Annotated in this window: 37 protein-coding genes and 1 pseudogene; 6 read left to right on the top strand and 32 right to left on the bottom strand. The window is 71.3% G+C overall.

Going from position 1 to position 44232, the window contains the following annotated elements; translation table 11 throughout:
- Positions 1-97 precede the first annotated feature (97 nt).
- From H489_RS26135 to hrcA, 15 genes are all read right to left on the bottom strand, one after another.
- Positions 98-895 carry an isoprenyl transferase gene (locus tag H489_RS26135; RefSeq protein WP_017886684.1) on the bottom strand — a complete coding sequence of 266 codons (798 nt, stop codon included), beginning with the start codon at positions 893-895 and terminating at the stop codon, positions 98-100.
- The gene (gene recO / locus H489_RS26130; protein WP_017886683.1) at positions 892-1740 is read right to left on the bottom strand and encodes a DNA repair protein RecO; all 849 of its coding nucleotides are present in this window, start codon (positions 1738-1740) and stop codon (positions 892-894) included. Before recO ends, H489_RS26135 begins: the two co-directional genes overlap by 4 nt.
- Before the next feature lie 287 nt (positions 1741-2027).
- Positions 2028-3803 (bottom strand): 2-isopropylmalate synthase, encoded by a 1776-nt coding sequence (gene leuA / locus H489_RS26125; RefSeq protein ID WP_017886682.1) that lies wholly within the window; start codon positions 3801-3803, stop codon positions 2028-2030.
- Positions 3804-4301: 498 nt separating this feature from the next.
- Positions 4302-5702 carry an ABC transporter permease gene (locus H489_RS26120; RefSeq protein WP_017886681.1) on the bottom strand — a complete coding sequence of 467 codons (1401 nt, stop codon included), beginning with the start codon at positions 5700-5702 and terminating at the stop codon, positions 4302-4304.
- Entirely contained in the window at positions 5699-6451 is a 753-nt protein-coding gene (locus tag H489_RS26115) for an ABC transporter ATP-binding protein (protein WP_017886680.1), read from the bottom strand. The genes H489_RS26120 and H489_RS26115 overlap by 4 nt, the downstream gene beginning before the upstream one ends.
- A 112-nt stretch (positions 6452-6563) precedes the next feature.
- Complete coding sequence (locus tag H489_RS26110; protein WP_017886679.1) at positions 6564-7253, bottom strand: response regulator; 690 nt, start codon at positions 7251-7253, stop codon at positions 6564-6566.
- On the bottom strand, positions 7250-8488 hold the full coding sequence (locus H489_RS26105) for a sensor histidine kinase (protein WP_017886678.1): 1239 nt from the start codon (positions 8486-8488) through the stop codon (positions 7250-7252). The genes H489_RS26110 and H489_RS26105 overlap by 4 nt, the downstream gene beginning before the upstream one ends.
- Positions 8489-8561: 73 nt before the next feature.
- Positions 8562-9500, bottom strand: a complete 939-nt coding sequence (gene era / locus H489_RS26100) for a GTPase Era (RefSeq protein WP_017886677.1) — start codon at positions 9498-9500, stop codon at positions 8562-8564.
- On the bottom strand, positions 9497-10819 hold the full coding sequence (locus H489_RS26095) for a hemolysin family protein (protein ID WP_017886676.1): 1323 nt from the start codon (positions 10817-10819) through the stop codon (positions 9497-9499). Before H489_RS26095 ends, era begins: the two co-directional genes overlap by 4 nt.
- 3 nt (positions 10820-10822) lie before the next feature.
- The gene (gene ybeY, locus H489_RS26090; protein WP_017886675.1) at positions 10823-11284 is read right to left on the bottom strand and encodes an rRNA maturation RNase YbeY; all 462 of its coding nucleotides are present in this window, start codon (positions 11282-11284) and stop codon (positions 10823-10825) included.
- Complete coding sequence (locus H489_RS26085; RefSeq protein ID WP_017886674.1) at positions 11281-12423, bottom strand: PhoH family protein; 1143 nt, start codon at positions 12421-12423, stop codon at positions 11281-11283. The genes ybeY and H489_RS26085 overlap by 4 nt, the downstream gene beginning before the upstream one ends.
- On the bottom strand, positions 12413-12766 hold the full coding sequence (locus tag H489_RS26080) for a histidine triad nucleotide-binding protein (protein ID WP_017886673.1): 354 nt from the start codon (positions 12764-12766) through the stop codon (positions 12413-12415). The genes H489_RS26085 and H489_RS26080 overlap by 11 nt, the downstream gene beginning before the upstream one ends.
- A 38-nt stretch (positions 12767-12804) precedes the next feature.
- Complete coding sequence (locus H489_RS26075; RefSeq protein WP_017886672.1) at positions 12805-13539, bottom strand: 16S rRNA (uracil(1498)-N(3))-methyltransferase; 735 nt, start codon at positions 13537-13539, stop codon at positions 12805-12807.
- Positions 13539-14651 (bottom strand): molecular chaperone DnaJ, encoded by a 1113-nt coding sequence (dnaJ, locus tag H489_RS26070; protein ID WP_017886671.1) that lies wholly within the window; start codon positions 14649-14651, stop codon positions 13539-13541. The genes H489_RS26075 and dnaJ overlap by 1 nt, the downstream gene beginning before the upstream one ends.
- A 33-nt stretch (positions 14652-14684) precedes the next feature.
- Positions 14685-15704, bottom strand: coding sequence for a heat-inducible transcriptional repressor HrcA (hrcA, locus tag H489_RS26065; RefSeq protein WP_017886670.1), 1020 nt, complete (start codon positions 15702-15704; stop codon positions 14685-14687).
- A 109-nt stretch (positions 15705-15813) separates the two neighbouring features.
- Between hrcA and H489_RS38785 the strand changes: the two genes are divergently transcribed.
- Positions 15814-16341: a DUF4870 domain-containing protein gene (locus H489_RS38785; RefSeq protein WP_017886669.1), complete on the top strand. Its 528-nt coding sequence runs from the start codon at positions 15814-15816 to the stop codon at positions 16339-16341.
- Positions 16342-16378: 37 nt separating this feature from the next.
- On the opposite strand, the gene hemW is transcribed toward H489_RS38785, so the two are convergent.
- Positions 16379-17632, bottom strand: coding sequence for a radical SAM family heme chaperone HemW (gene hemW / locus H489_RS26055; RefSeq protein WP_031259452.1), 1254 nt, complete (start codon positions 17630-17632; stop codon positions 16379-16381).
- A gap of 29 nt (positions 17633-17661) precedes the next feature.
- On the opposite strand from hemW, the gene H489_RS26050 reads away from it, so the two are divergent.
- On the top strand, positions 17662-18354 hold the full coding sequence (locus tag H489_RS26050) for an HAD family hydrolase (protein ID WP_017886667.1): 693 nt from the start codon (positions 17662-17664) through the stop codon (positions 18352-18354).
- 99 nt (positions 18355-18453) lie between these two features.
- On the opposite strand, the gene H489_RS26045 is transcribed toward H489_RS26050, so the two are convergent.
- Positions 18454-19101, bottom strand: a complete 648-nt coding sequence (locus tag H489_RS26045) for a DUF1990 family protein (RefSeq protein ID WP_017886666.1) — start codon at positions 19099-19101, stop codon at positions 18454-18456.
- Positions 19102-19232: 131 nt separating this feature from the next.
- On the opposite strand from H489_RS26045, the gene H489_RS26040 reads away from it, so the two are divergent.
- Complete coding sequence (locus tag H489_RS26040; RefSeq protein ID WP_017886665.1) at positions 19233-19730, top strand: hypothetical protein; 498 nt, start codon at positions 19233-19235, stop codon at positions 19728-19730.
- Positions 19731-19737: 7 nt separating this feature from the next.
- Here the strand turns inward: H489_RS26040 and lepA are convergent, their stop codons facing one another.
- The gene (gene lepA / locus H489_RS26035; protein WP_017886664.1) at positions 19738-21585 is read right to left on the bottom strand and encodes a translation elongation factor 4; all 1848 of its coding nucleotides are present in this window, start codon (positions 21583-21585) and stop codon (positions 19738-19740) included.
- Positions 21586-21874: 289 nt separating this feature from the next.
- Positions 21875-23041: a pyridoxal phosphate-dependent aminotransferase gene (locus tag H489_RS26030; RefSeq protein WP_017886663.1), complete on the bottom strand. Its 1167-nt coding sequence runs from the start codon at positions 23039-23041 to the stop codon at positions 21875-21877.
- Positions 23042-23263: 222 nt separating this feature from the next.
- Here H489_RS26030 and rpsT point away from each other — a divergent pair, with 222 nt between their 5' ends.
- On the top strand, positions 23264-23524 hold the full coding sequence (gene rpsT / locus H489_RS26025; protein WP_017886662.1) for a 30S ribosomal protein S20: 261 nt from the start codon (positions 23264-23266) through the stop codon (positions 23522-23524).
- A 195-nt stretch (positions 23525-23719) separates the two neighbouring features.
- Here the strand turns inward: rpsT and holA are convergent, their stop codons facing one another.
- The 13 genes and pseudogenes from holA to H489_RS37670 all read right to left on the bottom strand — a co-directional run bounded on the left by holA (position 23720) and on the right by H489_RS37670 (position 40771).
- Positions 23720-24739, bottom strand: coding sequence for a DNA polymerase III subunit delta (holA, locus tag H489_RS26020; RefSeq protein WP_017886661.1), 1020 nt, complete (start codon positions 24737-24739; stop codon positions 23720-23722).
- A gap of 301 nt (positions 24740-25040) precedes the next feature.
- Positions 25041-26435 (bottom strand): annotated as a pseudogene (locus tag H489_RS38815) (ComEC/Rec2 family competence protein); the annotation flags it as partial.
- Between the two features lie 718 nt (positions 26436-27153).
- Entirely contained in the window at positions 27154-27903 is a 750-nt protein-coding gene (locus tag H489_RS37320) for a ComEA family DNA-binding protein (RefSeq protein ID WP_081612240.1), read from the bottom strand.
- Between the two features lie 107 nt (positions 27904-28010).
- Positions 28011-30572 (bottom strand): leucine--tRNA ligase, encoded by a 2562-nt coding sequence (gene leuS / locus H489_RS26015; RefSeq protein ID WP_017886658.1) that lies wholly within the window; start codon positions 30570-30572, stop codon positions 28011-28013.
- A gap of 50 nt (positions 30573-30622) precedes the next feature.
- Positions 30623-32311, bottom strand: a complete 1689-nt coding sequence (cydC, locus tag H489_RS26010) for a thiol reductant ABC exporter subunit CydC (protein WP_017886657.1) — start codon at positions 32309-32311, stop codon at positions 30623-30625.
- Positions 32308-34008, bottom strand: a complete 1701-nt coding sequence (gene cydD, locus H489_RS26005) for a thiol reductant ABC exporter subunit CydD (RefSeq protein ID WP_017886656.1) — start codon at positions 34006-34008, stop codon at positions 32308-32310. Before cydD ends, cydC begins: the two co-directional genes overlap by 4 nt.
- Before the next feature lie 10 nt (positions 34009-34018).
- Positions 34019-35023, bottom strand: a complete 1005-nt coding sequence (cydB, locus tag H489_RS26000; protein ID WP_017886655.1) for a cytochrome d ubiquinol oxidase subunit II — start codon at positions 35021-35023, stop codon at positions 34019-34021.
- A gap of 16 nt (positions 35024-35039) precedes the next feature.
- Positions 35040-36452 (bottom strand): cytochrome ubiquinol oxidase subunit I, encoded by a 1413-nt coding sequence (locus H489_RS25995; protein WP_017886654.1) that lies wholly within the window; start codon positions 36450-36452, stop codon positions 35040-35042.
- A 273-nt stretch (positions 36453-36725) separates the two neighbouring features.
- Positions 36726-37649 carry an ABC transporter substrate-binding protein gene (locus H489_RS25990; RefSeq protein WP_017886653.1) on the bottom strand — a complete coding sequence of 308 codons (924 nt, stop codon included), beginning with the start codon at positions 37647-37649 and terminating at the stop codon, positions 36726-36728.
- A complete protein-coding gene (locus H489_RS25985; RefSeq protein ID WP_017886652.1) occupies positions 37646-38374 on the bottom strand; it encodes an ABC transporter permease in 729 nt (242 codons plus the stop codon). Before H489_RS25985 ends, H489_RS25990 begins: the two co-directional genes overlap by 4 nt.
- Positions 38371-39087, bottom strand: coding sequence for an ABC transporter permease (locus tag H489_RS25980; protein ID WP_017886651.1), 717 nt, complete (start codon positions 39085-39087; stop codon positions 38371-38373). The genes H489_RS25985 and H489_RS25980 overlap by 4 nt, the downstream gene beginning before the upstream one ends.
- Complete coding sequence (locus H489_RS25975; protein ID WP_017886650.1) at positions 39084-40010, bottom strand: ABC transporter ATP-binding protein; 927 nt, start codon at positions 40008-40010, stop codon at positions 39084-39086. The genes H489_RS25980 and H489_RS25975 overlap by 4 nt, the downstream gene beginning before the upstream one ends.
- A gap of 230 nt (positions 40011-40240) precedes the next feature.
- Positions 40241-40771 carry a TetR/AcrR family transcriptional regulator gene (locus tag H489_RS37670; protein WP_052481628.1) on the bottom strand — a complete coding sequence of 177 codons (531 nt, stop codon included), beginning with the start codon at positions 40769-40771 and terminating at the stop codon, positions 40241-40243.
- A 270-nt stretch (positions 40772-41041) separates the two neighbouring features.
- Here H489_RS37670 and H489_RS25965 point away from each other — a divergent pair, with 270 nt between their 5' ends.
- Positions 41042-42106, top strand: coding sequence for an App1 family protein (locus H489_RS25965; RefSeq protein WP_017886648.1), 1065 nt, complete (start codon positions 41042-41044; stop codon positions 42104-42106).
- A 78-nt stretch (positions 42107-42184) separates the two neighbouring features.
- On the top strand, positions 42185-44086 hold the full coding sequence (locus tag H489_RS25960; RefSeq protein WP_017886647.1) for a glycoside hydrolase family 15 protein: 1902 nt from the start codon (positions 42185-42187) through the stop codon (positions 44084-44086).
- Positions 44087-44232 lie beyond the last annotated feature (146 nt).

Here is a 44232-nt window from a genome sequence, read left to right as displayed (position 1 = left end):
GAGTCTCGGCTGCGCGGACATTCCGCGCCGCTCAGACGGCGCAGCCTGTCCGCGGATCCGAGACTCGGCCCCGGCCCGGCGTCCGCCTCGGCTCGGACTACGCCGTCGGCGCGTCGACCGCACCGCCGTAGCGACGGTCGCGGCTGGCGTACTCCTCGATCGCACCCCACAGGTCGGTGCGGCGGAAGTCCGGCCAGAGCCGGTCGAGGAACACCATCTCGGCGTAGGCGGACTGCCAGAGCAGGAAGTTGCTCGTGCGCTGCTCGCCGGAGCTCCGGAGGAACAGGTCGACGTCGGGCATCTCGGGCACGTAGAGCCGCTTCGCCAGGGCCTTCTCGGTGACCTGGCTCGGCTTCAGGCGCCCGGCGGCGACGTCCTCGGCCATGCCCCGCACCGCGTCGACGATCTCGTTCCGGCCGCCGTAGTTCACGCACATCGTCAGCGTCAGGACGTCGTTGCCCGCGGTCATCCGCTCGGCGGTCTCGAGCTCGTCGATGACGCTCCGCCACAGTCGCGGACGCCGACCGGCCCACCGCACCTTGACGCCCCACTGGTGCAGTTGGTCGCGGCGCCGACGGATGACGTCGCGGTTGAAGCCCATCAAGAACCGGACCTCTTCCGGGGAGCGCTTCCAGTTCTCCGTCGAGAACGCGTACGCCGACACGTGCCCGACGCCGATCTGGATGGCGCCCGCGACGACGTCGAGCAACGACGCCTCGCCCGCCTTGTGCCCCTCGATCCGGGTCAGACCGCGGCCGTTCGCCCACCGGCCGTTGCCGTCCATGACGATCGCCACGTGCTCCGGCACGAACCGGGCCGGGATCGCCGGGGGCGTCTCGCCGGTCCAGTCGATCGGGCGGAACGGTTCGACGTCGTCGGGGCGGCGGGGGCTCATGCGGTGGGGGCTCCTTCGACAGCGGGATCGAGGTCGGGCACGGCGGGTGCCGGGGTCGAGGCCACCGCACGCGCTGTCGCCTCGGGTCCGCCGTGGGTCTGGGGCACGGGCATCGGGTGCTCGGAGCGGTCGACGTGCGGCAGGGACCGGAGCGATCGTTCCAGGTGCCACTGGGCGTAGGCCGCGACCACGCCGGAGGCCCGCGAACGCGTCCGCTCGTCGGTGGCGTCCACCGTCGCCCAGTCACCCGCCAGCAGGGAGCCGAGCACACCGAGCGTCGCCGGGTCGAGCCGAGGGGTCCCCGGGGGCGCCGCGCGGTCGGCGACGACACCACCGAGCTGCACCACGAAGGCCGAGTGCGGGCCGGGCTCCCCCGTCACCGCACAGTCGCTGAACGAGGGGGCCCACCCCGCGATGCTCATCGCGCGCAGCAGGTACGAGTCGAGGGTCGCGCTGGACTGGTGTTCGCCGCGGGACAACGAGCGGAGCGCCCCGACGAGCAACAGGTACTGCTGCAGCCCGGCGTCGGCCTCGCTCAGTCGGTCGGCGGTCTCGACCATGGCGCTGGCCGCCGTGTACGCGCCGTAGTCGGCGACGATCTGGGCCCCGTACGCACCGAGGGACTCCGCCTGGGTGACGATGTCGAGCGACCGGCCCTCGTAGAACTGGGCGTCCACGACCATGAACGGCTCGAGCCGGCTGCCGAACTTCGACGCCGTCCGCCGCACGCCCTTGGCCACCGCGCGGATCTTGCCGTGCTGCCGCGAGAGCATCGTGACGATGCGGTCGGCTTCACCGAGCTTGTGGGTGCGCAACACGACGCACTCGTCCCGGTACAGCGGCATGACCCCAGTATCCCCCGCCCCGCCGACAGCCGCGTGCGGTGCCGGGCTGGGCGTTGCGACAAGACGCCGTCGTCTTCGCCGGACGCCGCGCACTCGTCGAGACGCCGCGACTTCCGGAGGCGCCTCGGCAACACGACGGCGTCTTGCGTGAGGCAGTGAACGTGCGCACAGACAGGAGGCGCGGTGCGGGACGGACCCACACCTGGGCCCACACCGGCCGGTACCTGGTCGACGCGCCAGCGGCGATCAGGCCGTGCCCGGTGGGGAGCCTCCTGTCTGGTTGCGTCTCAGGCGGAGACGAGCTCCGGCGCGTCTGCTCCGGCCGCGGCACCCGCGCGCACCGCGCGGTTCACCGCGGACACGATCGCCTTGAGCGACGCCGTCGAGATGTCGGCGTCGATGCCGACGCCCCACAGGCGCACGCCGTCGACGTCGAGCTCGACGTAGGACGCGGCCTTGGCGTCACCGGAGGCGCTCATCGTGTGCTCGGAGTAGTCGTACAGGGTGACCTGGACGCCCTGCTCGGCGAGCACCTTCAGGAACGCGTCGATGGGACCGGTGCCGACGGCCTCGGCCGTGACCGCGCCCTCGTCGACCCGGAGAGCCACGGACAGCGAGGTCGTGCCCTCGAAGTCGCTCGACGTCGCCGTCTTGGTGAGCTCGTAGCGGCCCCACTTCTCGTCGTCGATCGACGCGGGCAGGTACTCGTCCTGGAACACGTCCCAGATGCGCTGCGACGAGAACTCGCCACCCTCGGTGTCGGTGTGCCGCTGGACGACGCCGGAGAACTCGATCTGCAGCTTGCGGGGCAGGTCGAGGGCGTGGTCGGTCTTGAGCAGGTACGCCACACCGCCCTTGCCGGACTGCGAGTTGACGCGGATGACGGCCTCGTACGACCGGCCGATGTCCTTCGGGTCGACGGGCAGGTACGGCACCGCCCACGCGATCTCGTCGATGTCCTTGCCCGCGGCGGCGGCCTTCGCCTTCATCGCCTCGAAGCCCTTGTTGATGGCGTCCTGGTGCGAGCCGCTGAACGCCGTGTACACCAGGTCACCCGCCCACGGCTGGCGCTCGGGCACCGGCAGCTGGTTGCAGTACTCGACGGTGCGCTTCACCTGGTCGATGTCGGCGAACGAGATCTCCGGGTCGATGCCCTGCGTGAACAGGTTCATCCCGAGGGCGACCAGGTCCACGTTGCCGGTGCGCTCACCGTTGCCGAACAGGCAGCCCTCGATCCGGTCGGCGCCGGCCAGGTAGCCGAGCTCGGCGGCGGCGACCGCGGTGCCGCGGTCGTTGTGCGGGTGCAGCGACAGGATGACGTCCTGGCGGTGGGCGAGGCGGCGCGACATCCACTCGATCGAGTCCGCGTAGACGTTCGGCGTGGCCATCTCGACGGTGGCGGGCAGGTTGATGATGACCTTGCGCTCGGGCGTCGGCTCGAAGACCTCGAGCACGGCGTTGCAGATCTCCAGCGCGACCTCGAGCTCGGTGCCCGTGTAGGACTCCGGCGAGTACTCGTAGTAGATCGTCGTGTCGTGCTGCAGCGTCGCCTCGGCAGCCTTGCACAGCTTCGCGCCGGTGACCGCGATGTCCACCACGCCCTGCACGTCGGTGCGGAAGACGACCTCGCGCTGGACGATGCTCGTGGAGTTGTACAGGTGGACGATGGCCTGCTTCGCGCCGTCGATCGCTTCGTAGGTGCGCTGGATGAGGTGCTCACGCGCCTGGGTCAGCACCTGGATCGTGACGTCGTCGGGGATCGCGCCCTCGTCGATCAGCGACCGGACGAAGTCGAAGTCGGTCTGCGAGGCGCTCGGGAACCCGACCTCGATCTCCTTGTAGCCCATCCGGACGAGGAGGTCGAACATCGCGCGCTTCCGCTCGGCGTCCATCGGGTCGATGAGGGCCTGGTTGCCGTCACGCAGGTCGACGGCACACCAGCGCGGGGCCTTGTCGATGCGCTTCGTGGGCCACGTGCGGTCCGGCAGCTCGACGGCGATCTGCTCGTGGAAGGGGACGTACTTGTGGATCGGCATCCCGGAGGGCTGCTGCGTGTTCTGCATCGTTCTTCGCTTTCGTCGCGTGTTCGTGAGCCGGTGTGCGTGGGCTCTGGTCAGTGCGGCCACGACGGACTCCGCGACGAGGTGGGCCGGAGTGTCAGGCCTCGTCGCGGCAGCGAAGGAGGAGCAGTGCGGAGTACATCGGGACCCACGGTAGCACCGGAGCAACGGGCAGGCGCAAGCGTGTGACGCAGGACCTCGGCGCGCTCGAGCGGGGATGCAGGCTGGCGTGCCGAGCGGGGTGCCGAGCGGCTCCGAGCGGCCCCGAGAAGCTCCGAGCGGCTCCGAGCGGTCACGACATGCCGCGGGTCGGTCGCCGAGTGGTCACGTTCTGTCGCCCGGACCGCGTCCAGACGACAGTTCGAGACCACTCCGCGGGCGTGAGCGGCGTGGCCGCGCCGTGCAGAGGACGTCGGCGCGACGCCACGACGAGACGGGAGGCCCGGTGCCAGCTGGCACCGGGCCTCCCGTCTCGTCGTGTGGTGCGCCGAGGGCGCCGGGTCAGTCGACCGCGAGCGCCTCGGTCGGCGGGACGCGCATCGCGCGGCGCACCGGGGCGATGGTCGCGACGACCGCCAGGACCAGCGCGCCGACCACCACGATGCCGATCGTCAGCGGTGGGAGCACCGGCGACACGGGAGTCCCGAGCGAGCCGAGGAGCGTCTGCCCGCCGACCCAGCCGTACAGGGTGCCGAGCGCGAGACCCGAGACGACGGCCGCGACGACCATCTGCACCGCCTCGGTGACGATCATCCGGCGCACCTGGGCACCGGTCAGGCCGAGCACGCGGAGCAGCCCGAGTTCGCGTCGACGCTGGAGCACCCCGAGTGCCAGGGCGTTCACGACCCCGACGGCGGCGATCACGGCGGAGAACCCGACGATCACGCTGACGACGGCGTTGATCTGCACGAACAGGTCACGCTGCGCCTCGATCATCGCCGGTGTGGCACTCCCCTCGCTCAACGCGCGCATCTGGGTCTCGAGCACGTGCTGCATGATCCCGAGCGCCACCGCGAAGGTGACGAGCAGGGTGACACCGATGACGAGCCCGATGGTCGCCCGCGAGGACCGCCCCGGCGCCCGCATCGCGTTGCGCCCGGCGAGCAGGACCACCGGGTCGTGCGAGCCGATGCGCCCGATGAGCTGCAGCACGGGCGGCATCACGATCGTCGCCCCGACCGCGACCCCGGCGAAGGAGACGAACCCGCCCAGCGCCGCCGGCAGGACCGCGACCGGGGACACCGAGCTGACGGCGAGCCCGAGCGCCATCAGCAGCGCACCGCCGGCCATGAGCACGATCGCCCAGACCTTGCGGGCGGTACCGGACCGGACGTCGTCGTGGCTGGGCTCGACGGACGACGAGAGCGCTTCGAGCGGGGTGACGGTGAGCACGCGACGCGACCCGGAGGCGAAGGCGCCCCAGGTGGCGAGGACGACGGCAACGACCGGCAGGACGAGCTCCCACGGCACGTACGTGTACTCGGTGTCGGGCAGGACACCGTTGCCCCGCAGGACGACGACGAAGAGTGCCGAGAGTGCGGTCCCGACGACGGCACCGATGACCCCGCCGAGCACGCCGACGACCAGACCGGTCCGGGTGATCCGCGCACGGAGCGTGGCTCCGGTCGCCCCGACGAGCCGCTGCAGAGCGATGATCCGGGTCTGCCCGGCGATCAGGGTGGCGCAGGTGTTCGCGGTGACGATCGCGCCGACGTAGAGCGCGATGCCGAGGAACAACCACCCGACCACGGACAGGATCGCCTTGATCGGCCCGAGGTCGGCGACGCCGGCTGCTCGGAGCGCTTCGGTGACGATGCCCGGTGCGATGACCAGGGCGGAACCGAACGTGGTGCCGAGGGCAGCAACCAGGACGGTGGGGGCGAAGGAGCGGACGCCGTTCACGCTGCCGCCTCCATCCCGAGCATCGTGGTGGAGATCGCGCCGGCGTCCATCGCCGGGCGGTCGGCGACGATCCGGCCGTCGGCCAGGAACAGGATGCGGTCGGCGTTCGCGGCGGCCACCGGGTCGTGCGTGACCATGACGACGCTCTGGCCCCATTCCTGCACGGCACCGCGCAGGATCGACAGGACGTCGCGACCCGTGCGGGAGTCGAGGGCACCGGTCGGCTCGTCGGCGACGACCACCGCCGGTCGCGAGGCGAGGGCCCGCGCGATGGCGACGCGCTGCTGCTGCCCGCCGGAGAGCTGGTGCGGCCGGTGGGTCAGCCGGTTGCCGAGTCCGAGCATCTCGACCAGACGGTCGATCCAGGCGGTCTCCTCGCGCGAGGGCTTGTGCCCACCGAGCAGGAACGGCAGCCGGATGTTCTCGCTGACATCGAGCGTCGGGACGAGGTTGAACGACTGGAAGACGAAGCCCAGTCGGCGACGGCGCAGCTCGGTGAGGTCCTTGTCGCCCAGCGCCGTGATGTCGACGCCGTCGATGTGGATCCGGCCGGTGGTCACGGCGTCGAGGCCGGCCGCGACGTGCATGAGCGTCGACTTGCCGGACCCGGACGGCCCCATCACCGCGGTGAACTCCCCCGCGCCGATGTCGACGCTGACGTCATCGAGCGCGGTGACGCGTCGGGCGGCGTCGCCGTAGTGCTTGGACACGTGGTCGAGGCGGATGATCGGAGCGTGGCTGGTGGTCATGCATCCACGATGGCCGCCGCCGGCCCCGTCACGCGTCGCTCGGACGGCTCCTGTTGATCGTCCGCTCGGCTCGGTTGTCTGTGGAGGGGTCATCCGTCGGGATGACCCGGCGTCACTCGGCCTTGGTGACGAGCCCGTGTTCGTGGGCGAAGACGACGAGACGGACCCGGTCGCGGAGCTCGAGCTTCGTCAGGACCCGCGAGATGTGCGTCTTCACGGTCGCCTCGCTGACGTACTCGTGCTGGGCGATCTCGCTGTTGCTGAAGCCGCGGGCGGCCAGGTCGAAGATCTCGCGCTCACGCGGGGTGAGGTCGGAGAAGGCCGCGGGCACCGCAGCGGCGCGTCCGACCGAGTCGTCGTACCGTCGCAGGAGCTCACGGGTCGCCGAGGCGGCGAACACCGCGGTGCCGGCGTGCACGGTGCGGACCGCGGCGAGCAGGAACTCGGGGTCGGCGTCCTTGAGCACGAACCCGCTCGCTCCGGCACGGATGGCCTTGGCGGCGGCCTCGTCGAAGTCGAACGTCGTCAGCACGAGGACCTTCGCGCCGTCGGTGCCGGACTGCTCGACGATGTGGCCGGTCGCCGTGATGCCGTCCATCACGGGCATCCGGACGTCCATCAGCACCACGTCGGGGCGGGTCCGGCGGACGAGCTCGACCCCCTCGGCCCCGTCGCCGGCCTCGCCGACGAACCGCAGGTCGGGCTGCGAGTCGATGAGCATCCGGATGCCGGTGCGGAAGAGCGCTTGGTCGTCGACGAGGGCGACGCGGATCGCATGATCGTCGGTCGGGGTCGTGGTCATCGGGCGCTGCGCTCCTGCTCGGTGGGGGTGATGCGACCGCGGGGCATCTGCCCACTGGCCGGGACGGTCGGCATCCGGACGGCGACCGCGAAGTCGTCGCCCCGGGCTCCTGCGGTCATCGTGCCACCGGTCATCACGGCGCGCTCGCGCATGCCGACCAGTCCGTGGCCCGTGCCCGGGCCGCGGACGCCGTCGTCGGCTCGGCGGTTCACGACGGCGATCTCGACCGTGTCCGGTCGGTAGGTCAGAGCGGCGTGCACCGGACTGCCCGGCTCGCCGTGCTTGTACGCGTTCGTCAGGCTCTCCTGCACGATCCGGTACACCGCGAGCTGCGTGGTGGTCGGCAACCCGCCGGGGTCGCCCTCGCGCTCCACCCGGACGTCGAGCCCGAGTTGGCGCATCTCGTCGACGAGCCGGTCGATGTCGTCGATCTCGGGCGTCGGCGCGGTCCCCTGCTCGTGCCGGAGCGCGCCGAGGAGTTCACGGACATCACCGAGCGCCCGCCGGGCCGTCGTCGAGATGGTGCTGAGCGCTTGATCGGCGACGGCGGGGTCGGCCTTCAGCGCGTACCGGGCGCCGTCGGACTGCGCGATGACGACCGCGAGCGAGTGGGCGACGATGTCGTGCATGTCGCGGGCGATCCGGACACGCTCCTGCTCGACGGCCACGGCCCGGTCGGCCCGCGCGGCGTCACGCTCGGCGAGCAGCTGGGCTTCGCGGCTCATGCTCGCCGACCGACGGGTCCGGACCACGAGCCCGGCGAGCCAGGGCAACAGGAGCAGGAGCAGGACGACGGCGAAGAACGAGAACGTGACCTGCAGCGACTCCTGCAGCGGGGTCGAGGCGGTCTCGTACGTGAGCCGGTTCTGGTAGTCGTCGAAGCCCAGGTAGGCCGCCGCGGTCACCGAACCGACGATCGCCGACACGAGTCCGGCCAGCCGCACACGACGGCTGCCGTACGCACTCGTCGTGTACATCACGCCGGCGATGAACGCGTTCGAGACGTCCGGCACCTGCAGGGTGACCATCTCGAAGACCGCGAACGCCCACGCCACGGCCAGTGCCAGCCCCGGTGACGACCGACGGAGCGCCAGGGCGGCGGTCATGCCGACGACCGTGATCACCGACAGCGGACCGTCGATGCCGCGCCCGCTGGCGATCAGCACCAGGCCGCCGAGCAGCACGGCGATCACCAGGTCGGTGATGACCTGCGCACGGAGCATCGGACGGAACACCCGTCCACGGTACGGCGGACCGCTCACCAGCGCGTCCCTCGCCCGGATGACCCGGGCTGCAGGGGTCCGACGATCAGAAGCCGAGGCGTCCGAGCTGCTTCGGGTCACGCTGCCACTCCTTGGCCACCTTCACGCGGATGTTCAGGTAGACGTGCCGGCCGCCGAGCAGCGACTCGATCTCGACGCGGGCCCGCGAGCCGACGTCCTTGAGACGCTCGCCCTTGTGCCCGATGACGATCGCCTTCTGGCTGTCGCGCTCGACGAACAGGTTCGCGAAGATGCGCAGTGGCCCGTCGGCGTCGTCGTCCTCGTCGGGTTCGACGATGTCCTCGATGACGACGGCCAGCGAGTGCGGCAGCTCGTCACGGACACCTTCGAGCGCCGCCTCACGGATGAGTTCGCCGATGCGCTCCTCGTCGGTCTCCTCGGTCACCGCACTCGAGTCGTAGAGCTGCGGGGACTCGGGCAAGAGGCTCGTGACGACGCCCAGCAGGTCTTCGAGCTGCATGCCCCGTGTGCCCGAGGTCGGCACCACGGCGTCCCAGTCGCGGAGCTTCGAGACGGCCAGCAGCTGCTCGCCGACGCGGTCCTTCGAGGTGCTGTCGATCTTGGTGACGATCGCGATCTTCTTGGCGCGCGGGTACTGGTCGAGCGTGTCGTTGATGAACCGGTCGCCGGGACCGACGGGTTCGTTCGCCGGCACGCAGAACCCGATCACGTCGACGTCGCCCAGCGTGGACTGGACGAGGTCGTTCAGCCGTTCGCCGAGCAGCGTGCGCGGACGGTGCACGCCCGGCGTGTCCACGATGATGACCTGCCCGTCGGGCCGGTGCACGATCCCGCGGATGGCACTCCTGGTGGTCTGCGGCTTCGACGACGTGATCGCGACCTTCTCGCCCACCAGGGCGTTGGTCAGCGTCGACTTGCCGACGTTCGGACGGCCGACGAACGAGACGAAGCCCGCGCGGTAGGGCTTGTCCGAGCCGGCTGGGGTGGTGTCGGGGTCGGTCATGCGTGCGTGGTTCCCGTCGTGGTGGTTTCGGCGTCGTCGAAGGCGTCCTCGACGTCGGCCAGGGCATGGGTGCGCTCGGCGAGCACGGTGATCAGGTGGCGGCGCTTGCCCTCGACACGGTCGGCGGTCAGGACGACGCCGGACACGGTGACGGTCTCGCCGGACACGGCAAGGTGTCCGAGCTCCTTGGTGAGCAGCCCACCGGCGGTGTCGACGTCGTCGTCGTCGAGCTCGATGCCGAACAGGTCGCCGAGCTCGTCGACCGGCAGTCGTGCGGAGATCCGCCACACACCCGGCTCGACCTCGGTGCGGTCGACGACGGCGCGGTCGTACTCGTCGGAGATGTCGCCGACGAGCTCCTCGATGAGGTCCTCCATGGTCACGAGTCCGGCGACTCCGCCGTACTCATCGACCACCAGCACCAGGTGGTTCTTGGCGAGCTGCATGTGCCGCAGGGTGTCGTCGGCGTGCTTCGACTCCGGCACGAACTCGGCGGGGCGGAGCAGCCGGCTGACCCGCTCGCCACGGGACGCGGGCCGCTCGTACAGCGACCGCGCGACGTCGCGGAGGTACAGGACACCGCGCACGTCGTCGCTGTCCTTGCCCGTGACCGGCATGCGGGAGACACCGGCGGCGAGGAACTGCTCCATGGCCACACCGAGGGTGTCCGCGCCGTCGACGGTGAGCATGTCCGTCCGCGGCACCATGACCTCACGCACCAGGGTGTCGCTGAACTCGAACACCGAGTGGATGAGCTCGCGGTCCTCGTCCTCGAGCACGTTGCTCTCGGTGGCCTCGTCGACCAGGGAGAGCAGCTGTTCCTCGCTCGACACCGTGGACGCGCTCCGGCCGCGGCCGGGGGTGACCCGGTCGCCGATGTGGACGAGCAGCCCGGCGAGCGGTCCGAGCACGATGCGCACCCCGCGGACGATGCCGCCGGTGGCACCGATGAGTCGCTCGGCGTGGGCCCGCCCGACACTCCGCGGGCTCGACCCGACCAGCACGAACGACACCGCGGTCATGATCGCGGCGGAGACGACGAGCGCCACCCACCAGCTGTCGAAGGCACGCACCAGGGCGATCGTGACGAGCACAGCGGCGGCCGTCTCGGCCAGCACCCGGAAGAAGTTCAGCGCGTTCACGTGCGCGCCGACGTCGTCCGCGATCGCCTCGATCGACCGACGGCGCTTGTTGCCCCTGGCGATCTCCTCGAGGTCGGCTCGGGACACCACGGAGAGCGCGGCGTCGCTCGCGGCGAGGAGCCCGCCGAGCACGACGAGCCCCAGCGCCACCGCGAGGAGTCCGGCGACGACGACCATCGGCTACCGCCCTCGGTGCTGGGCGGCGAACGCGGTCAGGATCTCGCCCTGGATGCCGAACATCTCGGCTTTCTCGTCGGGTTCGGCGTGGTCGAAGCCGAGCAGGTGCAGGATGCCGTGGCAGGTGAGCAGGAGCATCTCGTCGGTGCTCGAGTGCCCGGCGGTCTTCGCCTGCTCCTCGGCCACCTGCGGGCAGAGCACGATGTCGCCGAGCAGTCCGGCCGGCGTCGGGTCGTCCTCGGTGCCGGGCCGCAGTTCGTCCATCGGGAAGCTCAGGACATCCGTCGGGCCGGGCTCGTCCATCCACCGCACGTGCAACTGCTCCATCGCGCCCTCGTCGACCAGCACGATCGCGAGCTCCGCGTCGGCGTGGACGTGCATGGCGTCCAGGGCGAACGCGGCGAGCCGCTGGATCGCGGCCTCGTCCACCTCGACGCCGGACTCGTTGTTGAGCTCGATGCTCACCGGTTGCCTCCTCGGGCGTCGTTCTGGGGGTACGGGGGCCGTGCACGGTCCTGCGGCGGGCGCCCACGACGCTCGGCGCGGTTGGCGCCGTCGGGGTTGCCGACCGGAGCGGTTCCGCGGCCGCCGGGGCGCTGGCCGGCCTGCTCGGCGAGGCGCTCTTCGTCGTAGACCGTGTAGGCGTCGACGATCCGACCGACGAGGGTGTGGCGGACCACGTCCTCGCTGCCGAGACGGGCGAAGTGGATGTCATCGACCTGGTCGAGGATGCGGGTCACGAGCCGGAGACCGGACACGTTGCCCGGCAGGTCGACCTGGGTGATGTCACCCGTGATGACCATCTTCGAACCGAACCCGAGACGGGTCAGGAACATCTTCATCTGCTCGGGCGTGGTGTTCTGCGCCTCGTCGAGCACGACGAACGAGTCGTTCAGGGTCCGACCACGCATGTACGCCAGCGGGGCGACCTCGACGGTGCCGGCCGCCAGGAGCTTCGGGACGAGCTCCGGGTCCATCATCTCGTTCAGGGCGTCGTAGAGCGGCCGCAGGTAGGGGTCGATCTTGTCGGTGAGCGTGCCCGGCAGGAAGCCGAGCCGCTCGCCGGCCTCGACCGCGGGACGCGTCAGGATGATCCTGTTGACCTCGCGCCGCTGCAGCGCCTGCACGGCCTTCGCCATCGCCAGGTAGGTCTTGCCGGTCCCGGCCGGGCCGATGCCGAACGTGATCGTGTGCTCGTCGATGGCGTCGACGTAGGCACGCTGCCCGTCGGTCTTCGGCCGGACGGACTTGCCGCGGCTCGAGACGATGGGGGTGCCGAAGGTGTCGGACGGCTTGCGGTCGTCGTCGAGGATCCGTGCGGACATCGGGATGTCGGACGGGCCGATCTCCTGCCCGCGCTTGACCATGCCGACGAGCTCGTCGACGAGCGCCTTCGCGCGGGCGACGTCGCGTTCGGGGCCGGTCAGCGTGACCTCGTTGCCACGGACGACCACCCGGACACCCGGGTACTGGCGCTCGACGGTCTTGAGCAGTCGGTCCTGGGGGCCGAGCAGCTGCACCATGGCGATGCCGTCGACCTGGAGCGAGACGGAGACGGGCTGTTCGTCGGCGGCGGTGGGCTGTGCTGGTTCGTTATCCGGCAAGGGTGCCTTCCTGCAGTTCACCTGCGAGTACGTGCGCGTGCACGTGGAACACGGTCTGACCGGCGGCTTCGCCGGTGTTGAAGACGAGTCGGAACTGGCCGTCGGCGCGCTCGTCGGCGATGCGCTGCGCCGTGGCGACCACGTGGGCCAGGAGGTCGGGGTCCCCCGCGGCGAGCTCCGCGACGTTCGCGTACTGCTCCGTCTTGGGCACGACGAGCACGTGGACGGGGGCCTTGGGCGCGATGTCCTCGATCGCGATGACACGGTCGTCCTCGGCGACGATGGTCGCCGGGATCTCGCGCGCGATGATCTTGGAGAAGACGCTGGGCGTGCTGGTGCTCATGGCTCCATCGTAGGACGCGTCCGACGGCGGGGTCCGGCTCACCAGTGACCCAGTCGCGCCTGCAGGACAGCGAGTGCCGCCGGTCCTGCGGTGGAGGTGCGGAGCACGCTGTCGCCGAGTCGGACACGCACCGCACCGGCGGCCTCGAGCCGGTCGAGCTCGGCACCGTCGATGCCGCCTTCGGGTCCGACGACGAGCGCGATGTCCTCGGCGTCCGTCGGTGGTTCCCAGGTGGCGAGCCGCACGGTCGCGGTGGGGTCGAGCACGACGAGTGCGGTCCCTGCTCCGAGAGCCGACACGAGCTGGCCCGTCGTCGCGAGCGGTGCCACCACAGGGACGCGCGGACGGATCGCCTGCTTCGCCGCCTCGTGCGCGATGGCGGCCCACCGCGCACGACCCTTCTCGACCTTCGCGCCGCCCCACCGGGAGACACTGCGCGCAGCCGACCACGGCACCACCCGGTCGACACCGATCTCGGTCGCCGCCTGCACGGCCATCTCGTCGCGGCCGCCCTTCGCCAGTGCCTGCACCAGCGTCAGCGACGGACGCGGTGCGTCCTGGTGCTCGAGGGTCTCGACCGCGAGCTCCAGCGTGTCCTTGCCGAGTGCCGTGACCGGCCCGGACACCACGGTGCCCCGACCGTCGGCGATCCGCAGGACCTCGCCGACCCGCACCCGCGCGACGGAGACCGCGTGCCGGCCCTCGGCACCGTCGAGCGACACCGTGTCGCCGACGACGACGTCGAGCGAGTCGACGAGGTACAGCGACGCCATCAGTGGTTGAAGAACCGGTCGCGGAGCTTGCCGAACATGCCCTGCTGGAACCGGGCGAGTTGCGGAGCCGTCGTCTTGTGCGACTTCGCGAGCTGCTCGACCAGCTGCCGTTCCTTGTGGGACAGCTTGGTCGGGGTGACGACCTGCACGCCGACCCGCAGGTCGCCGCGCCCGTTCCCGCGCAGCTTCGTGATGCCGCGGTCCTTGATGACGAGGACGTCGGCGCTCTGCACACCGGGTCGGATCTCGAGCTCGACCGGACCGTCGAGGCCGTCGATGGTGGTGGTCGTGCCGAGGACGGCGTCGGTCATGCCGACCTCGAGCGTGGCCAGCAGGTCGTCACCGTCGCGGCTGAAGACGTCGTCGTGGCGCACGCGGATCTCGAGGTACAGGTCACCGGACGGGCCACCGGCCGGACCGACCTCGCCCTGGCCCGGCATCTGCAGCCGCAGTCCGGAGTCGACGCCGGCGGGGACGTCCACCGGCACGGTGCGACGGGCGCGGACGCGGCCCTGGCCCTGGCAGGTCGGGCAGGGGCTCGGGATGACGGTGCCGTACCCGCGGCAGGTGCCGCACGGGGCGCTCGTCACGACGTTGCCGAGGAGCGACCGGACCTGGCGCTGGATGTGCCCGGAACCGCCGCAGATGTCGCACGTGCGCGGGCTGGTGCCCGGTGCGCAGCAGGAGCCGTGGCAGGTCTCGCACAGCACGGCCGTGTCGACCTCGACGTCCTTGTGGGTGCCGAAGACGACCTCGTCGAGGTCGACCTCGATGCGGAGCAGGGCGTCCTGCCCCCGTTCGGCACGGCTGCGCGGGCCGGAGCCACGTCCGCCGCCACCGCCACCACCGAAGAAGGCGTCGAAGATGTCGCTGAAGCCGCCAGCACCGCCTCCGAAGGGGCTGTCGGCCTGCGGTCCGGCGTCGTACCGGCGTCGCTGCTCGGGGTCGCTCAGCACGTCGTACGCGTGCGTCACGTCCTTGAAGCGCTCGGCGGCGTCGGGTGCCGGGTTCACGTCCGGGTGGAGCTCACGCGCCAGGCGGCGGTAGGCCTTCTTGATGTCGGCATCGGAGGCGTCTCGCTGGACGCCGAGGACGTCGTAGTGGTCTGCCACGTATCCCTCAGTCGGTTGGGTTCGGTCGGTTGGTCAATGTTCGCCCAGGAGTTTGGACAGGTACCGGGCGACGGCCCGGACGGCCGCCATGTTCGTGCCGTAGTCCATCCGGGTCGGTCCGAGGACGCCCAGTCGGGCCACCTCGCCACCGGCCAGGTAGCCGCCGGCGACGATGCTCGTGGCGTCGAGCCCGTACTCGGCGTTCTCGACGCCGATGCTGGCCGCCACCGCGATGTCGTCCACCTGCATCTCCCCGAACAAGCGGAGCAGGGTGACTTGTTCCTCGATCGCTTCGAGCACGGGGAAGAGGCCGCCGGAGAAGTCCTGCTCGCTCTTCGCCAGGTTCGCCGCACCGGCCATCAGCAGGCGGTCCTGCCGGTTCGCAGCGACCTGCTCGATGAGCGTGGCGACGACGACCCCGCCGAGCGTCTGGGCGTCGGGGCGGAGCTGCTGCGGCACGGCCCGGAGTGCGGTCGGGACGTCCTGCAGCAGGAGCCCCACCGTCGCGCCGTTCACCACGGTGCGGAGTTCGCCGAGCGAGTCCTCGTCGAGCGCGACGTCGGTCTCGACCACGCGCTGCTCGACCCGGGCGGTGTCGGTGATGAGCACCACCATCAGGCGGGCGTCACCGAGCCGCACCAGCTCGACGTGCTGCACGCGGGCGCGCACCATCGACGGGTACTGCACCAGGGCGACCTGGTTCGTGAGCTGGCTGAGCAGCCGGACGGTGCGCCCGAGGACTTCGTCGAGGTCGTTCGGGGCGCCGAGGAAGGTCTCGATGGCGTGCCGCTGCGCGCTGGAGAGCGGACGGGCACCGGCGAGGTGGTCCACGAAGAGGCGGTAGCCCTTGTCGGTCGGTACGCGACCGGACGAGGTGTGCGGGGCCGCGATGAGCTGTTCGTCCTCGAGCAGGGCCATGTCGTTGCGGATCGTCGCGGCGCTGACCCCGAAGGCGTGCCGCTCGACGATGGTCTTCGACCCGACGGGTTCACGCGACGCCACGTAGTCGCGCACGATGGCCTTGAGGACCTCGAGGCTGCGTTCACTGACCACGAGCGTCTCCTTCCCGATCGACCTGGCACTCGGACGTGTCGACTGCTGATCCTACGCCCGACCGCTGACGGCCCGGGACTTCCGGGCGGTCGGCCGATACGCTTCCGCCATGACCTACGGACAGCAGCCCGGCGGCCCTTCCGACCAGCAGCCCGGCGGGCCGCAGCAGCCCGGCGGGCCCCAGCAGCCCAGTGGCCCCCAGCAGCCCGGGGGCCAGTACGGCCCCGGCCCCGGCGGGCCGCAGCAGCCCGGCGGCCCCCAGTACCCCGGCGGGCCCCAGTACCCCTCCGGGTACACCCCGCCCCAGCCGATGAGCCCCGAGGACCAGCGCCTCTGGGCGACGCTGACACACATCGGCGGCATCTTCTTCACCGTGGTCGCACCGCTGGTGGCCTACCTGGTCCTGCGCGACCGCGGCGGCTTCATCCGCGAGCACACCCGGGTCGCCCTGAACTTCCACATCACGATGGCGATCGCCTACGTGGTCGGTTCCCTCACCTCGGTGTTCGGGGTCGGGCTCCTGATCATCTTCGCCGCGGGCATCGTGTCGCTGATCTTCAGCATCATGGCCGCGATCGCCGCGAACCAGGGCCAGTTCTACCGCTACCCGCTCTCGATCGAGTTCATCAAGCAGTAAGCGGCACGCACTCGGCAGCAAGCAGTGCGAACGCCGCTCAGTCGAGCAGCTCCCGCACCACCGCGTCGGCGAGCAGCCGCCCCTGCAGGGTCAGGTCGATGCGTCCCCGCACCGCGGCCGACCCGTCCACGAGCCCGCGTGCGATGAGGCCGGCGACCCGGCCACGGGCCTCCTGGCGGATCTCGCTCGTGGCGAGCTCCCCGCGGACCCGCGCGGCGAGCAGCAGGCGCTCGACGTACCGCGTCTCGTCGTCGATGGTCTCGCGGCCGGCGGCCGGCGACTCCCCCGACAGCACCCGGTTCGCGTAGGCGGCCGGGTGCTTGACGTTCCACCAGCGGGTACCGGCGACGGCGGAGTGCGCACCGGGGCCGACGCCCCACCAGTCGTGGCCCTTCCAGTAGGACAGGTTGTGGCGACTCGCGTGCCCGTCGCCGCGCGCCCAGTTCGAGACCTCGTACCAGGAGTAGCCGGCGTCGCCGAGCACCTGGTCGGCGAGCTCGTACATGTCGGCGGCCAGGTCGTCGTCGGGGGCGGGGAGCTCACCGCGGGCGACCATGCGGCCCATCGCGGTGCCGTCCTCGACGATGAGCGAGTAGGCCGACACGTGGTCGGGCTCGCACGCGATCGCGGCGTCGAGCGAGGTCCGCCAGTCGGCGAGCGACTCCCCCGGCGTGGAGTAGATCAGGTCGAGCGAGACGTCGAGCCCCTGCTGCTTCGCGAGGTCGACGACGACGGGGACCCGCAGGGGGTCGTGCGTGCGGTCGAGCGTGGCGAGCACGTGCGGCACCGCGGACTGCATCCCGTAGCTGATCCGGTTGAACCCGCCAGCCCGCAGGGTCTCGAGCGACGCCGCGTCGACGGAGTCGGGGTTCGCCTCGGTGGTGACCTCGGCCCCGGGCAGGATGCCCCACGTGTCGTCGATCGCCCGCAGGATCATCGCCAGGTCGGACGCCGGCAGCATGGTCGGGGTCCCGCCGCCGAAGAACACGGTCGACACCGGGCGCCGCGGCACGCCGGAACGGTCGAGCACGGTCGCGGCCCACTCGATCTCGCGCACGGCGTGGCCGGCGTAGTCGTCGCGACGGACGCCGCGGAGCTCGGAGGCCGTGTAGGTGTTGAAGTCGCAGTAGCCACAGCGCACACGGCAGAACGGGACGTGCACGTAGACGCCGAACGGGACGTCACCGGCGGCGGGAGCAGCGCCGGGGCCGGTGGCGGGGCCCGCTGCCGCCCACGGCGTGATCAGGCCGTCCGCGGGTGCTGGATCGGCGATCGGGAGAGCACTCGGCATGGAGTCCATTGTCCGTCATGATGGGAGCCATGGAGCACCATCCCGTCCCCACCACGGTCCTGTGGGACATCGACGGCACCCTCGTGATGAACGCGTCGTCCCCGGGCAACCTCTACCACCTGGCCCTCGAGCGGGCGGTGGGCCGCGACCTCACCCTGCGGGTGGGGCACCAGCACGGCCGGACCGACGCCGGACTCATCGCCGAGCACGTGCGCGCCCACGCGTTCGAGGACACCCTGGTCCCCACGGTCAGTCGGCACCTGCACGACCTGACCGCCGAACGGCACGCCTCCGGCGACCACCGCAGCCCCGTCCCCGGAGCGAAGGCGCTCCTGACCCGGTTCGCCGAGCTCGGGTGGCGCAACGGGCTGCTCACCGGCAACTCGGAGTACCGCGCCCGGGTGAAGCTCACCGGCGCCGGGTTCGACCCCGACGGCTTCGACTGGGAGCACTCGTACTTCGGCGACACCGAGGTCGAGCGGGCGGGGGTCACCCACCGTGCCGCCGCCGACCTGGTCGGCACCCGGGCGGTGATCGTCGGCGACACCCCGCGTGACGGCGAGGCAGCCGACGCCGCCGGCATCCCGTTCCTGGCCGTGGCCACCGGCATCTACGACGTCGACGCGCTCCGGCACACGAACGCCGTGACGGTCGCGCGCGACTGCCAGCAGGACGCGGCGCTCATCGAGGACGCGATCGCCGCGCTCCCGCCGCTGCGCTGAGCAGTGGCCGGACGCGCCCGGCGCGACGGCCACGACCCCCGCGCGTCGCGCCCCGGCGCGACGGCCACGACCCCCGCGCGACAGGCGCGGCCCCGGCGCCTAGTCGCCCCGCAGCGCCGCCAGGTACTTCTCCGCCATGACCTTCTGCTGCCGGCGCACGAACGGCGCGACGAAACGCCACTTCGCGCTCGACGGCTGCGAGAACTGCCGGATCTGCAGCCACACCGAGCCGTCCTGGGTGCGCTCGACGACGAACGACTCCTCGCCGGAGAGCGGATGCCCCTCGAGCGTGCCGTACGCGAAGCCCTTGCGGTCGTGCTCGTCGATGATCGACACGACCCGCACCGGTGCAAGCACGGTCTGCCCGAAGGCGTGGATCGTCAGGGTCGCGCTCGTGCCCGCCGTCAGCAGCGGTGTGCCGTCCGGTGCGAACTTCTCGACCCGGGGCGTCCCGATGGACGCCGGAGCGATCGGCACGCCGTCGTCGTCGAAGGTCACCGGGTTGTACCGGACCTCGTCGTCGTCGGGCTGCTCCTCGACGCGGACCCGCACGCCGCTGCGCTCCTGGATCTGCCACGTCAGTGCCTGCACCACGGCGGTCTCGAACCGCTGGTCGCCGTGTCCGATCCGCGCGCGCGACTCGGCCGGGGTGAAGCCCTCGGGCGGGTAGGTCATGAGGTCCGACGCCTGGGTCGCCCCCACCGCGCCGTACGTCAGGGCGGTCCGGTAGCTCCCGCGGATGCTCATGCCGCCATGCTACTTGGGCGGGCCGCCCCGGATCGAACCGATCCCCTCTCAGCTCAGCCCGACCGGCGCGGCGCCGGTGCGCCCCGAACTGGAGGCCCGACAAGCGCCCGCCACGCGGCTATCGTCAGCAGGTGCCCCACACCACCCCCGCCCGCCCGCGGTCCGTCGACCGCCGGACCGCTGCCCTCGCCGTGCTCACGCTCGTCGCGTTCGGCCTGGCGGCCGCCGCCCGGGTGCTGGTGGACGTGACGACCTCGGCTGCGGCGTCCCCCGCCCGGTACGCCGCCGTCGCACTCGCCCCCGAGGCCTGGACCGGCTTCGACACCGCGAACCTCATCGCCGCCGTCGGGGCCAGCTGTGCCGGCGCCGGGGTGCTGCTGTTCGGTGCCGCTCTGGTGTCCGCGGTGCGTCGTCACCCGGGGCGACGACTACCGCTCGCCCTCGCGGTGGTGACCCTCGCGATGGTGGTCGGCGCCGTGGCCGCCGGGGTCACCTCGGGCCGACAGAGCGACTTCGACGCGGCTGCCCACTGGGCCATCCTGCGGACCGCACTGGCGGGACTGGCCGCGGCGAGCCTCCCGGCCCTCGGCCTGGCCGCCCTGCGGGCCCGCGCCCGCCGCACCGGCTGAACCGGCGCTACTTCTTCTTCTCTTCGACGTCGCCGGAGAGCGCCGCGATGAAGGCTTCCTGCGGGACCTCGACCCGACCGATGGTCTTCATGCGCTTCTTGCCCTCCTTCTGCTTCTCGAGGAGCTTGCGCTTGCGGGTGATGTCACCGCCGTAGCACTTGGCCAGGACGTCCTTGCGCATGGCGCGGATGCTCTCGCGGGCGATGATGCGGGCGCCGATGGCGGCCTGGATCGGCACCTCGAACTGCTGGCGCGGGATGAGCTTGCGCAGCCGCTCGGTCATGAGCGTGCCGTAGGCGTACGCCTTGTCGCGGTGCACGATCGCACTGAACGCGTCGACCTGGTCGCCCTGCAGCAGGATGTCGACCTTGACGAGGTCGGCGGCCTGGTCGCCGGTGGGCTCGTAGTCGAGCGACGCGTACCCCTGGGTCTTGCTCTTCAGCTGGTCGAAGAAGTCGAAGACGATCTCGCCGAGGGGCATCTCGTAGCGGATCTCGACGCGGTCCTCGCCGAGGTACTCCATGCCGAGCAGGGAGCCACGGCGCTGCTGGCAGAGCTCCATGATCGCGCCGACGTAGTCCTTCGGGGCCAGGATCGCGGCGCGGACCATCGGCTCGCGGACCTCGACGATGCGCCCGGTCGGGAACTCCGAGGGGTTCGTGACCTCGGTCACGGCGTTGTCCTCGGTCGTGACCTCGTAGATCACGCTCGGGGCGGTGGTGATGAGGTCGAGGCCGAACTCGCGGGACAGCCGCTCGGTGATGATCTCGAGGTGCAGCAGCCCGAGGAACCCGCAGCGGAACCCGAAGCCGAGCGCGACCGAGGTCTCCGGCTCGTAGACCAGTGCGGCGTCGGAGAGCTTGAGCTTGTCGAGCGCTTCACGGAGCACCGGGTAGTCGCTGCCGTCGATCGGGTACAGGCCCGAGAACACCATCGGCTTCGGGTCGGTGTAGCCGGGCAGCGCCTGGGTCGCCGGCTTCTGCGCGCTGGTGACGGTGTCGCCGACCTTCGACTGGCGGACGTCCTTCACGCCGGTGATCAGGTAGCCGACCTCGCCGACCGACAGGCCCTTGGTGGGCTTCGGCTCCGGGCTCGAGACCCCGATCTCCAGGATCTCGTGCGTCGACTTGGTCGACATCATCTGGACCTTCTCGCGGGGCGAGATGGTGCCGTCGATCATGCGGACGTAGGTGACGACACCGCGGTAGCTGTCGTAGACCGAGTCGAAGATCATCGCGCGGGGCGCGGCCTCGGCGTCGCCGACGGGGGCCGGCACGCGGCGGACCACCAGGTCGAGGAGCTCGGGCACGCCGACGCCCGTCTTGCCGGAGACCCGGAGGACGTCCTCGGGCTTGCCACCGATGAGCTGCGCGAGCTCGGCGGCGTACTTGTCCGGCTCGGCCGCGGGCAGGTCGATCTTGTTGAGGACCGGGATGATCTCGAGGTCGTTCTCGAGCGCCAGGTACAGGTTCGCGAGCGTCTGCGCCTCGATGCCCTGCGCGGCGTCGACGAGCAGGATCGCGCCCTCGCACGCCGCCAGGGACCGCGAGACCTCGTACGAGAAGTCGACGTGCCCGGGGGTGTCGATCATGTTCAACGCGAAGGTCTCACCGTCGAGTTCCCACGGCATGCGGACGGCCTGCGACTTGATCGTGATGCCGCGCTCGCGCTCGATGTCCATGCGGTCGAGGTACTGCGCACGCATCGCGCGGTCCTCGACGATGCCGGTGATCGACAGCATGCGGTCGGCCAGCGTCGACTTGCCGTGGTCGATGTGCGCGATGATGCAGAAGTTGCGGATCGCGTCGGCCGGGGTCGCTGCGGGCTCCAGCGGAGCGGATGCTTGTGGGCTCACGGTTCCTCAGGTGGGTCGGACGGTCGCAACAGTCTCCCACGCTTCACCCGCCCTGGAGGCACGGCGCGCGTCCGCCACGCACGGTGCGCGGTTGATCCGCTTCCGGTGCGCTCTCGCGTCGGCGTGCCGGACCCCGCACGGTGCGAGGTCGGCGGGTCCGTGCGCCGTTGACCGCCCGGTGACCGGATGCTGCTCGGCACGGGGCGAGCATCCTCGCACCAGGTGGAGGACCGCGCACCGTGCGCCGACCTGCCGACCGGCACCGGGCCTCCCCGCCGCGTGAACCGCGTCAGACGGCCGCGTGCGCCGGAGCCGGCAGCGCGCCCAGGCCGCGCCGCAGGTCGTCCGCGGTGGCGGCGAGGCAGACGCGGATCCACCCCTCGCCGGAGCGTCCGAAGGCGCTGCCCGGCGCGACGGCGACCCGTTCACGCTGCAGGAACCCGAGCGCCCACTCGGCGATGTCGCCGTCGGAAGCGTGCGACATGTCGATCCACAGGTAGAACGCCCCGCGCGGGTCGAGGTACCGGATGCCGGCGGCGTCGAGCGTCTCCTTCGCGACCTCGAGGTTCGCGCGGTAGTGCTCCCGGGCGTCGCGCACCGCGGAGTGGTCCCCCACGATCGCCGCGAGGGCCGCGTACTGGTCGGGTTCGGCGACGCAGCTGATCATCGCTTCCTGCGTGGTCCGCATCGTCGCGCCGAGGCCCTTCGGGGTGACGAGGTACCCGACACGGACACCGGTCATCGCGTACGTCTTGCTCAGCGAGAACGCCGAGAACACGCGGTCGTCCTCGTCGAGCGCGGCCAGGCTGACGTGGCGGGTACCGTAGGTGAAGTACTCGTAGACCTCGTCGCTGATCACCCAGAGGTCGTGCCGCTTCGCGAAGGCGAGGAGCGCACGGAGGGTCTCCTCGCCGAACACCGAACCGAGCGGGTTCGAGGGCGAGTTCACGACGAGCACCCGGGTGCGTTCGGTGACGCTGGCCTCGAGGGCCGGCAGGTCGGGCTCGAACCCGTGCTGCGGCTCCAGCCGGTACGGCACCGGGGTCGCCCCGATGATGTGCGCGTTCATCGTGAAGGTCGTGTAGCCGGGGTCCGGCACGAGCACCTCGTCACCCGGGCTCAGGGTCAGCGTCATCGCCTGGAACAGCGCCTGCGTCGCGCCGATCGTCATCCAGATCTGCTCGAGGTCGGCCTCGATCCGGTTCTCACGGCGGAGCTTGTCGCGGACGGCCTCGCGGAGCGGCGCGATCCCGCCGTTCGGGGTGTACCCGGTGCGATCCTCGGTCCACGCACGACGGGCCGCCTCGCCGATGTGCGGCGCCACCGGGACGTCCGGCTCGCCGATCACGAGCATCGTGACGTCGGTGCCGCTCGACTGCAGCAGGGCCGCCTGCTCGAAGACCCTCCGGATGCCGGAGGCGGGCACGGTGTCGATGCGCGGTGCGAGGGAGGGCATGTCCGTCACGCTATCCGCTGCGTGTTGCCACGGCATTTCGGCGCGGTCGGCCGCGGGCTTCCGCCGATCCGGCGGTGTTTCGTGCTTTGGTGGCGGCCCCGCGGCCTGGTAGTGTTGGTGGCTGGCTTCCGCGTTCCCCGCCCACGGGTGGAACGCGATGCGACCAAGGGCCCCTCTACCCTGCGGTCGCGCCCACCCGTACGAGACGAGCAGGAGCAATTCATGGCGAACATCAAGTCGCAGATCAAGCGCATCAAGACCAACCTCAAGGCCACCGAGCGCAACAAGGCGTACAAGTCGGAGCTCAAGACGCACATCCGTCGTGCCAACGACGCCGTCGCCGCCGGTGACAAGGACAAGGCCGTCGCGGCCCTGGCCCTGGCGTCGAAGAAGCTCGACAAGGCCGTGAGCAAGGGTGTCATCCACAAGAACCAGGCCGCGAACCGCAAGTCGGCCATCGCGAAGAAGGTCTCGTCGCTCTGACGCCCTGACCCTTCTGGTCCGAAGGCCCCGCACCGTTGGTGCGGGGCCTTCGTCGTGCGTGGGGCGCTGTGCGCGCTGCGCGCGTGTGGTTCGCTTCGTGAGCAGAAACGGTCGGGTCGCGATGGCGGACCCGACCCCTTCTGCTCACGAAGCGCCGGCTGATCGGCGCGGGAAATCCGGGAGGCGCGACTCGTCTCAGCGGGGCTCGCCGCGTCGGGCGATGGTGCGGACCATGACCTCGAGCGCGTAGTGCGCGTCGCGCGAGCCGCCCTTCACCGCGGTGTCCGCCTCGGCGATGCTGATGATCGCGTTCGCCAACCCGGACTCGCTCCAGCCGGCGACGTCACGCTGTGCGCGCTGCACCTGCCACGGCGCCATGCCGAGCGCCGAGGCCGCCTGCCCGCTCGGGCCCCGGAACGCGCTGACCTTCGCCATCGTGCGGATCTTGCTCGCGAACGCGGCGACGATCGGCACGGGGGCTTCGCCGGTGGCCAGGGCGTGGCGCAGCTCGACGATCGCCGGTGCCGACCGACCCGCGAGCGCGATGTCGGCGACCTTGAACGCGTTCGTCTCGACGCGGCCGCCGTAGTACTTGTCGACGACCTTGTCGGTGATCTCCTCGGCCTCGTCCGCCAGGAGCTGCCGGCACGCCGCGGCCAGTTCGGCGAGGTCGTCGGCGAACGCGGTCACCAGGGTACGGACGGCGGACGGGGCGATCCGGCGTCGTGCGGCCCGGAACTCGGCGTTCACGAAGTCGATGCGGTCGGTCTCGCGCTTGAGCTCGTCGCAGAGCACCTCGACCCCGCCGCCGACGCCGCTGCGGATCGTGTCGAGGAGCTTCTTGCCGCGCATGCCGCCGCCGTGCCGGAGCACCAGGGTGACGTCGTCGGCGGGGGCCTGCAGGTACGAGATCGTCTCGGTGATGAAGGCGTCGGTGCACTTCTCGACGTTGGTCACCTGCACCAGTCGCGGCTCGCCGAACAGCGACGGGCTGGCGAGGGTGGCGAGCAGCCCGGGGGCGTACTGGTCGGCTTCGAGGTCGTGCACCTCGAGCGCGGGGTCCTCGCCCTGCAGCAGGTCCTTCAGCACACCGCGGGCGCGGTCGGCGAGGAACGCTTCGGGCCCGGTGATGAGCACGACGGGCGCCGGACGGATCCCCGACCAGGGCACCTGGTCGATCTTCGCTGCGGCGCGCGCGGGCTTCTTGGCGGCCATGTGGTCCTTCCGGTGGTGCCGGCCCGGACGGTGCCGGGTCGAGTGGTGCACCGTCGATCCTACGGGCGGCCGCCGACGGCGAGCGTTCCGTCCACACCCGCACCTCGTCGGTGCCGGACCGAGCGAGCACGACGGTTCCGCGCTGATCGGTGCGGAGCGGCAGCGTGCCGGCGGCATCGAGCACGCCGAGGGCCGACGCGGTCGGGTGCCCGTACGTGTTGTCCGCACCGACCCCGATCAGCCCGACGCGCGCGGCGAGCCCCCGGTAGAGCTGCGGGTCCTGGTCCGCCGAGCCGTGGTGCGCCACCTTCACGACGTCGATCGGCCCCGCCGGCAGTCCCCCGGAGCTCCGGAGCCGGCGTTGCGACGACTCCCCCAGGTCACCGAGGAAGACCCCGGTCAGACACACGGCGCAGGCACTGCCGTCCGCCGGCCCGGTGACCAGCACGATGCTCGCGTCGTTGCCGGCGTCACGGCTGCCGGCCAGGGGCCAGGCGACCCGCCAGACGAGCGGCCCGAGGGTGCCGGAGACCCGGTCGTCGGCGGACCGGACGTCCACACCCGCGCGCCGCAGGTCGTCGACCACCCGGCCGTCCGACGCGCGTCCGACGGGTCCGACCAGGGCGGTCTCGACCGTGTCCGCCACGGCTCCCACCGCGCCGACGTGGTCGCGGTCGAAGTGCGTCAGGACGAGCAGGTCGATCCGGCTGATCCCGAGCAGGTCCAGGCACGCCAGGAGCCGTTCCTCGTCGTCGCCGGTGTCCACGAGGGCAACGGCGTCGTCGCCGCGGAGCAGCACGGCGTCGCCCTGCCCGACGTCGCACGCGGCCACCGACCAGTCGCCGGGGACGGAGCCGCGCACCACGAGCACCGGGACGGTGACCGCTGCGACACCGACCACGAGCACGGACCCTGCGGCGAGCAGCAACCGGGAGCCGATCCGGCCCCGGACCAGCACGGCCGTCGCGATGCAGCCGCACACCAGCACGGCGGCGGCCACGCCGAGCACTCCGGCCGGCCACGGCGCCGAGGCGTGCGGCAGGGCGGCCGCCCCGTGCGCGATGCCCCCGACGGCAGCAGCGGGCACCCACGCGACGGCCGCGAGCGCCTGGGCACCCGCCGGCCACACCGGTGCGACGGTGCACGCGGCGAGTCCGATCACCGTGACGACCGGCGCGAACGGCTCCGCCAGCAGGTTCGCCGGCACCGCGTAGGTCGGGAGCGCCGCCGACAGTGGGATCGTCACGGGCCAGCACGCCACCTGGGCCGCCACGGGGATCGCCAGTGCGGCGGCGACCGGCGGCCACACACGACGCGCCAGCAGCTCGGTGAGCGGTGGGCCGAGCACCACGATGCCGCTCGTGGCGAGCACGGACAGGGCGAACGCGAACGACCGCGCGAACCAAGGGTCCGCCACGAGCATGCCGATCGCGGCGAGTGCGATGAGCGGCACGCCCCGCACGGGTCTGCCGGCGAGGTGCACGACCAGCACCACGATCGCCATCACCGTCGCCCGGACGATCGAGGGGTCGGGCCGCACCAGGACGACGAACGCCAGGAGCACCACGACGGCCACCGCGGCCCGGAGCCCGCGCGGCAGCCCGCAGGCGCGGCCGAGGACGACCACCAGCCCGACCACCACGGCGCAGTTCGCCCCGGACACCGCCGTCAGGTGCGTCAGCGCCGAGGTCTCCATCGCCGCCTCGGTCCCCGGGTCGAGGCCGGAACGGTCGCCGATCGCCAGCCCCCGCAGCAGTGCCGCCCCCGGCTGCGGCAGGTCGGCCGTGGCCCGGACGAACGCCTGTCGGGCGGTGTCGGTGGCGCCGAGCAGCCCGGTGGCGGGCTCCGATGACGGTGTCCCGCGCAGGAACGCCACGAAGGCGGTCGCCGATCCCGGTTGGTCGGGCTGCACGGCGGCGGACCCGGTGACCCGAGCCCCGGCCGCCAGCACGGCACCGGGTGCGTCACCGTGCAGGTCGGGCACGAGCCGGACCGGCGCGCGGAGCCCGTCGAGCCCGTCGGCACGCACGAGCGTGGCGGTGACGGAGCGGTCCCCCGGCACGAGGTCGCGGGACAGCACCGCCTCGACCTCGACGCGCCCGGCGTCCGGACCGGCGACGAGGGCACGCAGTCCCTCCGGGGCCCGTCGGGAATCCCCCACGGTGACCGACACCGCGAGCAGCGTGGCCAGCGCCCCGGCGACGAGGACCAGCCCGGCGACGCCCCGCACGGCCCCGCCGCAGCGTCGCGTGCGGAGCGCGATGCCGCTCACACCGGTCACGAGCACGGCGACCCCGGCGACCACCGGGGCGACGTGGGGCGCTCCGGTGAGCAGGGCGGTCAGGATCCACACGACGGCGACGGGCGCCGCGACCCGCAGGTCGATCGCGCTCGGTGCGAGCTGCACGCGCGCCTCAGACCCGCACGCGATCGCGCAGCTCGGCGAACCGCACGTCACCGATCCCGCTGACGTCGAGCAGGTCCTCGACCGAGCCGAACCGACCGTGCTCGTCCCGCCAGGCGATGATCCGTCCGGCCAGCCCGGGGCCGATGCCGGGCAGGGTCTCGAGGGCGGCCTGGTCGGCGGTGTTCAGATCGACGACCGACCCCTCGGCCCCGGTCTCGCCAGCCCCGGTGGCGGCGTCGGTGTCGCCTGCTGACCCGGCGGTGCCACCTCCCGTCACCGGTCCGAGCGCCTCGGGCACCTCCTGCTGGCCGACCCGCGGCACGTACAACCGCTCGCCGTCCGTCAGCACCCGGGCCAGGTTCAGGCGGTCGAGGTCGGCGTCGTCCGTCGCCCCACCGGCACGTCGGACGGCGTCACCGACACGACTCGCTGCCGGCAGCTCGACCACACCGCTCCGCCGCACCGCACCGAGCACGTGCACCACGACGCGCCCGGCACCAGGAGCGGACGGAGCAGCACCGGCAGACGCACCGGCAGACGGTGACGGCGCGCCTGACGCCCCACCCGCGCTGGCCGTCGGCGCCCCACGCACGACGACCCCACCGGTTCCCCCGGTCCCCTCGCCGCCACCCGACACCAGCGCCCCGACGAGCACCACGACGACGGCGACCACCACGACCGCCGCCAACACCACGGCTGCCCGTGGTGACAGCGCAAGGCGGGACCACCAGGGTTCGGAGGGCGACGGGGACGACATGCCCCGAACGCTACGGAGCCCGGCCGGTCGGCCGGGCTCCGGAGGTCACACCCGTGGACGGGTGCCGCGAACGCCCCCGCTGTGAGGGACGATGCCAGCGACGGTCGCTACCCCTTGATGGCGATGTTCACGAGCTTCGGAGCCCGGACGATCACCTTCACGATCTCGCGGTCACCGATGTACCGCTGCACGTTCGCCGAGGACCGCGCCAGCTGCTCGAGCTCGTCCGCCTCGATCGACTTCGACACCTCGAACGAGTCACGCACCTTGCCGTTGACCTGCACGACGGCCGTCAGGGTCTCCTGCACGAGCAGCGTCGGGTCGGCCTTCCGCCAGCCGTACGTGGCGACGGTGGCCTCGTAGCCCAGCCGCTCCCACATCTCTTCGCCGGTGTACGGCGCGAAGACGCTCAACGCGAGGGCGATGGTCTCGACGGCCTCACGCACGGCGGGGTCACCGGCGCCGGGGCCGCTGTCGATCGCCTTGCGGGTGACGTTCACCAGGTCCATCAGTCGTGCGATCACGACGTTGAACTTGAACGCCTCCATCATGCCGGGGACGTCGGCGAGGAACCGGTGGGTGACCTGGCGGAGTGCCCGGTCGCCGTCGGCCCACACGGCGTCGCGCGACGACGTGACGTCGAGCGCCAGCCGGTACGCGCGCGCCAGGAACCGTGCCGACGCGGACGGGGAGACGTCCTCCCAGTTGATGTCGTCCTCGGGCGGACCGGCGAAGCCCATCACGAGGCGGATCGCGTCGACGCCGTTCGCGTCGAGCTCGTCACCGAGCGAGACGCCACCCTTCGACTTCGACATCTTCGAGCCGCCGGACAGCACCATGCCCTGGTTGAGGAGCGCCGAGAACGGCTCGGTGAAGTCGAGGTACCCGAGGTCGAACAGGACCTTCGTGACGAAGCGGGCGTAGAGCAGGTGCAGGATCGCGTGCTCGATGCCGCCGATGTACTGGTCGACCGGGGCCCAGCGCCGCGCGGCAGCCGGGTCGAACGCCTGGGTGTCGTCCTGCGCCGACAGGAACCGCAGGAAGTACCACGACGAGTCGACGAAGGTGTCCATCGTGTCGGTGTCGCGGAGGGCCGGGGTGCCGTCGACGGGGTTCGGGACGTTCACCCAGTCGGTCGCGCCGCCGAGGGGCGAGGTGCCCTTCGGCTTGAGGTCGAGGCCCTCGGTGTCGGGCAACACGATCGGCAGCTGGTCCTCGGGCACCGGGTGCTCCGTGCCGTCGGCGCCGTGGATGATCGGGATCGGGGTGCCCCAGAAACGCTGGCGCGAGATGAGCCAGTCGCGCAGGCGGTAGGTCTTGGCGGCACGGCCGGTGCCGCGCTCCTCGAGCAGGGCGATGGCCGCGGTGATGGCGTGCTGCTTCGACATGCCGTCGAGCGGCCCGGAGTTGATCATCCGGCCCTGGCCGGTCAGCGCTTCGCCGGTGGCGACCGGGTCGAGGGTCGGCACGTCGAAGTCGTCGAGCGTCGCACCCTCGGGGATGACCGGGATCGCGCCGGTGACGGCGGCGTTGGTGTCGACGACGACCTTGACGGGCAGGTCGAACGCCCGCGCGAAGTCGAGGTCGCGCTGGTCGTGTGCGGGCACGGCCATCACGGCGCCGTGCCCGTAGTCGGCGAGCACGTAGTCGGCGGCCCAGATCGGCAGGCGCTCCCCCGTCAGCGGGTGGACCGCGGAACGGCCGAGCGGCACACCGGTCTTCGGGCGGTCGGCGTTCTGCCGGTCGATCTCGGACGTCTTCTGTGTCGCCGTCAGGTAGGCGTCGAAGTCGTCACGGACGGAGGACGGCACCGACGGGTCGGCGACCAGCTCAGCCGCCAGGTCGGAGTCCGGTGCGACGACCAGGAACGTGGCCCCGTGGATCGTGTCCGGGCGGGTGGTGAAGACCGTGACGGGCTCGTCACGGCCCTCGATCACGAAGTCGACGTCCGCGCCGACCGAGCGTCCGATCCAGTTGCGCTGCTGCGCGATGACCTTCGCCGGCCACCGCCCCTCGAGCTGGTTCAGGTCGTCGAGCAGCCGGTCGGCGTACTCGGTGATCTTGAAGTACCACTGCGTGAGCTTCTTCTTGACGACGACGGCGCCGGAGCGGTCCGAGGTGCCGTCGGCGAGGACCTGCTCGTTCGCGAGCACGGTCTGGTCCACCGGGTCCCAGTTGACCCAGCTGTCCTTGCGGTAGGCCAGGCCCTTCTCGTACATCTTCAGGAACAGCCACTGGTTCCACTTGTAGTACTCGGGGTCCGAGGTGTGGATCTCGGTGGTCCAGTCGAACGACGGCGCGTAGCGCTTGAAGGACGCCTTCTGCTGCTCGATGTTCGCGTAGGTCCAGTCCTTCGGGTCCACCCCGCGCTTGATCGCCGCGTTCTCGGCGGGCAGCCCGAACGAGTCCCATCCGATCGGGTGCAGCACGTTGAAGCCCTGCTGGCGCCAGTAGCGCGCGACGAAGTCACCGAGCGCCCAGTTCTCGGCGTGCCCCATGTGCAGGTCGCCGGACGGGTACGGGAACATCTCGAGGATGTACTTGCGCGGACGGGTGTCGTCGAGGTCCGTGGTGAAGAGCCCGAGCGCTTCCCAGCGGGGCTGCCACTTCTCCTGGATACGACGGAAGTCGTAGGCGTTCGGGTCCTCGGCGTGCTGGTCGGTGGTCACGGTCGTCAACGATACAAGCCGGGAGGCCCGTCCCGCGTCCGCCCGTCGGCTCACCCGGCGAGCAGGCGTCCGTCCCGCATCCGCAGGGTGCGGTCGACCAGGTCCGGCGCCACCGGGACGTGCGACACGATGACGACCGACCGACCCGCTGCGCGGGCGGTGGTGACGAGGTCGCGGAGCACCGAGTCGCCGAGGTCGGGGTCGACGTCGGCGGTCGGTTCGTCGAGCACCAGCACCGGGAACGCGTGCAGCAGTGCTCGGGCCAGGGCGAGCCGGTGCGCCTGCCCGCCGGACACGAGCACGCCGCGTTCCCCCACCGAGGCGTCGAGCCCACCCCGTCGGACGACCCAGTCCCCCAGGCCGACCCGGTCGAGCACGGCGAGGAGCTCGTCGTCGGTGGCGGTCTCGCGGGCGAAGAGCAGGTTCTGCCGCACCGACTGGTCGAACACGAACGGGTCCTGTTCGATCAGGCCGACACGGGCCCGCACGGCGTCCGGGTGCATCGTCCGCGCCTCGACGCCGTCGAGCGTGTAGGAGCCGTCGTGCTCCACGAACCGGACGAGCGCGTCGACGAGCGTGGACTTGCCGGCGCCGCTCGGCCCCTGCAGGACGACGACCTCGCCGGGGGTGAGCGTGAACGAGACCCCGTCGACCGCCGGCTCGGCGGCCCCGGGCCAGCGGACGGTCAGGTCCTGCACGGCGAGCGTGACCGAGCCCTCGACCACGAGCGACGCCGGGTCGGCGTCCTCGTCGGGCTCGGGGACGATGCCGGCGGGCACCTCGGCGGGCACCACCTGCTCGACCCGGTCGGCGGCAGCACGTACCCGGCGGAGCGTCAGGACGGCGAGCGGGACGGTCCCGACGACCTCGAAGAGCGCGAGCGGCACGAAGACCGCCAGGGCCCAGAGCGGACCGACGAGCGCACCCGACACGACGGCAGGGGCACCGACGGCGAGGATCCCGATCACCGCACCGCCACCGACCAGTCCGACCAGGGCACCGACGAGCGACTCGACCGTGCCGCGGCGCCGGACGGCCCGGGTGACGCCGGCATCGAGCCGGGCGATGTGCGCGAGCCGTTCGTCGAGGGTGCCGTAGGCGGCGAAGACGTCGAGCGTGCGGACGGTGTCGAGCACGAGGTCGGCGACACGACCACGATCGGCGGCGGTCTCGCGGTCCGAGCGCTCGGCGATCGACCGGGTGACGATCGTGCCGATCAGGGCAGCGACCGCCAGCGCGAGGACGAGCACGAGCGCGGCCGGCACCGACACGAGCGCCACGGCGACGACCGACAGCACCGCGACGACCCCGGCGGACACGAGCGGGCCGACGACGCGGATCGGCAGGTCCTGCAGCCGGTCGGTGTCGGTCACCAGGCGCGTCATGAGGTCTCCACGACCGGTGCGGCCGAGCCCGGCGGGCGCGATCGACGCGAGCCGCCGGTACATCTCGGTCCGCACCACGGCCAGTTGCCGGAACGAGGCGTCGTGCCCCGCGAGCCGGTCGACGTAGCGCAGCACGGCGCGCCCCAGCGCGAACGCACGCACCCCGACCATCACGAGCGTCAGGTACAGGATCGGCGGGTGCTCGGCGGCGCGGGCGATCAGGTAGCCACTGGCGGCGAGGAGCGCGACGGCGCAGACGGCGCTGAGCGAGCCGGCGGCGACCGCCTTCGCCCAACCCGACCCGTGCGGCATCGCGAGCCGCAGGACGGAGCCGCCACGGGCCTCCCGGCTCATGCGCGCACCCCCCTGCGGACCGTCACGGATCCGCCGACCGCGATGTCCACGCGGACGTCGGCCGCGGCGACGACCGCCGGTCGGTGGCTGGCGACCACGACGACGGCGCCGCCGGCCGCCAGGCCACGGACGGCAGCGACGACGCGCGCCTCGGCCTCAGCGTCCAGTGCGGACGTCGGCTCGTCGAGCAGCACGAGGGGTGTGGCGGCGCGGCGCGCGCGGTACAGCGCGCGGGCGACGGCGACGCGCTGCGCCTGGCCACCGGACAGTCCGCTGCCACCGGCGCCGACCGGGAGGCCCGGGTCGAGTCCCAGCCCCGCGTCGCCCAGCGCGGTGCGCACGTCGGCGTCGTCCGGGGTCGCGCTGAGCGCGACGTTCTCGGCGATCGTCCCGCGCACGAGACGTGGCCGCTGGTCGGCCCAGGTGGTGCGCTCGGCGACGGAGGCGCTGGCCGGGCCGGGCACGGTGACGGTGCCGTCGTGCGGCAGGACACCGCGGAGTGCGGCGATGATGCTGGACTTGCCGGAGCCGCTCGGGCCGGCGAGCACGACGACGGTGCCCGGTTCGGCGTGCAGGTCGAACGGCCCGATCACGACGTCGGGGCGGCGGACGGTGAGCCCGCGGACGTCCAGGGCGGTGGCGGCTTCCGTGTCCGCGCCGCCGGTGTCGGTCTCGCTCCCGCCGCTGTGCACCCGGATGCTGCGGGGCGGGGCCGGGGCGTCACCGTCGTCGGCGTCGTCCGCCAGGACGTCGAGCACCGCGGCCGACGCCTCGACGCCGTCCTGGGCGGCGTGGAAGTCGGCGCCGACCTGGCGGATGGGGGCGAAGGCCTCGGGTGCCAGGACGAGCACGAACATCGCGGCGCCGAGGCCGAGCGAGCCGTCCACCAGGCGGATGCCGATCGAGACGGCGACCAGTGCGACGGACAGGCTCGCGGCGAGCTCGAGCGCGAAGCCGCTCACGAACGACAGCCGGAGCACGCCGATCGTGCCGCGGCGGTACTCGTCGGTGACCGCCCCGATGCGACCGACCTGGCGGCGCGCACGACCGAAGACCTTGAGCGTGGCGAGCCCCTCGACCGCCTCGGTGAAGGCGCCACCCAGCTTCGCGAGGGCGTCCGACTGCTTCCGCTGCAGCGACTGCGTGGCCAGGCCGATCAGGATCATGAAGACCGGGATCACCGGCAGGGCGAACAGGATGATGAGCCCGCTGGTCAGGTCGCCCACGCCGATCGCGACCAGGAGCACCGGCGTCGCGATCGCGGTGAGCGCGAGCTGCGGCAGGTACCGGCCGAAGTAGGCGTCGAGGGCGTCGAGTCCGGGGCCGAGCGTGGTGGCGAAGCCAGCGCTCGACCGGCCGGCGAGCCACGACGGACCGCGCTCGGCGGCACGGGCGAGCACCGTCGTGCGCATCTCGCTCTTCACCTTCGCCGCGGCGCGGGCTGCCAGGTCGTCGGTGACCCACGCCGCCACTGCCCGCAGGACGAACGCCCCGCCGAGCAGGGCGAGCGCCTGCCCGAACGCGGCCGGCACCGTGCCGTCGTGCACGGCGTCGACCCCGAGGGTGACGGCCGCGGCGATCCCCCACGCGATCGCGATGGTCGCGAGCGTGCGCAGGACCCCCGTGCCGGCGGCCGCGACGATGAAGCCGCGCGCGGTCCGGGACAGCCGCAGGAGTCGGGGGTCGAGGGGCTTCATCGTCGGATGCCTAGTGCGCTGCCGCGGTGATCTGGGCGCGGGAGACGCGCTTGCGGAAGATCCAGTAGGTCCAGGCCTGGTAGGCGAAGACCAGCGGCACGAAGATCAGCGCGACCCAGCTCATCACGCTCAGCGTGTACGACCCGGACGAGGCGTTGTACACGTTCAGGCTGTTCGCGACGTCGTTCGAAGCGGGCATCACGTCGGGGAAGATCGCCGTGAACATCGCGAGCACGATCGCGGCGATGGTGACCGCCATCAGGGTGAAGGCGCGTCCCTCCTTGCCCCAGGCGTTGCAGAGCACCGCGAGCACCAGGGCCAGGGCGGCGACCACGGAGAGCACCAGCGAGGCCGGGGTGGCGCGGACGAAGGCCATCGACACCAGGAACGTGGCGCCGACGACGATCGTGACGATGCCGGCCCGGGTCGCCAGGCGCTTGGCGCGTTCGCGAATCTCGCCCTCGGTCTTCAGCGCGACGAAGACGACACCGTGGGTGAAGAACACCAGCAGCGTCGCGGCACCGGTCAGCAGCGCGAACGGGTTGAGCAGGTCGAAGAACGTGCCGGTGTAGTTGTGCCCGGCGTCCATCGGGATGCCACGGACGACGTTGCCGAACGCGACGCCCCACAGGAACGACGGCACGGCGCTGCCGACGATGATCATCAGATCGAAGCGGCGCTTCCACTCGAGGTGCTTGTTCTGGTGCCGGTACTCGAACGACACCCCTCGGGCGATGAGCGCGGCGAGGATGAGCAACAGCGCCAGGTAGAACCCGGAGAACATCGTGGCGTACCACTCCGGGAACGCCGCGAACAGGCAGGCGCCGGCCACGATGACCCAGGTCTCGTTGAGGTCCCAGACCGGGCCGATGGTGTTGATCAGGACCCGACGGTCGGTGTCGTCCTTGCCGAGGAACGGCAGGGACATGCCGACACCGAAGTCGAATCCGTCGAGGACGAAGTAGCCGACGAAGAAGACGCCGACGATCGCGAACCAGAGAACGGGGAGATCCATCAGGCAGCGTCCATTTCTAGTAGACCGTCACTTCGTGCTTGACCTCGCCGGTCTCCTCGTCGACCTCGTCCGGGTCGGCGGGGCCTTCTTGCGCGACCTTCTTGATGAGCTTGAACTCGACGACGGCCAGCGTGCCGTAGATCGCGGTGAAGACCAGCAGCGAGATGAGGACCTCGAGTCCGGTCACGTTCGGGGAGACGCCGTCCTTCGTCCGGAGCAGCCCGAACACGAGCCACGGCTGGCGGCCCATCTCCGTGAAGACCCAGCCGACGATCATCGCGGCCATCGGCAGCGGCGCCGTCCAGGTGGCGATGCGCCACACCCAGCGCTGCGTCGGGAACCGGCCCTTGCGGGTCAGCCAGAGTCCGACGAGCGAGACCATGACCGCACCGACGCCCAGGGCGATCATCCAGCGGAACGACCAGTAGGTGACCCAGATGATCGGCTTGTAGTCGCCGGGGCCGTAGACCTGGGTGTACTGCGCCTGCAGGTCGTTGATGCCCTCGACCGTGCCGTTGAACGTGTGCGTCGACAGGAACGACAGCAGGTACGGCACCCGGATCGAGAACAGCTCGTGGACGCCGTCGGGGGTGCCCAGCGTGAAGATCGAGAACGATGCGTCCTTGCCGGTGGCCGTGTTGTACAGCGCCTCGGCCGACGCCATCTTCATCGGCTGCGTGTCGACCATGGTCAGACCGAGCTGGTCGCCGGTCAGGACGGTGAGCGCCCCGGCCGCGAGCATGGTCCACATGCCGAACTTCAGCGCCGGCATCATCGTCTCGAGGTTCTGGTTGCGGGCCAGGTGGTAGGCAGCGACCGAGATGATGACCGCCGCGGCGACCATGAAGCAGGCGAAGAGCGTGTGCGGGAACGCGGCCAGCGCGACCTTGTTGCCGAGCACCGCCCAGATGTCGGTGAGCTCGGCGCGCCCCTTGGCCTCGTTCATCGCGAAGCCGACCGGGTGCTGCATGAACGCGTTCGCCGCGATGATGAAGTACGCCGACATGATCGTGCCCGCGCTGACGCACCAGATGCTCGCCAGGTGCAGGGCCTTCGGCAGGCGGTCCCAACCGAAGATCCAGATGCCGATGAACGCCGCCTCGAAGAAGAACGCCAGGATGCCCTCGAGCGCGAGCGGTGCGCCGAAGACGTCACCGACGAAGCGCGAGTAGTTCGACCAGTTCATGCCGAACTGGAACTCCTGCACGATGCCCGTCACGACGCCCATGGCGAAGTTGATGAGGAAGATCCGTCCGAAGAACCGCGTGAGCTGCAGGTAGTGCGCGCGGCCGGTGCGGTACCAGGCGGTCTGGAACACGGCCACCACGGCCGCCATGCCGATCGTCAACGGGACGAAGAGGAAGTGGTAGATGGTCGTCAGACCGAACTGCCACCGCGACAAGAGGAGCGGATCGAGGAGGTCGTTCATGCGGCGTTTCCGAGACGGGTGGCCGCGCGCTGTTCGTGCACGTCAGTTGCTTCCTGTGGAACGGATACATCAGGTGTCACAGCCCTTGGGACACCCCAACGCTATCGCGACGTCCGTCGATTCGACAACTTGTAGAACCCTCGCGTGCACAAACGTGCAAAGCCCCTGCACGGCACAACCGTGCGGCACGGATGTTCGCTTCGCCCGGTCCGGAAACGACGACAGGCGCCGGGTGGACACCCGACGCCTGTCGCTTCGTTCGTGGAGCTGTGGCTACAGCAGACCCTCGGCCTTGAGCCAGTCCTCGGCGATGGTGGACGCCTTCTCCTTGTCGGCCGTGCTCTTGGTGTTGAGCTCGATCAGGGCATCCGTCGTGAGCTTCTCGTTGACCGAGTCGATCGCGTCGGCAGCCTTCTCGTTGACCTTCTTCGAGACGACCGGCACCACGTTCTGCGGCAGGATCAGGTTCTCCGGGTCCTTCAGCGTGACGAAGCCGTTCGCCTTGATGCTCGGGTCGGCCGTGTAGATGTCAGCCAGCTGGACGGTGTCGTCCTTGAGCGCCTTGACGGTCAGGGCGCCGCCGCCGTCCTCGATCGCCTTGAAGTCGACGTCGACGCCGTAGACCGACTTGAGCCCCTTCGGCCCGTACGGCCGCGTCTGGTTCTCGGAGTTGGCACCCACGGTGAGCTTCTCGTCGACGTTCTTCAGGTCGGCCAGGCTCGTGACGTCGTTGTCCTCGGAGAACTTCTTCGTGACGGTGTAGCTGTCCTGGTCGGTCGCCTCGGCTTCGTCGAGGACGCGGAGGCCCTTCGGCAGGGCCTTGTCGAGTCCGTCGTCGATCTGGTCGGCGGTCTTCGCGTCGGAGTCCTTGTCGAAGTACTGCAGCAGGTTGCCGCTGTACTCGGGCATGACGTCGATGGCGCCCTTCTCGAGCTGCGGGATGTAGACCTCACGCTGCCCGATGTTGAAGTTGCGCTTGACCTCGAAGCCGTCCTTCTCGAGGACCTGGGCGTAGAGCTCGGCGATGATCTCGTTCGAGTAGTACTGCTGCGAGCCGACGACGATGGTCTTCGAGTCGGACGAGTTGCTGGAGCCGCTGTCGAGCGGGTCGCTCGACGCGCAGCCGGCGAGGGCGGCGACGACGCCCACCGCCATCGCGGCGGCGACTCCGGCGCGGATCTTGGGTGCTGTGATCACGAGGGATTTCCTTCCGGGAGTGGATTGCGGGCTCGCTCTCGCGACCCCTGACGCTGTCGGGCCGACGGGTCCGCGGTGCCCTTCGGCACCGCCGCCCGCTGCAGCACGGCGAACACGATCTCGAACGCGATCGCGAGGGCGATCACGAGGATGGAGGCGCCGAGCATCTCGGCGTAGTCCTGGGTCTTCAGGCCGAGGAAGAAGTAGCCGCCGAGGCCACCGGCCCCGACGTACGCGGCGAGCGTGGCGGTCGCGACGACCTGCAGCACCGCTGCGCGGATCCCGCCGATCAGGAGCGGGAGCCCGAGTGGGATCTCGACCTTCCACAGGATCTGCCACCCGGTCATGCCCTGGGCCTTCGCGGCGTCGACGACACCGGGGTCGACGGACTCGATGCCGGAGTAGGCACCGGCGAGCACCGACGGGATCGCCAGGATGACGAGCGCGAGCAAGGGTGCCTGCAGCCCGATGCCGAGCAGCAGGCCGAAGAGCGAGAGCACACCGAGCGTCGGGAGCGCACGCACCCCGCCGGAGACGGCGATCGAGACGCCGCGTGCTCGGCGGGTGTGCCCGATCGCGTAGCCGACCGGCACCGCGATGACCGCCGCGATGAGCACCGCGAGCAGGGTGATCCACACGTGCTCCCACACGCGCGTGGGGATGCCGTTGTAGCCGCCGTAGTTCGTGGGGTCGAACACCCACGCGAAGGCCTGTCCGATGATCACGAGGAGACCTCCGCTGCTTGCAGGACCCGACGGGACTGACGACGCGACACCGAGCTCGTGCGGGTCCACGGCATCACCAGTCGCCCGAGCAGCACCAGCAGGCCGTCGATGGCGAACGCGAGCACGAGCACCATGACGATGCCGGAGAGGATCTCTTCGTAGATCCCGCGCCCCAGGCCGTCGGTGAAGAGCAGGCCGAGGCTCGGGATCCCGAGGACCGCGCCGACCGTGGTCAGCGAGATCGTGGAGACCGCGACGACCCGGAGCCCGGCCAGCAGCACCGGACCGGCGAGCGGGAGTTCCACCCGGAAGAAGCGCTGCGCCGGCGAGTAGCCCATGGCGGTCGAGGCGGACTTGGTCTCGGCGTCGACCGAGGTCAGCCCGTCGACCGTGGACCGCACCATGAGTGCGAGGCCGTACAGGGTCAGGCCGATGACGACGTTGATCGGGCTCTGCAGGCCGGTGCCGATGATGCCCGGCAGCGCCACGAACAGGGCGAGCGACGGGATCGCGTACAGCAGACCGGCGAGGGTCACGATGCTACTCCCCACCCCGGACGCGAAGCGCGACCCACCGGGCCGCTGCAGTCGGACGACCAGCCACCCGATGGGGATCGACAGCAGGAACGCCACGATGATCGGCGGGATCGCGATCGCGAGGTGGGAGACCGTGTTGTCCCAGATCGTGTCGAGGTTCGCCAGCACCCACTTCACCGGGTGCCCCCACCCTGCGCCGGAGCACCCGGTGCGTCGTGCGACGCTCCGGCCTCTGCTGCTCGGGTGTCGGACTGGGGCACGGCCTGGGCGGCGTCGACGACCCCGACGGGGCCCGTCAGCACACCGGCTGCACGCCCTTCGCCGTCGACGACGATCGGACCGGTCGGGGTCTGCTCGACCCGCAGCGCACGGCGCCCGCGGCCTGCGCCGATGAACGTCGCGACGAAGTCGTCAGCGGGTGCGGCGAGGATCTCGGCCGGCGTCCCCTGCTGGGCGATCTCGCCGCCCTTCTTGAGGATGACGACCTGGTCGCCGAGCTTGAACGCCTCGTCGATGTCGTGCGTCACGAACACGACGGTCTTGCCGAGCTCGCGCTGCAGCCGGATGAGTTCGTCCTGCAGGTCGTTGCGCACCAGGGGGTCGACGGCCCCGAACGGCTCGTCCATGAGCAGGATGTTCGGGTCGACGGCGAGCCCGCGGGCGACCCCGACGCGCTGCTGCTGGCCGCCGGAGAGCTGCGACGGGTAGCGGTCGGCGAACGCGCGGTCGAGTCCGACGGTGTCCATGAGTTCGAGGGCACGCTTGCGGGCATCGGCCTTGGAGACGCCGGTCAGCAGCGGGACCGTCGCGATGTTGTCGACGACCTTGCGGTGCGGCAGCAGTCCGGAGTTCTGCATGACGTACCCGATGTGGCGACGGAGCTCGACGGGGTTGATCCCGGCGACGTCCGACCCGTCGATCTCGACGGTGCCGGAGGTGGGGTCGACCATGCGGTTGATCATGCGGAGCAGCGTGGTCTTGCCGCAGCCGCTGGATCCGACGAAGACGGTGGTGGTCCGGGACGGGATGACCAGATCGAAGTGCTCGACCGCAGTCGTGCCGTCCGGGTAGGTCTTGCGCACCGAGCGGAACTCGATCATGGGGTGCCCTTCTGTTCGGAGGTAGCCCGACTTCGGATGAGAGTACCCGGGGGTGCCGACATCGGTTCGGTCGCGACGCCGCGTGACGGGTTCCGGACGACCGGGCGATCGTGGGACCACCACCGGTTCAGCGCGATGTGTCGGGGGACGACGACGCCCGCGCCTCCTGTTCGGAGGACACGGGCGGGTCGGTTCGGTCACCGGCGTGTCGCGCCGGTTCGACGGGGTCGTCAGGAGGCGGCGATCACCGATTCGAGGTGGGCGCGGTTCATCCGGCGGTACTCCTCGATCAGCTCGGTGTCGGGGTGCTCACGGTCGCGGTGTGCCCGCGCCAGCACCGCGTGACCGGACTCGGCGAGGACGACCCAGGCACGGGTGACGTGCTCGTCGTCCGGCAGACCGAAACGGTCGCGCATGATCTGGCCCACGGCTGCGCCGAGCGCACCCATGCGGTCTTCCGCGTCACCGGTCCCGGTGTCCGCCGGGTCGCCGAACCGGATCGCCCGGAAGCCGGGCTCGGTGCGGTACATCTCGGCGGTCAGGTCGATGAGCGCGTCGTTGGCGTCCTGCCAGGTCTCGGCGCCGCTGGCGTCGAGCGCCTCGACGAAGCGGGCGGCGAGCCGCTGGGTGCAGCGGATCGCGAGCGCCTCGACCACGGCGATGCGGTCCGGGAAGTACCGGTAGACGGTGCCGATCGACGCCCCCGCGCGCTCGGCCACCATGGCGGTCGTGAGCCGCTCGAACCCGATCTCGTCGATCACCGCGGCAGCGGCGTCGAGGAGGCCGGCGAGGCGCGCCGAACTGCGGGCTTGGACCGGCTCGTTCCTGAGCAGTGATGATCCCCCCGGCAGAGCGTTCGTTACCTCGGTGACGAGCACGTGTTCTCCTCTTGCGCTCCAGCGCGGTTCGTTGGCGTGACGGGGACAACTTTCGCAGAACGGACCTGGAACGTGGCTGCGACTCACCAGTTGCGACGCACCAGTTCTGTCCAGCGCGCGGGTTTCGTCAGCCGCCCGTGGGAGGATGACGCCATGCCCGACCCGACGCCCCACGAGCCGTCGTTGGCCGAGCCGCTCCTGCACCGCGCGGCCCGCATCGAGGACGCCGTCCAGGAGTTCCGCGAGCACCGTGCACGCCGCCGCGGCCTGGTCCCCACGGTGGTCCCGTACACCGGCTACGGCGCACCCGGATGGGTCCGCATCCTCTGCCGCGTGCTGCTGACGCGCCGCGGTCTCGCCTCCGACGTCTCCTACGCCGGCGTCCGCGGCTGGAAGAGCTTCACGAGCGTCGCCGTCGACCACGCCGAGGTCACCGTCACCGCCGGCGGGGTCTCGCACGTGGTGCAGACCGACCGTGGCGGCGTCGTCGACACCATCGTCCCGATCGACCTCGAGCCCGGCTGGCGCACGGTGCGACTCTCGGCGGGTGGCGGGCGTGACGTCGAGGCCGACGTGTTCGTGGTGCACCCGGACACCCGCTTCGGGCTGCTGTCCGACATCGACGACACCGTGATGGTCACCTCGCTCCCCCGCCCCATGCTGGCCGCCTGGAACTCCTTCGTGCTCACCGAGCACGCCCGCCGCCCCGTACCCGGCATGTCCGTGCTCTACGAGCGGATCCTGGCGCAGCACCCGGGATCGCCGACCGTGTACCTGTCGACCGGGGCGTGGAACGTCGCGCCGACGCTGCAGCGCTTCCTGTCGCGCAACATGTACCCGTCCGGCACGCTGCTGCTCACCGACTGGGGCCCCACCCACGACCGGTTCTTCCGCAGTGGCCAGCTGCACAAGCAGCAGAACCTGCGGCGGCTCGCCCAGGACTTCCCGGACATCCGCTGGCTCCTGGTCGGCGACGACGGCCAGCACGACGAGAGCCTCTACGGCGACTTCTCGCGGGAGCACCCGGACAACGTCGCGGGCGTCGCCATCCGGCAGCTGTCCACGAGCGAAGCGATCCTGGCCGGTGGTCGTTCGCGGGCGCAGGAACGCTCCCGCGACTCCTCGGCGCCGTGGGTCTACGCCCCGGACGGCGCCGGGCTCTGGAGCGAGCTCGCGCGCATCGGCATCATCGATTCCGACGCCTCCGAACCGGCCTGAGCGACCCCTCACAACGGTCTCGGCCAGGGCCACCCGTCGCGGACCGCGGCGCACGGCCAGCGGGTGTTCGATCGGTCCATGAGCACCGAGCCGGAAGCACCGCCCACCCCGCCGAACCGCATCGAGGACCACGCCCTGATCGGCGACACCGGGACCGCCGCCCTGGTCGGCCGGGACGGCACGATCGACTGGGCCTGCCTGCCGCGCTTCGACAGCTCGTCGACGTTCGCCTCGCTGCTCGGCACCGAGGACCACGGACACTGGACCCTGCGCCCCGTCGACGGTGACGCCACCGCGCGGTGGCGGTACCGCGGGGACACGCTCGTGCTCTCCACCGTCTGGACCACCCGTGACGGCGTGGTCGAGGTCACCGAGTTCATGCCCGTCGGGGCGCACCGGCCGTCGATCGTGCGCCGCGTCCGCGGCCTCCGCGGCACCGTAGAGATGCGCCAGACGCTCCGCATCCGGTTCGACTACTCACGCGCCCTGCCGTGGATCCGGCAGATCGGGGACGACGACGAACCGGCGCTCCTCGCGACGGCCGGCCCCGGCTCGGTGATCGTGCGCGGGCCGCGGTTCCGTGCCGACGACCACCGGCACACCGCCGTCACGACGATCCACGACGGCGAGGTGCTCGACACCGTGCTCACCTGGTACCCGTCGCACCGCGAACCGCCGGAACCCCTCGACGTCGACGCGGCCCTCGCCCACACCCTGTCGTGGTGGACGGGATGGACCGCGCCCGCACAGACCACCGGCCGGTACGCGGCCGCCACCCGCCGGTCGCTGGTGTTCCTCCGCGCGATGACCCACGGTGAGACGGGTGGCGTCGTCGCCGCCGCGACCACGGGCCTGCCCGAGGACCCCGGCGGCGAACGCAACTGGGACTACCGCTACGTGTGGCTCCGCGACGCGTCCCTCGCGCTCGCCTCGCTCATCGCCCACGGGTACCGGGACGAGGCCACGCACTGGCGGGGCTGGCTGCTGCGGGCCATCGCGGGCGACCCCGCGGACGTGCAGATCATGTACGGGATCGCCGGCGAACGCGAACTGCCCGAACGCGAGATCCCCGAGTTGCCCGGGTACCTCGGGTCGACCCCGGTCCGCATCGGCAACGGTGCCTCGACGCAGTACCAGGGCGACGTCTTCGGCGAGGTCCTGTCCGCGCTGCACGACGCCCGCGAGCTCGGGGTCGAGGAGAACGCCGACTCGTGGGCGCTGCAGCGGGCCCTGCTCGGCTACGTCGAGGAGCACTGGCAGGAGCCGGACAACGGCATCTGGGAGATGCGCGGTCCGCGCCGCAGCTTCACACACTCACGGGTGATGATCTGGGCCGCCTTCGACCGTGGGGTCGCCGCGGTCGAGGAGTTCGGCCTCGAGGGTCCCGTCGACCGTTGGCGGACGTTGCGCGACACGGTCCGCGCCGAGATCGAGGAGCACGGCTGGAACGCCGAGCGCGGATCGTTCCGCCAGCACTACGACACCGACGAGGTCGACGCCAGCCTGCTCGTCCTGCCGCAGGTCGGCTTCTGCCGCGCCGACGACCCCCGGATGACCGGCACGGTGCGCGCGATCGAGGAGGACCTGCGGGTCGGGGACGACGGCCTCGTGCTCCGCTACCGCACGACCGCGGGCTTCGACGGCCTGTCGGGCGCTGAGCACCCGTTCCTGGCGTGCTCGTTCTGGCTGGTGGAGCAGTACGCCGCCTCGGGCCGCGTGGACGACGCCGAGCGCCTGATGGACGTGCTGGTCGGGTACGCGAACGACGTCGGCATGCTCTCCGAGGAGATCGACGTCGCCACGGGCCACCACATCGGCAACACCCCGCAGGTGCTGTCGCACCTCACCCTGGTGTCGGCGGCCGACGCCATCGAGCGCGCCCGGGGAGCCGCCGTCGGACACCGCACACGGTTGTCCGTGCACGACGGGGGCACCCGCTCGTGGACCGGCGAGGGTGAGCGAGCCGGCTCCCCCGCCTGACGCGTCGCTCCACCCCGCGAAGACGCCGTCGTCGTCGCACCACGCCTCGACAACGTCGAGACGCCGCCGGATCTGGCGGCGTCTCGCCGACACGACGGCGTCTCGCGGTGCTCTGCACGCGACCCACAGACGGACGGGAGGCCCGG

Source organism: Curtobacterium flaccumfaciens UCD-AKU (genome assembly GCF_000349565.1).
GTDB lineage: Bacteria > Actinomycetota > Actinomycetes > Actinomycetales > Microbacteriaceae > Curtobacterium > Curtobacterium poinsettiae.
This window is presented reverse-complemented; position numbering and strand designations above follow the sequence as displayed.

Coding starts and splice junctions, on each gene's coding strand:
- H489_RS38785 (WP_017886669.1), top strand. CDS start 15,814: ATGACCTACGGACAGCAGCCCGGCGGCCCTTCCGACCAGCAGCCCGGC.
- H489_RS25965 (WP_017886648.1), top strand. CDS start 41,042: ATGCCCGACCCGACGCCCCACGAGCCGTCGTTGGCCGAGCCGCTCCTG.
- recO (WP_017886683.1), bottom strand. CDS start 1,740: ATGCCGCTGTACCGGGACGAGTGCGTCGTGTTGCGCACCCACAAGCTC.
- H489_RS26050 (WP_017886667.1), top strand. CDS start 17,662: ATGGAGCACCATCCCGTCCCCACCACGGTCCTGTGGGACATCGACGGC.
- era (WP_017886677.1), bottom strand. CDS start 9,500: ATGACCGACCCCGACACCACCCCAGCCGGCTCGGACAAGCCCTACCGC.
- H489_RS26030 (WP_017886663.1), bottom strand. CDS start 23,041: ATGCCCTCCCTCGCACCGCGCATCGACACCGTGCCCGCCTCCGGCATC.
- hemW (WP_031259452.1), bottom strand. CDS start 17,632: ATGCCGAGTGCTCTCCCGATCGCCGATCCAGCACCCGCGGACGGCCTG.
- leuA (WP_017886682.1), bottom strand. CDS start 3,803: ATGCAGAACACGCAGCAGCCCTCCGGGATGCCGATCCACAAGTACGTC.
- H489_RS26110 (WP_017886679.1), bottom strand. CDS start 7,253: ATGACCACGACCCCGACCGACGATCATGCGATCCGCGTCGCCCTCGTC.
- H489_RS26115 (WP_017886680.1), bottom strand. CDS start 6,451: ATGACCACCAGCCACGCTCCGATCATCCGCCTCGACCACGTGTCCAAG.
- rpsT (WP_017886662.1), top strand. CDS start 23,264: ATGGCGAACATCAAGTCGCAGATCAAGCGCATCAAGACCAACCTCAAG.
- H489_RS26135 (WP_017886684.1), bottom strand. CDS start 895: ATGAGCCCCCGCCGCCCCGACGACGTCGAACCGTTCCGCCCGATCGAC.
- cydC (WP_017886657.1), bottom strand. CDS start 32,311: ATGAGCCGGGAGGCCCGTGGCGGCTCCGTCCTGCGGCTCGCGATGCCG.
- holA (WP_017886661.1), bottom strand. CDS start 24,739: ATGGCCGCCAAGAAGCCCGCGCGCGCCGCAGCGAAGATCGACCAGGTG.
- H489_RS25995 (WP_017886654.1), bottom strand. CDS start 36,452: ATGAACGACCTCCTCGATCCGCTCCTCTTGTCGCGGTGGCAGTTCGGT.
- H489_RS26095 (WP_017886676.1), bottom strand. CDS start 10,819: ATGGTCGTCGTCGCCGGACTCCTCGCGGTGGCGCTGGGGCTCGTCGTG.
- H489_RS26045 (WP_017886666.1), bottom strand. CDS start 19,101: ATGAGCATCCGCGGGAGCTACCGGACCGCCCTGACGTACGGCGCGGTG.
- H489_RS25975 (WP_017886650.1), bottom strand. CDS start 40,010: ATGATCGAGTTCCGCTCGGTGCGCAAGACCTACCCGGACGGCACGACT.
- H489_RS25960 (WP_017886647.1), top strand. CDS start 42,185: ATGAGCACCGAGCCGGAAGCACCGCCCACCCCGCCGAACCGCATCGAG.
- H489_RS37320 (WP_081612240.1), bottom strand. CDS start 27,903: ATGTCGTCCCCGTCGCCCTCCGAACCCTGGTGGTCCCGCCTTGCGCTG.
- cydD (WP_017886656.1), bottom strand. CDS start 34,008: ATGAAGCCCCTCGACCCCCGACTCCTGCGGCTGTCCCGGACCGCGCGC.
- cydB (WP_017886655.1), bottom strand. CDS start 35,023: ATGGATCTCCCCGTTCTCTGGTTCGCGATCGTCGGCGTCTTCTTCGTC.
- H489_RS26080 (WP_017886673.1), bottom strand. CDS start 12,766: ATGAGCACCAGCACGCCCAGCGTCTTCTCCAAGATCATCGCGCGCGAG.
- H489_RS26075 (WP_017886672.1), bottom strand. CDS start 13,539: ATGGCGTCGCTGTACCTCGTCGACTCGCTCGACGTCGTCGTCGGCGAC.